The sequence below is a fragment of the Pseudomonas idahonensis genome, assembly GCF_037903935.1.
GTDB classification, from domain to species: Bacteria; Pseudomonadota; Gammaproteobacteria; order Pseudomonadales; family Pseudomonadaceae; genus Aquipseudomonas; species Aquipseudomonas danubii.
In genome coordinates this window covers 1,549,997-1,606,378 of record NZ_CP149586.1, presented here as the reverse complement: position 1 = coordinate 1,606,378, position 56,382 = coordinate 1,549,997, and the positions used below count along the sequence as shown (strand labels likewise).

The 56,382-nt window shown below is 62.2% G+C and carries 54 protein-coding genes and 2 tRNA genes (2 of these 56 only partly in view); 27 read left to right on the top strand and 29 right to left on the bottom strand.

Annotated elements, in window-relative coordinates:
• The 7 genes from WIN67_RS07340 to WIN67_RS07310 form a co-directional block, all read right to left on the bottom strand.
• Nucleotides 1-2,284: the 5' portion of a fimbria/pilus outer membrane usher protein gene (locus tag WIN67_RS07340; protein ID WP_422394721.1), read on the bottom strand. The gene continues 200 nt to the left of window position 1, outside the view; 2,284 of the gene's 2,484 nt are visible here — the first part of the coding sequence; its start codon is at nt 2,282-2,284; its stop codon lies beyond the left edge, outside the window.
• A gap of 285 nt (nt 2,285-2,569) precedes the next feature.
• Entirely contained in the window at nt 2,570-3,325 is a 756-nt protein-coding gene (locus WIN67_RS07335; protein WP_102878731.1) for a fimbrial biogenesis chaperone, read from the bottom strand.
• A 28-nt stretch (nt 3,326-3,353) separates the two neighbouring features.
• A complete protein-coding gene (locus WIN67_RS07330) occupies nt 3,354-3,935 on the bottom strand; it encodes a fimbrial protein (RefSeq protein ID WP_180988367.1) in 582 nt (193 codons plus the stop codon).
• Nucleotides 3,936-4,479: 544 nt separating this feature from the next.
• Nucleotides 4,480-5,829: an MFS transporter gene (locus WIN67_RS07325; RefSeq protein ID WP_249735487.1), complete on the bottom strand. Its 1,350-nt coding sequence runs from the start codon at nt 5,827-5,829 to the stop codon at nt 4,480-4,482.
• 79 nt (nt 5,830-5,908) lie between these two features.
• Nucleotides 5,909-6,841, bottom strand: coding sequence for a 3-keto-5-aminohexanoate cleavage protein (locus WIN67_RS07320; protein WP_170001335.1), 933 nt, complete (start codon nt 6,839-6,841; stop codon nt 5,909-5,911).
• A gap of 99 nt (nt 6,842-6,940) precedes the next feature.
• A complete protein-coding gene (locus tag WIN67_RS07315) occupies nt 6,941-7,729 on the bottom strand; it encodes an SDR family oxidoreductase (RefSeq protein WP_213664885.1) in 789 nt (262 codons plus the stop codon).
• Nucleotides 7,726-8,442 carry a GntR family transcriptional regulator gene (locus WIN67_RS07310; protein ID WP_339071693.1) on the bottom strand — a complete coding sequence of 239 codons (717 nt, stop codon included), beginning with the start codon at nt 8,440-8,442 and terminating at the stop codon, nt 7,726-7,728. Before WIN67_RS07310 ends, WIN67_RS07315 begins: the two co-directional genes overlap by 4 nt.
• Before the next feature lie 323 nt (nt 8,443-8,765).
• On the opposite strand from WIN67_RS07310, the gene WIN67_RS07305 reads away from it, so the two are divergent.
• The 6 genes from WIN67_RS07305 to WIN67_RS07280 all read left to right on the top strand — a co-directional run bounded on the left by WIN67_RS07305 (nt 8,766) and on the right by WIN67_RS07280 (nt 15,669).
• Nucleotides 8,766-10,886 carry a 3-hydroxyacyl-CoA dehydrogenase NAD-binding domain-containing protein gene (locus tag WIN67_RS07305; RefSeq protein WP_339070840.1) on the top strand — a complete coding sequence of 707 codons (2,121 nt, stop codon included), beginning with the start codon at nt 8,766-8,768 and terminating at the stop codon, nt 10,884-10,886.
• 16 nt (nt 10,887-10,902) lie between these two features.
• A complete protein-coding gene (locus WIN67_RS07300) occupies nt 10,903-12,087 on the top strand; it encodes an acetyl-CoA C-acyltransferase (protein ID WP_339070839.1) in 1,185 nt (394 codons plus the stop codon).
• A 10-nt stretch (nt 12,088-12,097) separates the two neighbouring features.
• A complete protein-coding gene (locus WIN67_RS07295) occupies nt 12,098-13,285 on the top strand; it encodes an acyl-CoA dehydrogenase family protein (protein ID WP_339070838.1) in 1,188 nt (395 codons plus the stop codon).
• 10 nt (nt 13,286-13,295) lie between these two features.
• A complete protein-coding gene (locus WIN67_RS07290) occupies nt 13,296-14,507 on the top strand; it encodes an acyl-CoA dehydrogenase family protein (RefSeq protein WP_339070837.1) in 1,212 nt (403 codons plus the stop codon).
• An 8-nt stretch (nt 14,508-14,515) separates the two neighbouring features.
• On the top strand, nt 14,516-14,638 hold the full coding sequence (locus tag WIN67_RS07285) for a hypothetical protein (RefSeq protein WP_306407431.1): 123 nt from the start codon (nt 14,516-14,518) through the stop codon (nt 14,636-14,638).
• A 242-nt stretch (nt 14,639-14,880) separates the two neighbouring features.
• Entirely contained in the window at nt 14,881-15,669 is a 789-nt protein-coding gene (locus WIN67_RS07280; RefSeq protein WP_273922370.1) for an IclR family transcriptional regulator, read from the top strand.
• Between the two features lie 117 nt (nt 15,670-15,786).
• On the opposite strand, the gene WIN67_RS07275 is transcribed toward WIN67_RS07280, so the two are convergent.
• The 6 genes from WIN67_RS07275 to dapA form a co-directional block, all read right to left on the bottom strand.
• Complete coding sequence (locus WIN67_RS07275) at nt 15,787-15,978, bottom strand: hypothetical protein (protein ID WP_339070836.1); 192 nt, start codon at nt 15,976-15,978, stop codon at nt 15,787-15,789.
• A gap of 187 nt (nt 15,979-16,165) precedes the next feature.
• Nucleotides 16,166-16,255, bottom strand: a tRNA-Ser gene (locus WIN67_RS07270).
• Nucleotides 16,256-16,338: 83 nt separating this feature from the next.
• Nucleotides 16,339-17,052 (bottom strand): phosphoribosylaminoimidazolesuccinocarboxamide synthase, encoded by a 714-nt coding sequence (gene purC / locus WIN67_RS07265; RefSeq protein WP_306398347.1) that lies wholly within the window; start codon nt 17,050-17,052, stop codon nt 16,339-16,341.
• Nucleotides 17,053-17,080: 28 nt separating this feature from the next.
• A complete protein-coding gene (locus WIN67_RS07260) occupies nt 17,081-17,839 on the bottom strand; it encodes an MBL fold metallo-hydrolase (RefSeq protein ID WP_102878722.1) in 759 nt (252 codons plus the stop codon).
• Between the two features lie 4 nt (nt 17,840-17,843).
• On the bottom strand, nt 17,844-18,959 hold the full coding sequence (bamC, locus tag WIN67_RS07255; protein WP_102861607.1) for an outer membrane protein assembly factor BamC: 1,116 nt from the start codon (nt 18,957-18,959) through the stop codon (nt 17,844-17,846).
• Nucleotides 18,960-18,976: 17 nt separating this feature from the next.
• Nucleotides 18,977-19,855: a 4-hydroxy-tetrahydrodipicolinate synthase gene (gene dapA / locus WIN67_RS07250; protein WP_102878721.1), complete on the bottom strand. Its 879-nt coding sequence runs from the start codon at nt 19,853-19,855 to the stop codon at nt 18,977-18,979.
• A 326-nt stretch (nt 19,856-20,181) separates the two neighbouring features.
• On the opposite strand from dapA, the gene WIN67_RS07245 reads away from it, so the two are divergent.
• Nucleotides 20,182-20,742 (top strand): glycine cleavage system protein R, encoded by a 561-nt coding sequence (locus WIN67_RS07245; RefSeq protein WP_102861605.1) that lies wholly within the window; start codon nt 20,182-20,184, stop codon nt 20,740-20,742.
• Nucleotides 20,743-20,752: 10 nt separating this feature from the next.
• On the top strand, nt 20,753-21,226 hold the full coding sequence (locus WIN67_RS07240) for a peroxiredoxin (RefSeq protein ID WP_102861604.1): 474 nt from the start codon (nt 20,753-20,755) through the stop codon (nt 21,224-21,226).
• Nucleotides 21,227-21,263: 37 nt separating this feature from the next.
• Here WIN67_RS07240 and WIN67_RS07235 read toward each other — a convergent pair whose 3' ends face one another.
• Nucleotides 21,264-22,334: an AI-2E family transporter gene (locus WIN67_RS07235; protein WP_102861603.1), complete on the bottom strand. Its 1,071-nt coding sequence runs from the start codon at nt 22,332-22,334 to the stop codon at nt 21,264-21,266.
• A gap of 33 nt (nt 22,335-22,367) precedes the next feature.
• Nucleotides 22,368-22,607, bottom strand: a complete 240-nt coding sequence (locus WIN67_RS07230; RefSeq protein ID WP_011059792.1) for a sulfurtransferase TusA family protein — start codon at nt 22,605-22,607, stop codon at nt 22,368-22,370.
• A 233-nt stretch (nt 22,608-22,840) separates the two neighbouring features.
• On the opposite strand from WIN67_RS07230, the gene WIN67_RS07225 reads away from it, so the two are divergent.
• Complete coding sequence (locus WIN67_RS07225) at nt 22,841-24,274, top strand: M48 family metalloprotease (RefSeq protein WP_306398346.1); 1,434 nt, start codon at nt 22,841-22,843, stop codon at nt 24,272-24,274.
• Nucleotides 24,275-24,349: 75 nt separating this feature from the next.
• Here WIN67_RS07225 and WIN67_RS07220 read toward each other — a convergent pair whose 3' ends face one another.
• The 4 genes from WIN67_RS07220 to rpoE form a co-directional block, all read right to left on the bottom strand.
• Nucleotides 24,350-25,780: a DegQ family serine endoprotease gene (locus tag WIN67_RS07220; RefSeq protein ID WP_102861601.1), complete on the bottom strand. Its 1,431-nt coding sequence runs from the start codon at nt 25,778-25,780 to the stop codon at nt 24,350-24,352.
• Nucleotides 25,781-26,003: 223 nt separating this feature from the next.
• The gene (locus WIN67_RS07215) at nt 26,004-26,960 is read right to left on the bottom strand and encodes a MucB/RseB C-terminal domain-containing protein (RefSeq protein WP_213664879.1); all 957 of its coding nucleotides are present in this window, start codon (nt 26,958-26,960) and stop codon (nt 26,004-26,006) included.
• 8 nt (nt 26,961-26,968) lie between these two features.
• Complete coding sequence (locus WIN67_RS07210) at nt 26,969-27,556, bottom strand: sigma-E factor negative regulatory protein (RefSeq protein WP_102861599.1); 588 nt, start codon at nt 27,554-27,556, stop codon at nt 26,969-26,971.
• A gap of 31 nt (nt 27,557-27,587) precedes the next feature.
• Nucleotides 27,588-28,169, bottom strand: a complete 582-nt coding sequence (rpoE, locus tag WIN67_RS07205; protein WP_007930230.1) for an RNA polymerase sigma factor RpoE — start codon at nt 28,167-28,169, stop codon at nt 27,588-27,590.
• Nucleotides 28,170-28,727: 558 nt separating this feature from the next.
• On the opposite strand from rpoE, the gene nadB reads away from it, so the two are divergent.
• Complete coding sequence (nadB, locus tag WIN67_RS07200; protein WP_170004604.1) at nt 28,728-30,350, top strand: L-aspartate oxidase; 1,623 nt, start codon at nt 28,728-28,730, stop codon at nt 30,348-30,350.
• On the opposite strand, the gene WIN67_RS07195 is transcribed toward nadB, so the two are convergent.
• A complete protein-coding gene (locus WIN67_RS07195) occupies nt 30,313-30,765 on the bottom strand; it encodes a protein YgfX (protein ID WP_339070835.1) in 453 nt (150 codons plus the stop codon). The genes nadB and WIN67_RS07195 overlap by 38 nt on opposite strands.
• A complete protein-coding gene (locus tag WIN67_RS07190; RefSeq protein WP_011059785.1) occupies nt 30,749-31,003 on the bottom strand; it encodes a succinate dehydrogenase assembly factor 2 in 255 nt (84 codons plus the stop codon). Before WIN67_RS07190 ends, WIN67_RS07195 begins: the two co-directional genes overlap by 17 nt.
• 149 nt (nt 31,004-31,152) lie before the next feature.
• Between WIN67_RS07190 and WIN67_RS07185 the strand changes: the two genes are divergently transcribed.
• Both WIN67_RS07185 and WIN67_RS07180 read left to right on the top strand, forming a co-directional pair.
• Complete coding sequence (locus WIN67_RS07185; RefSeq protein WP_339070834.1) at nt 31,153-32,094, top strand: folate-binding protein YgfZ; 942 nt, start codon at nt 31,153-31,155, stop codon at nt 32,092-32,094.
• Between the two features lie 38 nt (nt 32,095-32,132).
• On the top strand, nt 32,133-32,954 hold the full coding sequence (locus tag WIN67_RS07180; RefSeq protein WP_213664874.1) for an HDOD domain-containing protein: 822 nt from the start codon (nt 32,133-32,135) through the stop codon (nt 32,952-32,954).
• Here WIN67_RS07180 and WIN67_RS07175 read toward each other — a convergent pair.
• Nucleotides 32,940-34,343, bottom strand: coding sequence for a sensor histidine kinase (locus WIN67_RS07175; protein WP_102878713.1), 1,404 nt, complete (start codon nt 34,341-34,343; stop codon nt 32,940-32,942). The two genes, WIN67_RS07180 and WIN67_RS07175, sit on opposite strands and share 15 nt — an antisense overlap.
• Nucleotides 34,336-35,007 (bottom strand): response regulator, encoded by a 672-nt coding sequence (locus WIN67_RS07170; RefSeq protein WP_102861593.1) that lies wholly within the window; start codon nt 35,005-35,007, stop codon nt 34,336-34,338. The genes WIN67_RS07175 and WIN67_RS07170 overlap by 8 nt, the downstream gene beginning before the upstream one ends.
• 235 nt (nt 35,008-35,242) lie before the next feature.
• Between WIN67_RS07170 and WIN67_RS07165 the strand changes: the two genes are divergently transcribed.
• The 5 genes from WIN67_RS07165 to WIN67_RS07145 all read left to right on the top strand — a co-directional run bounded on the left by WIN67_RS07165 (nt 35,243) and on the right by WIN67_RS07145 (nt 40,742).
• Nucleotides 35,243-36,535 (top strand): OprD family porin, encoded by a 1,293-nt coding sequence (locus WIN67_RS07165; RefSeq protein ID WP_102861592.1) that lies wholly within the window; start codon nt 35,243-35,245, stop codon nt 36,533-36,535.
• A 163-nt stretch (nt 36,536-36,698) separates the two neighbouring features.
• A complete protein-coding gene (locus WIN67_RS07160) occupies nt 36,699-37,685 on the top strand; it encodes a Bug family tripartite tricarboxylate transporter substrate binding protein (RefSeq protein WP_102878712.1) in 987 nt (328 codons plus the stop codon).
• A 58-nt stretch (nt 37,686-37,743) separates the two neighbouring features.
• Nucleotides 37,744-38,202, top strand: a complete 459-nt coding sequence (locus WIN67_RS07155; RefSeq protein WP_110595067.1) for a tripartite tricarboxylate transporter TctB family protein — start codon at nt 37,744-37,746, stop codon at nt 38,200-38,202.
• A 1-nt stretch (nt 38,203) separates the two neighbouring features.
• Nucleotides 38,204-39,718, top strand: a complete 1,515-nt coding sequence (locus WIN67_RS07150) for a tripartite tricarboxylate transporter permease (protein WP_339070833.1) — start codon at nt 38,204-38,206, stop codon at nt 39,716-39,718.
• Nucleotides 39,711-40,742, top strand: coding sequence for an AbrB family transcriptional regulator (locus WIN67_RS07145; protein WP_102861588.1), 1,032 nt, complete (start codon nt 39,711-39,713; stop codon nt 40,740-40,742). The genes WIN67_RS07150 and WIN67_RS07145 overlap by 8 nt, the downstream gene beginning before the upstream one ends.
• 157 nt (nt 40,743-40,899) lie before the next feature.
• On the opposite strand, the gene ung is transcribed toward WIN67_RS07145, so the two are convergent.
• A complete protein-coding gene (gene ung / locus WIN67_RS07140; protein ID WP_102861587.1) occupies nt 40,900-41,592 on the bottom strand; it encodes a uracil-DNA glycosylase in 693 nt (230 codons plus the stop codon).
• A 133-nt stretch (nt 41,593-41,725) separates the two neighbouring features.
• On the opposite strand from ung, the gene WIN67_RS07135 reads away from it, so the two are divergent.
• Entirely contained in the window at nt 41,726-42,838 is a 1,113-nt protein-coding gene (locus WIN67_RS07135) for an enoyl-CoA hydratase/isomerase family protein (RefSeq protein ID WP_102878710.1), read from the top strand.
• A 49-nt stretch (nt 42,839-42,887) separates the two neighbouring features.
• Here WIN67_RS07135 and WIN67_RS07130 read toward each other — a convergent pair whose 3' ends face one another.
• On the bottom strand, nt 42,888-43,331 hold the full coding sequence (locus WIN67_RS07130) for a hypothetical protein (RefSeq protein ID WP_102878709.1): 444 nt from the start codon (nt 43,329-43,331) through the stop codon (nt 42,888-42,890).
• Between the two features lie 302 nt (nt 43,332-43,633).
• Here WIN67_RS07130 and WIN67_RS07125 point away from each other — a divergent pair, with 302 nt between their 5' ends.
• The 5 genes from WIN67_RS07125 (at nt 43,634) to WIN67_RS07105 (ending at nt 47,498) form a co-directional block, all read left to right on the top strand.
• Nucleotides 43,634-45,121: a sensor domain-containing diguanylate cyclase gene (locus tag WIN67_RS07125; RefSeq protein WP_110595064.1), complete on the top strand. Its 1,488-nt coding sequence runs from the start codon at nt 43,634-43,636 to the stop codon at nt 45,119-45,121.
• Nucleotides 45,114-45,332, top strand: a complete 219-nt coding sequence (locus tag WIN67_RS07120) for a cysteine-rich CWC family protein (protein WP_339070831.1) — start codon at nt 45,114-45,116, stop codon at nt 45,330-45,332. Before WIN67_RS07125 ends, WIN67_RS07120 begins: the two co-directional genes overlap by 8 nt.
• A gap of 33 nt (nt 45,333-45,365) precedes the next feature.
• Nucleotides 45,366-46,058 carry a 16S rRNA pseudouridine(516) synthase gene (locus tag WIN67_RS07115; protein ID WP_102861582.1) on the top strand — a complete coding sequence of 231 codons (693 nt, stop codon included), beginning with the start codon at nt 45,366-45,368 and terminating at the stop codon, nt 46,056-46,058.
• A gap of 325 nt (nt 46,059-46,383) precedes the next feature.
• Nucleotides 46,384-47,268 carry an alpha/beta fold hydrolase gene (locus tag WIN67_RS07110; protein ID WP_102861581.1) on the top strand — a complete coding sequence of 295 codons (885 nt, stop codon included), beginning with the start codon at nt 46,384-46,386 and terminating at the stop codon, nt 47,266-47,268.
• A gap of 156 nt (nt 47,269-47,424) precedes the next feature.
• Nucleotides 47,425-47,498 (top strand) — tRNA-Gly (locus tag WIN67_RS07105).
• A 164-nt stretch (nt 47,499-47,662) separates the two neighbouring features.
• On the opposite strand, the gene WIN67_RS07100 is transcribed toward WIN67_RS07105, so the two are convergent.
• Entirely contained in the window at nt 47,663-48,088 is a 426-nt protein-coding gene (locus WIN67_RS07100) for an SMI1/KNR4 family protein (protein WP_339071692.1), read from the bottom strand.
• Between the two features lie 261 nt (nt 48,089-48,349).
• Between WIN67_RS07100 and WIN67_RS07095 the strand changes: the two genes are divergently transcribed.
• Nucleotides 48,350-49,078 (top strand): class I SAM-dependent methyltransferase, encoded by a 729-nt coding sequence (locus tag WIN67_RS07095; protein ID WP_339070830.1) that lies wholly within the window; start codon nt 48,350-48,352, stop codon nt 49,076-49,078.
• 45 nt (nt 49,079-49,123) lie between these two features.
• Here WIN67_RS07095 and WIN67_RS07090 read toward each other — a convergent pair whose 3' ends face one another.
• Nucleotides 49,124-50,899 (bottom strand): putative bifunctional diguanylate cyclase/phosphodiesterase, encoded by a 1,776-nt coding sequence (locus WIN67_RS07090; RefSeq protein WP_102878704.1) that lies wholly within the window; start codon nt 50,897-50,899, stop codon nt 49,124-49,126.
• A 559-nt stretch (nt 50,900-51,458) separates the two neighbouring features.
• Between WIN67_RS07090 and WIN67_RS07085 the strand changes: the two genes are divergently transcribed.
• Nucleotides 51,459-51,746 carry a hypothetical protein gene (locus WIN67_RS07085; protein ID WP_339070829.1) on the top strand — a complete coding sequence of 96 codons (288 nt, stop codon included), beginning with the start codon at nt 51,459-51,461 and terminating at the stop codon, nt 51,744-51,746.
• 225 nt (nt 51,747-51,971) lie between these two features.
• Complete coding sequence (locus WIN67_RS07080; RefSeq protein ID WP_110595061.1) at nt 51,972-52,346, top strand: hypothetical protein; 375 nt, start codon at nt 51,972-51,974, stop codon at nt 52,344-52,346.
• Between the two features lie 66 nt (nt 52,347-52,412).
• On the opposite strand, the gene WIN67_RS07075 is transcribed toward WIN67_RS07080, so the two are convergent.
• Nucleotides 52,413-52,949, bottom strand: coding sequence for a GNAT family N-acetyltransferase (locus tag WIN67_RS07075; RefSeq protein ID WP_102861575.1), 537 nt, complete (start codon nt 52,947-52,949; stop codon nt 52,413-52,415).
• A gap of 228 nt (nt 52,950-53,177) precedes the next feature.
• Between WIN67_RS07075 and WIN67_RS07070 the strand changes: the two genes are divergently transcribed.
• Nucleotides 53,178-55,334, top strand: coding sequence for a TonB-dependent siderophore receptor (locus WIN67_RS07070; RefSeq protein WP_339070828.1), 2,157 nt, complete (start codon nt 53,178-53,180; stop codon nt 55,332-55,334).
• A gap of 62 nt (nt 55,335-55,396) precedes the next feature.
• On the opposite strand, the gene WIN67_RS07065 is transcribed toward WIN67_RS07070, so the two are convergent.
• Nucleotides 55,397-56,382: the 3' portion of an Ldh family oxidoreductase gene (locus WIN67_RS07065; RefSeq protein WP_339070827.1), read on the bottom strand. 25 nt of this gene lie beyond the right edge of the window; the window shows 986 of its 1,011 coding nt (coding positions 26-1,011); the start codon falls outside the window, past its right edge; it ends in the stop codon at nt 55,397-55,399.

Genomic DNA, 56,382 nt, shown 5'->3' with positions numbered 1-56,382 from the left:
CCTGCCCCACCGCCCCCAGCTCCTCGCCGCTGTCGGCGTCCAGGGCACTGGCGGCAAAGGGCAGCGGCGAGCCATCGGCCTGCCGGCTGTCGAGCAGAAACGCCCGGGCCTTGCGGGTCGGGTAGGACAGCCTGACCACGGCCCCCGCCCGGGGCGCGACATTGCGCGAACTGACCTGCAGCTCGACATCCTCATCCATGCCGCTGGGGTCCAGGTCCACGGTATTGAGCTGATAGGGCGCCAGGCTCGGCAGCACCGCATAACCTTGTCCGTCCACCTGCGTACCGGCGTAACCGACACTGGCGCCCCTGGCATGGGGGGCATGCACCAGGGCTGCGGTTTCACTCAGGGTCTGGGACAGGGTCAGGCCCCCGGAATGCAGGAGCATGCCGCCGGAGGCACCCAGCGACTGGGCCCGATAGTCACGGCCCTGGGACAGGCTCGAACTCAGGGTCACCTGCGGCAGGTAGTAACTCAGGTTGGCGTTGGTCGAGGTTTCCCGCGGCTGGGCATCATGGGACACCGAGACGCCATAGGACGCCGTGTCGTGCTCGCCCAGTGAACCGGAAATGCCGCTGGAGTAGCGGGCTCCGGAATTCTGGTCGTGACTGGCAAAGGCATTGGCCAGGGTGGAACGCCCGGCGACGCCCCCCAGGGGCAGCGACAGACTGAGGCTCCACAAGGTGTTCTCACTGCGGGTGCGACGCCCCGAGAACTGGCTCGAACCCTGGGTACGCTGGACGCTTAGGGCATAGCTGAGGCCGCGCCACTGGTGGTTGTAGCCCATGGCGTAGTTGCGGGCCTGACCGCGGCTGTTCCAGTAGTTGAGGGAGGAGCCGTTGAGGTAAAAGTTACCGCCGATGCCATCCACCCGCTGGTTGATCGTCACATCCAGCCGATCGCGGACCCGGGCGAAGTCTTCGAAGCGCGCGCCTCGGTTGACGAAGTCCTCAAGGTCGATGGCGTCCCGCAGGCTCAGGTAGCCCCGGGTGGAATAGCGATAAGCCAGCAACGAGAACTGGGTGCCGCTGTCATGCAGGTTCTTGCTGTAGGAAAGACGCAGGCTGGTGCCCTGCAGGTTGCCATTGCGCGGCACCTGGGTGCGGGACTGGGTCAGGTCGAGACCGAAACCACCGAGTTCGGTGTTCAGCGCCGCGCCGATCAGGCCGGCCATGTAGCTGCCGGTGAGCGAGGCACCGGCATAACCGGTTACCCGGTTGTCCAGCCCGCGTTGCAGGGTGCCCTGGGCCACATACTGGTGCAGGCCACGCCCTCCGGCCCTGATCACCTGACCGCCGGTCAGGCTGTAGCGGGTGACGCCGGGACGCAGATGGCGGGCCATGGTGGCAAAGGGCACGGTAAAACGCTGGGTACGGCCATCGGCCTCGGTGACCGTCACCTCCAGGTCACCACCAAAGCTGGCGGCCTGCAGGTCGGCAATCTCGAAGGGGCCTGGGGCAACGGTGGTTTCATACACCAGGTAACCACGCTGCTGCACCGTGACCTTGGCGTTGGTATTGGCCGTGCCGCGCACCACCGGGGCGAAATAGCGCTGGGTGGTGGGCAGCATGCGTTCATCGCTGAACAACTTGACCCCGCGAAACGACACCGAATCGAACAGCTCGGAATCGGTCACGCTCTCCCCCACCAGTAATTGCGAACGCCAGTCGGTCAGGTCGGTCTGGCCGTAGATGTAGCCCCGCTGATAATCGCTGCCGCTGTCGGGCGACCAGGACAAGGTGCCGCTGTGACGCAGGCGCAGGTTTCCCAGGTTCAGGCCCATGCTCAATCCGGCATAACCGTTGGTACTGCGCTGGCCACGGCTCTGGGAGCTGAACAGGTTGGTGCTGTAGTTCAGCCGGGCAGCGTTGATGCCCGAGTCCCAACTGGCCGGATCGACATAGCTGGAGGCGACTTCAGGCAGCACGAACAGCTGTGGAACCGAGAGCTCAAGCTGCTGTTCGGCCATGTTGACCCTGGTGGTGACGTGGGGGATGTAACTGGCAAGGTCCCCGCAGAACAGGCCATCGCCTTGCAGCGGATGGCTGGCAGGCGCCAGCGCAGCGTCGGCTTTGTGCAGGTCGATGCCCAATTGCGTGAGCAACTCGCGGTCGTAGCAGGGCTGGCTGCCCTGGGGGTCAGCGCTTTCGCGCAATTCGATCTCGATCAGCCCGCGCCAGGCGCCACTGACCCGCACATCCAGCAGGTACTTGCCCGGCGCCACGTAACCCGCGCGCTCGAAGCGCTGCGTGTCGATGAGGGTTCCCGGCCCCTTGAACAGCATCTGGGTATCGAAGAACACCGGGCTGCTCTGCGGCGTGTCGCCAGACACCTCCGACAGCACGGCTTGATCAGCGGTCGTCGGCTGGCCAGCCACAGGAGCCGCCAGCCCCAGCAGCCCGGCCAGCACCGACAGTGCTCGCAAGAGCCGGGCCGGACCATCGCCAGGACAGACTCGCGCAAGCACAGGAAAACCCAGCCAAAAGGGCCGCACACTGAACATAATCGATACCAATGCACTCAGCGTTTAATAACCAGGGCCAAGAGCGGAGTTGAATTAACAGGGCAACTAGAGAAGGTTCTTTTCAAGCGGCACCCGGCCACCGAAGTCATTGACTACTTCAAAGCGCACAGCCGCATTGCGTGGCGCTCTTTCAGCGCTTGCCGGCCAGGCGAAGGACTCCCGACCAAAAGGCGCGACCATCCCGGCCCCCAGGTCGACGGTGCGTCCTTGCACTTGCACCTCGACCTTGCTGAAAGACAGGTAGTAAGGCGTTGGATTGGATACCTGGATGACCGGACCTGCGGCCTGGTCTTTGGCCACTCCCGCGGGCTCAAACTTCCAACTGAGTTTTCCCACCGCCGAGTTGACATCGACCTTCAAGTCCGCAGGGCGAAAGAACAACTTGATCCGATGACGGAAGGTAAAGGCCAATCGGTTTTCATCCTGTTTCTGTTGGGGCGGAACTTCCAGAATGTTCAGCCAGTACAGTGACTCACGATCAGCGGGCAACGGTTCTTTCGAATAACCAATACGCAGCACCGCCGCGGCATTGGGCTCCAGGCGACTGAGTGCCGGTGTAAGTTGAAAGGGCACTTTCATTTCTTCCGGCGCCTTACTGGCATCACCATCATCAATCCAGGCCTGAACCAATATCGGCATACCGCCTGGATTATTCATTCTCAGTGTCACATCACGCGCACTCGCCGGATAAACCACACGAGTGCCATGAATGACTATTTCCGCATTGACTACCGAAGAGAACAAACTCAGGAAGAGGGCGCCGATAACGAACGTTTTAAACACATGCGCTTTCGGCGCCATGAGCAACTCCTTATGTAACTGACAGATGTCAGTTGTACGTCACATCGAAGTTGATATTGGAGTCGGCACGACCTTCTACGATCGTGTCGCTGACCGCCACATAAGAGGCCTTGAACTTCAGCACGGCCTTGTTACCGATAACTTCGGCAACCTGCTGATTGTTGTTTTCCGACAGGTCGACTTTCCCCGGCGTGGCGCCGTTGTTGTGAATCTGGATCTGCACGCCCGAGGCCGAACCGGAACCGCTGTCGATCAGACGCAGGTTGCCGGTGGCGTTATCGATGAAACCATCCTTGTGGAAGCTGACGGCGGCTTTGGAGCCGTCGGTGCAGCCGCCGCCGCTGAGGTTGATGTTGAATTCCTTGAACTCGGAAGCCGTGCCGATGCCACCGGCGAAAACCGAAGGCAGGACGTTGCCGAACTTGACCGTGCCGGTGTTCGCTCCGGATTCGTTGGCATCGACCTGCACCTTGCAACTGACACTGGAGATCAGGCCTTCGAACTTCACATTGCCGGAGTTGACGCCGGTTTCTGCGTAGCTCAATGCCGGAGTCAGTGCCGCAAGCAGCAACCCGGAGGTCGCCATGGATGCAAAAGATTTAAGTTTCATCTGATTCCCTATTATTAAAAACCGTCTAAGAGCACAGCATTCAAAACAACTTCGCCCTCCCGAGACGTACAGCCTTGCTGAACTTCGAGCCAACGAGACATGAGTTGAACACCACAACAACCTCGATCAACCGCTCTCGCCCACAATAAAATGCATATTGACAACAGGCATCTGCATTCCATCCAGAGCGGACATTACGATACCGACTGCCCTCTTCTTTTAGAATAACGACCAATCTTCATGTAACGAGGAGCACTCTCTAAATGAACGAGACTTTTCTCGGAAACTTGTACTACTTAAAAACCACTAAACACACTAAAAACAGCCAATAAATAAGACACTTCTTATATAGAGCCCCATAGACTGCAAACACGCGATATACGACAGAGATTCAGCGCTGTAACCAACTGATCAAGTGACGGTCGGCCGGTTCCGGACCTAAGTGCTGGGCAAGCCCCGAACATCCGCCCAACGAAAAACGCCCGGTGCATTGCACCGGGCGTTTGGCCAGAGTTCTCGACAACGCAGCCTGTGCTGCAAGCGCTCACAACGCGTTTGAGCGCCCCGAAACTGGGTGCGCAACTGCGGCCATGGGGCGCACCGGACGCGGGTCTTCCTGGCCCTGACGCAAGCGCAAGGCCGCCAGCGCCGCCACCAGTAGCACCAGGGCAATGGCCTTGAGGCCGTTCATGGCATCGCCGGTGCTCATCTCGATCGCCCCCATCACCGAGGGGCCGACAAAACCGCCCAACAGTCCGCAGGAGTTCACAAAGCCCAGGCCTCCCGCCAGGGCCGCACCTTTGAGCCGTGACGCCGGGTACAGGAAGATGATCGACTGCACCACAAAGAACATCAGCGCCGCCACGCAGAACCCCAGCAGGCTGAACACCGGCCCGGAAAAGGCCGCAATCAGCAGCCCGGCCGCCATCGTCAGCAAGCCGCAGACCAGCAAGCGCCGGGCCCGCTGCGCGCTGGTGGCCAGCCGTGGCAGGCTGATCGCCCCCAGCGCCGCGACGATCCACGGCAAGGAGGTCAGCAGGCCGACGCTCATCAGGCTCAGGCTGCCGTACTTGCCGATGATGCTGGGGAGGAAAAAGATCACGGTGTAGATGGTGATCTGGTGGCAGAAGTAGACAAAGATCGCCAGCAGGATCTGCGGCGTAAAGCACTGCCGGAACGAATGCCCGCCCTGCCCTGCCCCCTCATCGGCTTCGTCGGCCAGGCGCTGCTCGATACCCCGGGCCTCCTCGGCGCTCAACCAGGGCGCGCGGCTTGGACGGTCCGGCAGGCGCCGCCAGACCACCCAGGCGAAGAACACCGCCGGCAGCCCTTCGAGCAGGAACATCCACTGCCAGCCATGCCAGCCCAGCAAGCCGTCCATCTTCATCAGCGCGGCGCCCAGCGGACCGCCGATGATATTGGCCAGGCACACCCCCAGCAGGAAATAGCCGGTAGCCCGGGCCCGTTGCCGGCGGTCGAACCAGTAGGTCAGGTACAGCATGACCCCGGGAAACAGGCCGGCTTCGGCGATCCCCAGCAGCAGGCGCAGTACATAGAAGGAGGTCTCGCCCTGGACGAAGGCCATGGCGGCGGAGATCAGCCCCCAGGTCACCATGATCCGGGCAATCCAGAAGCGCGCGCCGACCTTGTGCATGATCAGGTTGCTGGGCACCTCGGACAGCGCATAGGTGAGGAAGAACAACCCGGCACCCAGGCCATAGGCGGCGGCGGAAATACCCAGGTCCACATCCAGTTGATGCTTGGCCAGGGCGATGTTGGTGCGGTCGAGAAAGCTCAGGACATAGGCCGCGATCAACAGCGGCATGAGTTTGAGAAACATCAGGCGGGTCAGCTGTTGCGGGTCCCGGGGCGCTGCAGTGGTTGCGGTGTTCATGGGGCATATCCCTTTGTAGTTGTTATGCGGGATCGTCAGCGGGCCTGGAGCCAGGGCCGCTGACACGGACCTTCAAGGGTCAGAACGCGACGTGCTCACGCCCCTTGAGCCCGAGCAGGGCCCGGGCTTCATCCGGGGTCGCCACACGACCGCCCAGGGCTTCGATGACCGTGCGAATGCGCCGCACCTGATCAGCGTTGCTGGCCGCCAGTTTGCCGGGGCCATCCCACAGCGAGTCCTCCAGGCCGACCCGGGCATGGCTGCCCATGGCCAGGCCCATGGTGGCCAGGGGAATCTGGTTGCGCCCGGCGCCGAGGATCGACCAGTGATAGGCATCGCCAAACAGCCGGTCGGCGGTGCGACGCATGTGCGCCAGGTCCTCGGGATGACCACCGATGCCGCCCCGCAGGCCGAACACCGACTGGATGAACAGCGGCGCCTTGAGCAGGCCGCGCTCAAGGAAATGCGCCGCGGTATACAGGTGGCCGATGTCGTAGCACTCGATCTCGAAGCGGGTGCGATTCTCGGCACAGGCGCTGAGGATATGGGCGATATCGCGGAAGGTATTGCGGAAGATCCGGTCGTCGCTCTCCTCCAGGTACGGCCGCTCCCAGTCGTGCTTGAACTCGGTGAAGCGGTTGAGCATTTCGTACAGGCCGAAGTTCATCGAGCCCATGTTCAACGAGGCCAGCTCTGGCTTGAATTCCAGCACCGGCTGCAGGCGCTCCTCGACGCCCATCGTGGGGGCACCACCGGTGGTGAGGTTGATCACCACGTCGCAGGCCGCCTTGATCTGCGGCAGGAAGCGCCGGAACAGCTCGGGGTCCTGGCTCGGCCGCCCGTCCTCCGGGTCTCGGGCATGCAGGTGCACGATGGCCGCACCGGCTTGGGCCGCAGCGATGGCCTCGGCGGCGATTTCTGCGGCGGTGATCGGCAGGTGCGGCGACATGGACGGGGTATGAATCGCCCCAGTGACAGCACAAGTGATGATGACAGGCGTTTTTTCAGACATGACGGTACTCCGACTTTTATTCTTGATGAAAAAAATCCCTGGGTGTCGCTGATGGAATTCACCGCTGACGACCTTCAGCGGTGCGGATCGCGGGCGCGGCTAGAGGTACTCGACGTTACCGTCGACGCTGATCGCCTGGCCGGTGATATTGCGAGCCGCTGGCGAGCAGAGAAACAGCGCCATGGCGGCCACGTCCTCGGCGCTGACCATGCGCTTGAGGGAGATCTTGTTCAGGTACTCCTGGCGCATTTCGGCCACCGGCACCCCGGTCTGTTCGGCCCGGGCCTGAATCACCGCGTCCATGCGCGGCCCCTGGACTATCCCCGGCAACAACGCATTGACCCGGATATCGCTGGCCCCAAGCTCGGCCGCCAGGGACTTCATCAACCCGACAATGGCCCATTTGGTGGCCGCATACGGCGTACGCCAGGCATATCCCAGGCGCCCGGCCACCGAGGCGATGTGCAACAGATGGGCGTTGTCCGAAGCCTTGAGCAACGGCACTGCGTGGTGGGCAAAACGGTACTGCGCGGTCAGGTTGATATCGATGGTGCGCTGCCAGTCGGCGTCGCTGACGGCATCGATGCCGGCCGTGGGCCCGGCAATACCAGCGTTGTTGACCAGCACATCAAGCCCGCCGAAGCGCTCCACCTGAAGCTCGAACAGCGCGTGGATCTGTGCCGGATCAGCGACATCGGTGCGGGTCGCCAGCGCCTCGGGGTAGCGATCCCGGAACGCCGCCAGGGCCGCCTCACTGACATCGCAGACGTGCACCTGGGCGCCGGCTTCGAGATAGGCCCTGGCCAGCACTTCACCGATGCCCGCCGCGCCGCCGGAAATCATCACCCGCAAGCCCGGGTAAGGCTGTAAACGCTGCAAGATGCTCATGCCCGACCTCCTTTGAGCGCCGCCGCACCAGGCTTCTTGGCCAACAGCCGGCCCAGGGAATCCGCCGCTTGCATGATGTCGTCGGTGACGGCCGCTCGCACTCCCGGACCATCGCCGGTGGCCAGGGCTTCGACGATGCGATTGTGGGCTTCCATGGAACGTTGCAGGTGGGCCTGGTCCGGCGCCACCAGGGCAAAACACGGCCCCATGTGCAGCCAGAAATTCTCCACCGCGGCCATGGTCAGCTCGGCTCGAGCCACGGCATAGATACGTCGGTGAAAGGCGAAGTTGGTCCACAGGTAACGGGACACATCCACCTCATCGGCAGCCTTTTGCATCTGCCGGCACAGATCGGTGATCTCCTGCAGATCAGTCTTTTGCAGATGCTGCAGGGCCTTTTCCGCCAGCAGCCCTTCCAGGGCCACCCGTGCATCACGGATCTCCCGCAGACGCTCCAGCGTCATCATTCGCACTCGCAGGCGGGAAGTTTCCGTGACCTCAAAGGCATTTTCCGCACTCAGGCGCTGCAGGGCTTCGCGCACCGGCATGGGGCTGGAACCCAGGGCTTCGGCCAGGCCACGAATGGTCAACTTCTGGCCGGGCTGAAAACGCCCACTCATCAAGGCTTCGCGAATCTGCCGGTACACCTGCTCCTGCAAGGTATCGCGAGAAACCTGACGCAGCGTGGGAAGGGGGATTGGGCCTTGGGATATAGGACCTTCAGACATGGCATCTACCTGTGTTGTGGTTCTTGTGCCCGACAATATGTGATCACAAATCAAATATGTCAAACATCAGGATTTGATCCACAACCCGTCATGAAGGGCAAATTCACCGCTAAAACATATAATAAATTCCGCACTGCGGAACAAAATTCCGTATTGACCACAATATTCATTGATGACAGGATTATTTTCGCCAAGTGATTCAAATAGCGGAATAAAGCTATCCGTGACTGGGATGTTCTGCTGGTCACCCTCAACGCCATGCCGCGCCCACCGACCTCTCGCTGCCCTTCACCCCGGAGACTGCTGCAATGAGTTGCGAAACAGCCCTGCCAATCGTCGAAAGCGCATTACACGGAAACATCCTGGTGCTGACCCTCAACAACCCGCCGGTCAACGCCCTGGGGGTGGAGATCCGCCGCGGACTGCTGGCGGCCATCGACAGCGCCAACGACAACCCGACGGTCGAAGCCATACTGCTGGTCGGTGCAGGACGACACTTCTGTGGCGGCGCCGACATTCGCGAATTCGGCCAGACGCCCCAGGCTCCGGCGCTGCCGGAGGTGGTCAAGCGGATTGAGGACAGCAGCAAACCGGTGCTGGCAGCGATCCAGGGAGTGGCCCTGGGAGGAGGCCTGGAAGTCGCCCTCGCCGCCCATTACCGCCTGGCCACCGGCAGCGCCCGGCTCGGCCTGCCAGAGGTGTTGCTGGGCTTGCTTCCCGGGGCCGGCGGCACCCAGCGTCTGCCACGCCTGATCGGTGCCAAAGCGGCTCTGGAACTGATGCTCAGCGGGCGCCATCTGAGCGCCAAGGAGGCCCTGGATCTGGGTTTGCTGGACCGTCTGGGGGACAGCGATGACGCACTGGCCGAAGGCCTGGCCTACATGCGCCAGTTGCTGGCACAGGGCGCCACTGCCCGACGCACCCGGGATGCTCAGGCCCTGAGCGAGCCAGCCGCCCAGCGCCAAGCGATAGATGCCGCCCGCCAGCAGGCCACGCAGAAATCCCGAGGCCTGCTGTCGCCGCTGCACATTATCCAGGCCGTGGAAGCGGCCCTCGATCAATCCTTCGAAGACGGCCTGCGCGAAGAACGCCGACTGTTTCTGGAGTGCCTCGACAGTCCGCAGCGTGCCGGGCTGGTGCATGCATTTTTTGCTGAACGGGAAGTGCTCAAGGCCCCCGAGACCCGCGCGGCAGCACCCCGGGCCATTGCCCGGGTGGGGGTGGTGGGCGGTGGCACCATGGGCGCCGGCATCGCCGTAACGGTCCTCGACGCGGGGCTGGAAGTGACCATGATCGAACGCGACCAGGACGCCCTGAATCGCGGCCGCGGCAATGTCGAGAAGGTCTACCACACCCTGATCGACAAAGGTCGCCTGACCCAGGCCGACAAAGCCGCGACCCTGGCCCGTTTCCACGCCAGCACCGACTACCAGGATCTGGCCCAGGCCGATCTGGTGATCGAAGCCGTGTTCGAGGACATGGCGGCCAAGCTCGCGGTGTTCGCCGAACTGGATCGCGTGTGCAAGGCCGGCGCCGTACTCGCCAGCAACACCTCCTACCTGGACATCAACGCCATCGCCCAAAGCGTCTCGCGACCTGCCGACGTGATCGGCCTGCACTTCTTCTCCCCGGCCAACATCATGAAGTTGCTGGAGATCGTGGTGCCGGCCAAGGTCGCCACGGAGGTCGTCGCCACGGCCTTCGAGCTGGCGAAACAGTTGCGCAAGGTGCCGGTACGCGCCGGCGTCTGTGATGGATTTATCGGCAATCGCATCCTCGCGGTCTATCGCCAGGCCGCTGACTACATGATGGAAGACGGCGCCTCGCCCTATCAGATCGACCAGGCCCTGCGCGATTTCGGCTTCCCCATGGGCCCCTTCCAGGTGGCGGACCTGGCCGGTGGCGACATCGGCTGGGCGACCCGCCAGCGCAAGGCCGCCACCCGTGATCCCCGGGCCCGCTATGTACAGATCGCCGACCGCCTCTGCGAGCGCGGCTGGTTCGGGCAGAAAACCGGTCGCGGCTACTACCTCTATGCCCAGGGCCCGCGCAGCGCCAGCCAGGACCCGGAAGTCCTGGCGATCATCGACGCCGAGCGGGCCCGGGTCGGCATCACGCCCCGGGCCTTCAGCAACGCGGAAATCCTGCGGCGCTACATGGCGGCCATGATCAACGAGGGCGCCAACGTGGTGCATGAAGGCATCGCCCTGCGGCCCCTGGACGTGGACATCACCCTTATCCACGGCTACGGCTTTCCGCGCTATCGCGGGGGCCCGCTCAAGTACGCCGACCAGTACGGCCTGCCCCAGGTCCTGGCGGATATCCGCGAGTTTGCCGAAGAAGATCCGCTGTTCTGGACAGCCTCACCCTTGCTGGTGCAGCTGGTAGAGCGCGGCGAGAACTTTGACAGCCTCAATCACAGCCACTGACCAAGGAGCACGTCCCATGCGCGAAGCCGTCATTGTCTCCACTGCCCGCACGCCCCTGACCAAGGCCCATCGCGGCGAATTCAACATCACCCCCGGCCCCACCCTCGCCGCCTTCGCGGTACGCGCCGCGGTCGAGCGGGCCGCCATCGATCCGGGGCTGATCGAAGATGCCATCCTCGGCTGCGGCTACGGCGAAGGCACCACCGGGCGCAACGTCGCGCGCCTGGCAGTGGTCCGCGCCGGCTTGCCCATCAGCATCGCCGGCACCACGGTCAACCGCTTTTGTGCCTCCGGGCTGCAGGCCATTGCCATGGCGGCGGGACGCATCGTGGTGGACGGTGCCCCAGCGATCATCGCCGGCGGCGTGGAGAGCATTTCCCAGATCCGTGGCCGCGGCGCCAGCGACGACCCGGACCTCGACCCCTGGCTCCTGCAGCACAAGCCGGAACTGTTCCTGCCGATGATCGAAACCGCCGACATCGTCGCCGCGCGCTATGGCATCAGTCGCGAGGCCCAGGACCGCTTCTCGGTGGAGAGCCAGCGCAAGACCGAAGCGGCACAACTGGCCGGCCGCTACCGCGAGGAAATCATCCCTTGCACCACCACCATGGCGCTGACCGATAAACAGAGCGGCGTGGTCAGCCAACTGCAGGTCACGGTGGAGGCCGACACCTGCAACCGTCGCGGCACCACTTACGAGGCCCTGGCCAAACTGCAGCCGGTGCAAGGCCCTGAGCGTTTCATCAGCGCTGGCAACGCCTCGCAACTGTCCGACGGCGCCTCGGCCTGCGTATTGATGGAGGCCCGGGAAGCGTCCCGCGCCAACCTGACCCCGTTGGGGGTGTTTCGCGGCATGGCGGTGGCTGGCTGCGAGCCCGACGAAATGGGCATCGGCCCTGTGTTCGCGGTGCCCAAGCTGTTGGCCCGACATGGCCTCAAGGTCGAGGACATCGGCCTCTGGGAAATCAACGAAGCCTTCGCCTCCCAGGTGCTCTACTGTCAGCAGCGGCTGGGCATTGCCGACGAATGCCTGAACGTCAACGGCGGAGCCATCGCCCTGGGTCACCCGTTCGGCATGACCGGCGCGCGCCTGGCCGGCCATGTGCTGCTCGAGGGGCGCCGTCGGGGCGTGAAGTACGCCGTGGTCAGCATGTGCATCGCCGGCGGCATGGGCGCCGCCGCGCTGTTCGAAATCTATTGAGGACGTCGCCATGGACCTGAGTTTCACTCCAGAGGAAGAAGCCTTCCGCGACCAGGTGCGACGCTTTCTTGCCGAACACCTGCCCACTGGCCTGAGTGACAAGGTGGCCGCAGGCGAGCGTCTGTCCAAGGCCGACATGGAGCAATGGCATGCGCTGCTCAATGCCCGGGGCTGGCTGGCCAACCACTGGCCCCAAGCCTTTGGCGGACCGGGCTGGAGCCCCGTGGAAAAGTTCATCTTCGAGCTGGAGTGCGGGCTGGCCAATGCGCCGCGCATCGTGCCCTTTGGCGTCAATATGCTGGGGCCAGTGCTGATCAAGTACGGCACCCCACAGCAGCAGGACTATTGGTTGCCACGGATTCTCGACGGCCGCCACTGGTGGTGCCAAGGCTATTCGGAACCCGGTGCCGGCTCGGACCTGGCCGCGGTGAAAACCAGCGCCGTGCGCGACGGCGATCACTATGTGGTCAACGGCCAGAAGACCTGGACCACCCTGGGTCAGCACGCCAACATGATTTTCTGCCTGGTACGCACCGACCGTGAAGCCAAGCCCCAGGAAGGCATCAGCTTCCTGCTGATCGACATGGCCAGCCCCGGGGTCGAGGTACGCCCGATCATCACCCTGGAGGGCGATCACGAAATCAACGAAGTCTTCTTCACCGACGTGCGGGTGCCGGTGGCCAATCGGGTGGGCGAGGAACACAAGGGCTGGACCTGCGCCAAGTATCTCTTGACCTACGAGCGCACCAATATCGCCGGAGTGGGTTTGTCCATGGCTGCGCTGCAACGGGTCAAGCAGTTGGCCGCGCAGCGCACCCGCAACGGCGAGCCGCTGCTGCAGGACCCGCAGTTCGCCGCCCGCCTGGCCCGGGTCGAGATCGACCTGGCCAATATGCAGACCACCAACCTGCGGGTGATCGCCGCCGTGGCCGGGGGTGGGGCTCCGGGTGCGGAAAGTTCGATGCTGAAGATCTGCGGCACGCAAATCCGTCAGGAACTGACCGCGCTGCTGCGCCGGGCCATGGGCCCCGAAGCCCGGCTCATGCTGGATGACGCCAGCGCCCAAGCGCTGGACGCCGGTCCCGGGTTCGCGGCCAACGCCGCGGCGCAGTACTTCAACAATCGCAAGCTGTCGATCTTCGGCGGTTCCAATGAAATCCAGAAAAACATCATCTCGAAAATGATTCTCGGGCTCTGAGGGCGCGCACATGAACTTCGAACACAGCGCAGAACGGCGCATGCTCGCCGACAGCTTGAATCGCTTCATCACCCAGCAATACAACCTGGAAAAGCGCCAACAGAGCCTGCAGTCCGAGCTGGGTTTCAACCCCGATATCTGGCGCCAGCTGGCGGACCTGGGAGTCATCGGTGCCCTGTTCAGTGAGGCCGACGGCGGCTTTGGTGGCGGTGGCTTCGACCTGGCCCTGGTCTTCGAGGCAATAGGCCGCGGACTGCTGGTGGAACCTCTGCTAGGCAGTGCGGTACTGGCCGGCGGGGCCATCGCCAGCGCCGCCACCGAAGAACAGAAAATGCACCTGGGGCCCATCATCGACGGCAGCCTGATCGCCGCCCTGGCCCATGAAGAACCCGGCAACCACTATGCAACCTACCGGGTCGCCTGCCGCGCCGAGGCGGACCCTGCCGGCTGGCGTCTGGACGGTATCAAGAGCATGGTCCTCAACGGCCGCCAGGCCGGGTTGCTGGTGGTCGCGGCACGCACGGCCGGAGCCCTGGACGATAGCCAGGGCATCTCGCTGTTCCTGGTGCCGGCGGACACCCCGGGCCTGGAGATCCTGGCCTGCCCGACCCTCGATAGCGGCCCCGTTGCGCAAGTGCGCCTGCACCATGCAAAAGTGCCGGCACAGGCCTTGCTGGGGCCCTTGCATCAGGGCCACGCGATCCTCGAACGGGCCATCGGCCGCGGCCTGTTGGCGCTCTGCGCGGAAGCCCTTGGCGCCATGGAAGTGGCCAAGCTGGCGACCCTGGACTACCTGCGCACCCGGCAACAATTTGGCCGTCCTATCGGTAGCTTCCAGGCGCTGCAACATCGCATGGCGGTGTTGTTGCTGGAGATCGAGCAGGCGCGTTCGGCGGTGATCAACGCCGCTGCCGCCCTGGACGCCGACCGCCTGACCCGCGAACGCAGCCTGTCGGCGGCCAAGGTCAGCATCGGCCGCATCGGCGCCCTGGTGGCGGAGGAATGCATCCAGTTGCATGGCGGTATCGGCATGACCTGGGAACTGCCACTGGCCCATTACGCCAAGCGGCTGGTGATGATCGACCACCAGTTGGGGGACGAGGATCATCACCTGCAGCGCTACATCGCCCTCGGCCAAGCGCCGACCCCAGAGTCTCTCGGGCAGGCAACCACAGGCCCAGGCCAAACACGCTGCCCCCCGAGCGATGGCGACGAGCCCTGACTCTATCGTTGAACACCAACGACATGGCGAGCACGCCACCGGGGACCGAAGTCCGCGCCGTGGCCTGCACCCGGGGCGGTGGCACGAAGTTCTTTATCGCCAGTGACGACATGCTGGATGCCGAGGATTGACTGCTGGTCAGCGTGGCCGCCTGCGTCACGACAGCCGCTGAGGCGGTACGGCGCAGACGGCAGATCGACCGGACCGCGATCGCCTGACGAGATAGGTGCCTGCCTGGCGTAACAGCGTTCCGAGAGGGAATCGTCGATTTCAATTCAAGCGGTTCCGGGATAACATTTTTCCCTTGTTTCCAAGAACCCGCTGTGTGGTCAACTGGCATTGCGCCCGGCACCAGCCCCTACCGGAAGACCCCATGCACGACCCGAACGACGCCCCGGAACCAGCGCCCAAAGACCGCAAGTTCGTCGAAGCCCTGGCCCGTGGCCTGGAAGTCCTGCGGGCCTTTACCCACGGTCACGCGGTACGCGGTAACCAGGACATCGCCCGCATCACCGGCCTGCCCAAACCCACGGTGTCGCGCCTGACCTACACCCTGACGCAGTTGGGCTACCTCAAGTACAACCAGGACCTGGAGAAGTACCAGCTGGATTCGGCGGTACTGGCCCTGGGTTACGCCTACTCCGCCAGCCTGCGAGTTCGCCAGTTGGGCAAACCCTTCATGGACGAGTTCTCCCGGCGCACCAACACCACAGTCAGCCTGACCTGCCGCGATCGCCTGTCGATGATTCACGTGGACAGCAGCCGCCCGCCGGAGGTCGCCAGTCTGCGCATGGAACCCGGACTGCGCCTGCCCCTGGCCACCAGCGCCGCGGGGCGGGCCTACCTGGCGGTCACGCCGAAAATCGAGCGTGACCATCTGCTGCGAGAAGTGGCGAAAAAAGTCGGAGATGAATGGCCGGCCCTGGAAAAGTCCCTGGAGGACTCCTTCCGTGAATACGAAGCCTTTGGCTTCTGCCTGTCACTGGGAGAATGGGACCGCAACGTCAATGGCGCGGGCGTTCCGCTGCGCCTGGCCGACGGCAGCATCATGGCCCTGACCTGCGGCGCCCCGAGCTTTCAGCTGTCCAGCGAAAAACTCGAAAGCTCCCTGGCCCACCAGTTGGTGATGCTGGCCCGGGATCTGGAAAGCCTCGGCGTCTGAAGCACACGCCAGGGCAGATTTTCGGCTTCTGCAACGAGCCGGGGTACATCGGGTACATCATGAATGACCATGAAGCCCACGAGACCGGCCCCGTTATCAGCGGGGCCGTCCCATCCGTTACTCGTCACCCCACTTATCGTGGCCAGCAATCACCTGGCGATTGCCGAAGGCTGCAGATTGACGAATGTCACCCAAGCCCAGGCCCGCCAGGCCATCCAGCCGAGCACCCCGGTTGCCGGTGAGTTCGCCACTGGCGAATGTTGGGTTATCGAAGGCGACTGGCACTGCGGTGCCAACCAATGCCGCCATACGTTCGCGAGCCTGATGCTGTGGAGTTAGGTTCCTGCCGAATGGGTGGCGCGCCAGCTAGGCCATGCCGACTTGAGCGCCCCTGCATGCCGCATCTTTTGCCCTAAAAATGCCCTGACAACTGCCACAGAAACGAAAAAGCCCCCGTAATCTTCAATGATTACGGGGGCTTAGTCTTGTTCAATAATGGCGGAGAGATAGGGATTCGAACCCTAGGTACCGGTGAAGGTACAACGGATTTCGAATCCGTCCCATTCGGCCACTCTGGCATCTCTCCAACGGCGCGCATCATAACAGCACCTTTGCCGGATGCGAAGCCCCCGAGCAAATTTTTTCCGTGCTATCAGATGCTTGCGTCGATTACAGCGGCACGCCCAGGCGCTGGGCGACTTCTTCGTAGGCTTCGATGACATCACCGAGGCCCTGGCGGAAGCGGTCCTTGTCCATCTTCTTCTTGGTGTCCTTGTCCCACAGACGGCAGCCGTCCGGGCTGAACTCGTCGCCCAGGACGATGGAGCCGTCGCTGAACACGCCGAACTCCAGCTTGAAATCCACCAGCAGCAGGCCAGCGTCATCAAACAGCTTGCTCAGGACTTCGTTGACCTTGAGCGACAGCTCTTTCATGCGCGCCAGTTGCTCGGTGGTACCCCAGCCGAACGCCACAACGTGAGATTCGTTGATGAACGGGTCGCCCTTGGCGTCGTCCTTCAGGAACAGCTCGAACGTGTAAGGGTTAAGCTTCATGCCCTCTTCCACACCCAGGCGCTTGACCAGGCTGCCGGCCGCGTAGTTACGCACCACGCACTCCACCGGGATCATGTCGAGCTTCTTCACCAGGCACTCGTTGTCGCCCAGCAGCTTGTCGAACTGGGTCGGCACGCCGGCGGCTTCGAGTTTCTGCATGATGAAGGCGTTGAACTTGTTGTTCACCATACCCTTGCGGTCCAACTGCTCGATGCGCTTGCCGTCGAACGCCGAGGTGTCGTTGCGAAACAGCAGGATCAAGCGGTCAGCGTCGTCGGTCTTGTAAACCGATTTGGCTTTGCCGCGGTAGAGTTCTTCACGTTTTTCCATGATGGGCTCCGCTTGCTAAGTAGGTGGGCTAGGCGATGTGGCGCCAGTCGAGCCCTGAATCTTGATCGGCCAGTTGCAGCCAGTCCGGGTCGCACCCGAGGGTGTCGACAAAACATTGCCGGGCCAGCTGCGGCAGGTTGTTCTTGCTGCTCAGATGAGCAAGGACCAGATGCTGCAGGTCCTGCCATCCCAATTCGGCCACCAGGCTTGCGGCCTGATGGTTGTTCAAATGCCCTTGGTCACCGCCGACCCGCTGCTTGAGAAAGTACGGGTAATAACCGCGCGCCAACAGGTCCCGGCAATGGTTGGCCTCGATCATCAAGGCATCCAGGCCACGGTAGCCTTCCAGTACGCCGGTACAGTAGGAACCCAGGTCGGTCAGCAGGCCAAAACGCCGCTGACCGTCGCTGAAGACGAACTGTGTAGGTTCCTGGGCGTCGTGGGCGACGGCAATCACGTCAATGCACAAGGCACCAATCTGCAGTTGCTCGCCACCGCGGACAAAACCTGCAGCCTCCACCGGCTTGCGCATCCCGCGCAAAGTGCCCTGGCTGAGGTAGACCGGTAAATTGTAGCGCCGAGACAGCAAACCCACGCCATGCACGTGGTCGGCATGTTCGTGGGTCACCAGGATGGCGCTCAACTGCGAGGGATGAACTCCCAGGCGTAGCAGGCGCCGCTCGGTTTCCCGCAAGGAGAAACCACAATCCACCAGGATGTAAGTGTCAGCACTGGCGATCAGCGTGCCATTCCCTTGGCTACCACTGCCGAGAACGGCGAAACGCATCTGATCAGCCCAGGTTGTCCTGAATCGCGCCCAACACCTTGCGCGCCACATCGGCCGGCGCCACGGTGTTGATGTTCTTCTCGACGGTCACCTGGACGTTGTCACCCACCTTGCTCAGGCGCACCTGGTAGCGCTCGGCGCGGGCTTCGATCTCTTCCTTGGCCGGCTTGCTGCCGAACAACTTGCCGAAGAAGCCCGGCTCGTCGTTCTTCTTCTCGGCTTTTTCCGCCAGGTTGATGTAGTACAGGCCCAGGCTGCGGTTGATGTCCTCAACCCGCCATTCGCCCTGCTCCAGGGCGCGGCCCACGCTGGACCAGGCGCGATCGAGGTCGGCGCCCAGGTTCAGCACCGGGTTGCCGCTGCCGTCTTCGCTGAGGCTGACCCGGCTCGGGGTATCGAAATCGCGAGCAGCCAGCAGAGACACCGAACCGCCCTTCTCGGAGGTACGGCTCATGCTGGCCAGCATGTCATCCACCAGCGCGGCGTCCAGGCCGGTGTTGACCGAACGGTTGGTGAACTCCACATCGGCGGTGCTGCCGGCGGGACGCTCGGCACTGACCACGTAGACTTCACTGGTATTGCGCTGCACACCCGGTTCGATGCGCACCCGCACGCGAGTTTCGCTGTCGGCGGCGACGCCGGCGCTGCTCAGGCGCTTGGCCACGGCAGCGGAAAGCTCGTCGGAACGCTGCCAGCGGGTGCTGAACTCGCCGGTTTGCGGGCGTTGCTGATCCAGGCGGAAACCGTTGTCCTGGAAGAACTGCACTGCCACTGGCCAGACTTCGGCCGGCGGATGCTGGGCCATGACCCAACGGGAGTCGCCGCTTTTCTGCAGGGTGTAGTCGCTGGCATCGGCAATCGCCGACAGCGGCTGCGGACGAGGTACCTGGTACTCGCCCTTGACGTTGTCGTCGGCCACGTTGCGCGGGATTGGCAGCAACGGATCCAGACGCTTGGCGGTCTGGACATCCGGCGGCAGTTGCATCGGTGCTGTTTGTTGCGCTTGCAGGTAATCGCTACCCCGGTCACGGAAGTAGCCTTCCGGGCCCCAGATCCAACCGCAGCCACTGGTGCTGGAGATAATCAAGGCAAGTGCGGAAAGTCCGGCCATTCGCTTCATGCGTTGTACTTCCTCAATTAAACCAAGACGCCGGACTGGCGCATGGCCTGCCGCAGCGGTTCGTGACAGGCGGCACTGAGCCAGGTGAGCGGCAGACGGATACCGTCCGGCATCAAGCCCATTTCGTGCAGGGCCCATTTCACGGGAATAGGGTTGGATTCGATGAACAGTGTCTTGTTCAGCGGCATCAGGGTTTCGTGGATCTCGCGGGCCTTGGCGGCGTCGCCGGCCATGGCCGCGGCGCACATCTGGCTCATGGCCCGAGGTGCGACGTTGGCGGTCACCGAGATATTGCCCTTGCCGCCCAGCAGGATCAGTTCAACGGCAGTGGCGTCATCGCCGGAGTACACCAGGAAATCGTCGGGCACGCCGGCCAGGATGGCCTTGGCACGCTGCAGGTCGCCGGTGGCTTCCTTGATGCCGATGATGTTTTTCACGGAGGACAGACGGATCACGGTCTCGGCCTGCATGTCGCATGCGGTACGGCCTGGAACGTTGTAGAGGATCTGCGGGATGTCCACGGCCTCGGCAATGGCGCGGAAATGCTGGTACAGGCCTTCCTGGGTCGGCTTGTTGTAATACGGGGTCACCAGCAGGCAGGCATCGGCGCCGGCGATCTTCGCATTGGTGGTCAGTTCGATCGCTTCACGCGTCGAGTTGGCGCCGGTACCGGCAATCACCGGGATACGCCCTGCAACCTGGGCCACCACCCGACGAATCACTTCGATGTGCTCGTTTACATCCAGTGTGGCCGATTCACCTGTGGTGCCGACCGCCACGATGGCGTTGGTGCCCTCTTGCAGGTGGAAGTCCACCAGTTTGCTCAGGCTGTCCCAGTCGAGATTTCCCTGTGCATCCATGGGTGTGACCAGTGCCACCATACTGCCCGCAATCATGCAACCGCTCCTGCCGGAAAAAGAGAGCGGTAATGGTACTGGCGCCAAGTTCCTTGCACAAGCGAAGTCCCTTGCCGTGAGCATTCCCCTGAGCGATGGTTTTCGCTACCCTTCAGGCTTTGATCGCTACTGATAAGCATGTAAACCGGGTTATCGCCTGCCTGTTGGATCTGCAAAGCCCCATTCCCGCGTTGCCAGACTGTGTTCCGAGCGTTTCGGGGCCCGTCGCCGGCTTGTGGTTCAAGGCCCTGAAGTTCAGCTTGCAACGCTTGCCTGCTACTGGCTTGTCAAAAAGTACCGACCGCTCATCGCTTTAGGAATGCTGCATGTCCACCCCCACAGTTCGCGAACAATTCCTTGTCATCAGTGCCCTCGGCGCCAACCCCATGGAGCTGACCAACGTCCTGTGCCGCGCCAGCCATGAAAACCGTTGTGCCGTGGTGACTTCGCGTCTGACCCGACACGGCGAGTGCAGCGCCCTGGTGCTGGAGATTTCCGGCAGTTGGGACGCCCTGGCGCGCCTGGAAAGCAGCCTGCCGTCCCTGGCCAAGAAGCACGCCTTCACGGTCAACGTGGTGCGCAGCGCCGCTCTGGAAAGCCGTCCCCAGGCCTTGCCTTATGTCGCCTACGTCAGCGCGGCCTACCGCTCTGACATCGTCAATGAGCTGTGCCAGTTCTTCATCGACCATCATGTCGAACTGGAAAACCTCACCTGCGATACCTACCAGGCTCCGCAAACCGGCGGCACCATGCTCAATGCCACCTTTACCGTGACCCTGCCCGCCGGCACCCAGATCAGCTGGTTGCGCGACCAGTTCCTGGATTTTGCCGACGCCATGAACCTCGATGCGCTGATCGAACCCTGGCGCCCACAGAACCCCATGTAAGGAAGCTCCCATGGCTGTTGCTATCGACCAACCCGTCGCTGATTTCCAGGCCCCTGCCACCAGCGGCCAGACCGTCAGCCTGTCCGGCCTCAAGGGCAAGCAAGTGGTGATCTACTTCTACCCCAAGGACAGCACCCCAGGCTGCACCACCGAGGGCCAGGGCTTTCGTGATCAATACGCCGCCTTCCAGGCCGCCAACACCGAGGTCTTCGGCATCTCCCGCGACAGCCTGAAGTCCCACGAGAACTTCAAGTGCAAGCAGGAGTTCCCCTTCGAGCTGATCAGCGACAAGGACGAAGCCGTCTGCCAGCTGTTCGACGTGATCAAGTTGAAGAAGCTCTATGGCAAGGAATACCTGGGCGTGGACCGCAGCACTTTCCTGATCGACAAGGACGGTGTCCTGCGCCAGGAATGGCGCGGGGTCAAGGTTCCGGGCCATGTCGACGCCGTACTGGCAGCAGCCCAGGCTCTGAACAAGGCCTGAAACCAACGGGGCGGCTGAATCAGCCGCCCCGCGTTATCTAGAGTAAAGGCGCCACCACCGGGTCCTTCCTCGGCCAGGCATCCAGCACAGCCTTGAACAGCGTGGCCAGGGGAATCGCAAAGAAAATCCCCCAGAAGCCCCACAGCCCGCCAAACAGCAGCACCGCACAGATGATTGCTACCGGGTGCAGGTTCACCGCACCGGAGAACAACAGTGGCACCAGCACGTTGCCATCCAGGGCCTGGATGATCCCGTAGACCGCCATCAGGTAGATGAACTGGTCGCTCCAGCCCCACTGGAACAGGGCGATCAGCGCCACCGGCACGGTGACCACAACGGCGCCGACATAGGGCACCACCACCGAAATCCCTACCAGCAGGGCCAGCAGGGCCGCGTAGTTAAGCCCCAGGGCGACGAAGGCGATGTAGGTCACACCACCGCAAATAACGATCTCGATGACCTTGCCGCGGATGTAGTTGGCGATCTGCCGGTTCATTTCGTGGGCAACCCGGGTGATCAGGGTCCGCTCCTGAGGCAGGTAGCCGATAACCCAACGGCTGATCATCGCCCGATCCTTGAGGAAGAAGAACACCAGGATCGGCACCAGCACCAGGTAGATCATGATGTTCACCAGCAAGGGTAGGCTGGACAGGGAGAACGTCAGCGCCCATTGACCGAACTTGCCGATCTCGCCCCGAGCCACTTCGATGGCCTGCAGCACCTGCTCGTCCGACACCAGGTGCGGATAGCGCTCGGGCAACAGCAGCAACAGTGACTGCCACTTGGCGAGCATGCCCGGCAACTCGTTGAACAGGGTGACGAACTGGTGCCAGAGCAAAGGCACCACCACCAGGATGAACACCAGCAGCAGGCCCATGAACAACGCGAACACCAACCCCACCGCCGCCCCACCGGGCAGGCGCAGGCGCTCCAGGCTCACCACCAGCCCCTGCATCAGGTAAGCCAGGACCATGCCCGCCAGTACTGGCGCCAGCATCCCACCCAAGGTCAGCACAGCGGTAAAGGCCAGGAACAGCAGTACAGCGAGCACCACCGCTTCTTCATCCGAGAAGTAGCGCTGTATCCAGTCACGTAGCACTTTGAACATCAATGATCCTTAGATGAAAACGGTGAACGGCCGTCAGGCCTTTTTCAGCCAGTAACGATAGACCCCGGCCTCGTCCTCTTCGCGCAACAGGGTATGACCGGCCAGGCGAGCGAAGGTGCGGAAGTCACGCTGGGACCCGGCATCGGTGGCAATGACCTTGAGCACCGCGCCACTGGCCAGGCGATTGAGTTCCATCTTGGCCTTGAGCAGTGGCAGTGGGCAGTTCAGTCCACTGGCATCGAGCTCGGCGTCATGGGCGACAACATCGGTCATTGGCTTACTCCGATCATCAATTCAAGGCGCCTAGAATACCCTGCAAGGCAAAGCCGTCGGCAATAAAGAAGCCTGAAACCAGAGCGCTGCAGCGCCGTGATAGAAGCTCGATGAGGTAGACGTCGGAATTTCCCCGAAAGCACTTTTTTATCCGCAGAGTTTTCACTGGCTTTATCTGGTCCCCGGACCAGCGGGCAGCTACAGTAGAGCCTTTGTCGAATAAGGCTTTGTGCATGAATTTATTGCGCCCTACCCTGCTGACGCTCGCTTGCCTGCTCGCCTCACCGGGCTTCGCCGACGACCTGCCGTCACTTGGTGATGCCAGTTCATCCATTGTCTCTCCACAACAGGAACACCAGCTGGGCCGTGCCTGGCTGGCGTTGCTACGCAGCCAGGTCTCGCAACTCAACGACCCGCAGCTCAAGGACTATGTCGAAACCAGCGTCTACAAACTGGTGGAGACCAGCCAGGTCAACGACCGCCGCCTTGAGTTCATCCTGATCAACAGCCCGCAGCTCAACGCCTTCGCCGCCCCCGGCGGGATTGTCGGGGTCAACGGTGGCCTGTTTCTCAATGCCCAGACCGAGGGAGAGTACGCCTCGGTGATGGCTCACGAACTGGCGCACCTTTCCCAACGCCACTTTGCCCGCGGGGTTGAAGCCCAGCGGCGCATGCAGGTGCCAATGATGGCCGCCTTGCTGGCCGGGATCGTGATCGCTGCCGCCGGCGCCGGGGATGCGGGGATCGCCACCATCGCCGGCACCCAGGCCGCGGCCATCCAGGAACAGCGGCGCTTTTCCCGGCAAAACGAACAGGAAGCCGACCGCATCGGCATTCTCAATCTGGAGAAAGCCGGCTACGACCCACGCTCGATGCCCACCATGTTCGAACGTTTGATGCGCCAATACCGCTTCGATGCCAAGCCTCCGGAATTCCTCCTGACGCACCCGGTCACCGAATCGCGAATCGCCGACACCCGCAACCGCGCAGAACAGGCCAAACTCGGAGGCACCGAAGACAGCCTGCGCTATCAACTGATCCGTGCGCGGGTGCAGTTGAACTACGAAGAATCTCCTGGTCTGGCCGCCAAGCGCTTTCGCGCCCAGCTCGATGAAAACCCGAAGAACGACATTGCCCGTTACGGTCTGGCCACCGCCCAGATCAAGGGCAGCCAGTGGAACGAGGCTCGGGAAAACCTCAAGCCGCTGCTGGCCAAATCCCCCAACGATGTCACCTACAACCTGGCCCAGATCGAATTGGACATGGCCAACAACCGCCTGCCGGATGCGCAAGCTCGTGTGGAGCGGATGCTCAACCTGTACCCGGGCAACTACCCGCTGAATCAGATCCGGGTGGACCTGCTGCTCAAGCAGAACCGCCCCGCGGATGCGGAAAAGGCCCTGGAAGGCTTGCTGAAAAGCCGTCCGGACGATCCGGATGTCTGGTATCTGGTGGCGGAAACCCGCGGCCTGTCGGGCAATATCATTGGCCTGCACCAGGCCCGAGCCGAGTACTTCGCCCTGGTCGGCGACTACCGCCAAGCCATTCAGCAACTGGACTTCGCCAAACGGCGGGCCGGCAGCAACTTCCCACTGTCGTCGAGAATCGACGCTCGTCAGCGGGAGATGATGGACCAGGAGCAGATGGTCAAAGACATGATGCGCTGATGTTTCCAGGCGCCATAAAAAAGCCCGCCTCTTACGAGGCGGGCTTTTTACTGCGCGAGCACGGCGTCAGACGTATTACTCGGCCAGTTTGAAGGTAATGAAACTGGCTCGCCCCTGACGCAGTACGCGCATGGACACCGAACGGTTCTTCGGCAGCGCCTTGGCGATTTCGGTGAACTCCTTGGCGGTGGTAATCGCCTGGTTGTTCAGGTGGGTGATCACGTCGCCCGGCTGCAGGCCGATCAACGCCGCTGGGCCATCCTGAACTTCCTTGATGACTACGCCACCCTTGAGGTCAAAAGCCTTTCTCTGCTCATCATTGAGCTCTACAACGGCTACGCCGAGACGGTTACTGCTGCGCTCGACGCCGGACTTGGGCAGCATGCTCAGATCCTTGTCTTCTTCAGGAATGGCGCCCACGGTGAGCTCAACATTCTTGCGCTTGCCTTCACGGATCACTTCCAGGTTGGCCTTGGCTCCGGCCTTCAACGCCCCGACCAGATGCGGCAGGTCCGCGGACATGACAATAGGTTGACCATTAAGGCTGAGAATCACGTCCCCCACTTGCAGGCCGCCCTTGGCCGCTGGGCCTCCGTCCTGAACCTGCGCGACCAGTGCACCGGCAGGTTTTTCCAGACCAAAGGATTCTGCCAGGTCTTTATTGACCTCCTGAATCACTACGCCCAGCCAGCCACGACTGACCTTGCCACCGGTTTTCAGCTGATTGGAAACGTCCATGGCCACGTCGATAGGGATCGCGAAGGACACCCCCATGAAGCCACCGGAACGGGTGTAGATCTGCGAGTTGATGCCCACCACTTCCCCCGCCAGGTTGAACAGCGGGCCACCGGAGTTACCCGGGTTGATCGGCACGTCGGTCTGAATGAAGGGAACGTAGTTTTCGTTTGGCAGACTGCGACCAATGGCACTGACGATGCCCTGGGTCACGGTGTGGTCGAAACCAAATGGCGAACCGATGGCCACGACCCATTGCCCGGCTTTCAGGTCCTGGGATTTACCCAGCTTCAGCACAGGCAGGTCCTTGCCATCGATCTTCAACAGTGCCACGTCGGAACGCGGATCGGTGCCTATCAGCTTGGCTTTCAATTCACTGCGGTCGGCCAGACGCACGAGAATCTCGTCCGCATCGGCGATCACGTGATTGTTGGTGAGGATGTAGCCATCCGGGGAAATGATGAAACCCGAGCCCAGGGACTGGGCTTCACGCTGGCGGTCCCCTCTCGGAGAGCGCTGCTGAGGCATGCCACGCTCGAAGAACTCCCGCAACATTGGCGGCAGGCCTTCCAGTTCGGGCATCTGTGCCGAGTTGGAAAACCGCCGATCAGGCAGCTTCTGCGTTGTACTGATATTCACCACAGCAGGCGAGGCCTGCTCGACCAGTTGGGTGAAATCAGGCAACTCGGCTGCCTGGGCAGACACGGCCTGCCCCAGCACCAGCACGGTGGCAAGAATGGTGAAGTAAGACTTCAAGCGTGGTATCGACATACGGCTCCCGTTACGACGAGCGTGGTTAAGCGATATGGAGCAAGTCGCACCGAAAATACAGGGGCGGTACTTTTGCTCCAGGAACGACAAATAAGGTCAGAACCGAGGGGTTCTGACCTATAAAAAAACTCTGGGGATTTTGCAAATGAAATTGCTCACCAAACATTTCATCTTCTCAATTGTGGAGTAGGCATTACCGACCTCTTACACAACCAACAAAGGCTCATTGCTTGGCGGTGGCATCGGAACGCATAGACAGCGCAATACGTTCAGCAGTGCCAATGGGGATTTCCCCGACCACGGTGACCATCATTTCGCCTTCAGGCGTGGTCAAGCGACGTGATACGGCAACAGTCGGACCGAGCTGGGTGCGGGTATCGGTAACCGTCGCACCATTGAGTGGCTCGAGGAACACCGAGAACCGCGCCAAACCGTCGTCATACAGCAAGCTGTTGACCAGGGTCTTGGTTTGCGGATCCTTGCGGGCGGAGCTACTGGTCAGCTCGAAACCTGGAGGTAGCCAGTCGGAATGCCAGGTTTGCGCAGTCTTGATGGCCGAAGCCTTGTCGCTGTCCAGGCTCACGGGTTTGCAGTCAGCACCCGCTTGCAACTCGGCATCTTCAGGGACATCTGCAGTATCCAGACGAGTGAACTGGAAGCGCTCCAATAGTTGTCCCTTGTCGTTCAACAACAGGGATTTGAGCGGCAGGCCGGTTTCCCGATCCAGATGCAACTCAAAGCCATAACGATGTTGATCTCTGGGCGTAACCGAAACGATCACTGCCTGACGCCCAGCCACACGTGACTTGCCGATAACGGCAAGGTCATACCAATTCTTGAGCTTTTGCGGGTCCAGCGCACGGGCCGCAGAGTCCGGAGCATCGCCCAACCCTGCCATCAACGTACCGCTTACGCACTGGGTGCGACCATCGATACGCACCACCTCTTGAGCAGATCCATCGAGCTGAACCAAACGCTCACGGACCTCTCCACCCTGGACGCGATGCCAGATGTTATGGGTAGAAAAACTACCGTTACGCTCGTAAACGAAAGTGCCCTGAAAGCTTTGCTGCTGTTCCGCTTGCCCAAGACGCTGCAACCAGCCCTGGGCTTCATCGGCGTGGGCTGGAACCACAAACCAGCCACTAAGCAGAAGCGAGAGTAGAGGTATGGCGCGCATGATCCTCCTTAGCGGTTTTCCAGGCTTGCCGCACGGGCATAAGGCAGTGCGCTTTCAGTGCCTTTGAGTGCAGCTTGCTGAGCATGCTGACGCAGGTAGCTTGGCAGACGCTGATCGTGCCAGCCTGGCTGCCCTTGCAATACACCATTAGCCATGGGGCCAGTGGCTTCCGAGCTTTCATTGTAGCCGGCCAGTACAGCAGGGCCCTTGATTTGTGGAGTCGCCAGGGTCGGTTGAGCGGCTTGCTGAGCCAGTTCAACGCCTGCGATCTCATCTTGGTTGTACAGGCGCACACCGGCCAGTACCGCCACAGTCACCGATGCAGCTACCGCCAGACGGCCCAGACTGCGCCAAGGTCCACGGGACGCTTTGGCTGGTACGGCCTCATCAGCCAGAGCTGCCGAAACAGCAGCGGCGATGTCCAGACGTGGAAGCAGCAACTCCTTGTGCATAGCTGCCCGGGCGATTTGATAACGAGCCCAAGTCTCACGGGTTTCTACTTCGTCGACGGCATTCAACACCCGACGCAATTCCAGTTCGTCCGCTTCGTTATCCATCACCGCGGACAGCGATTCCTGCAGGGCTTCACGACTCATGGCGGTTCCTCTCTTGGCTGTCGCCGCTGTCTCAGGTTTCCTGCAACAACGGCTGCAGGGCTTTATCGATGGCTTCCCGAGCGCGGAAAATCCGGGAGCGCACGGTACCCACCGGACACTGCATGACGCTGGCAATGTCCTCGTAACTCAGACCATCGAATTCACGTAAAGTTAAGGCTGTACGCAAATCTTCAGGCAATTGCTGAATGGTTCGATGGACGGTGCCCTCGATCTCATCCCGCAGCAATGCACGTTCCGGCGATTCGAGATCCTTCAGGCCATGATCGCCGTCATAGAACTCCGCATCCTCAGAACTCACATCGCTATCCGGCGGCCGGCGGCCGCGTGAAACCAGATAGTTTTTCGCCGTGTTGATGGCGATACGGTACAGCCACGTATAGAACGCGCTGTCCCCCCGAAAATTACCTAGTGCACGGTAAGCCTTGATAAAGGCTTCTTGTGCGACATCCTGGGCTTCATGGGTGTCGTGCACGAAACGCACGATCAACCCGAGAATTTTGTGCTGGTATTTCAGCACGAGCAGATCGAACGCTCGCTTGTCGCCACGCTGAACGCGCTCGACCAGCTGCTGATCCTCTTCCTGGGTTAGCATGAACACTCCTCGATAAGCTCGGAGGAGGCTTGCATCACTAATCGATCAGGCTTGCAAACATAGACTCGGGCTTTTCGCAAAAGTTCTCCCCCTCCAAGCAAGTTTCCTGCGGGCTCTGATCCGGCACGCACGAAAAACGCAGCGCGGGCAAGGCCGGCTGCGCGAATAATCCTGTCGTCGATTTCTGTCACCAAGGGACAGATTGCAAACCCTGGCCAGAACCGACGCTGTCCCTTCTTTCAGGCAACCTTCTATTGAGTTTGGGGCCTTGGCAAAAGTTCCCGATCTTTATAGCTGCGCCGAACGAAGATTGTGTAACGGTGAAGAGAAAAACAGCCCTACTTCTTCAATCAACCCGCGCGGCAGCTTGAACGCCACGAGTAGAGGCTGGTCGAGAGCAACGCTTTTGCTCAGCGAAGTCGCACAACGCCATGAAGGCGCGACTATTGTGCCGATCCCCCCCTCTATATACTAGTGGGCTGTGTGGCTGCTTTGACTCGCCGATTCAGGCGTCTGGCGCCAACCCCATATCGGGTCGCTTTGAGCGGAATCCTTCAAATGAGCCAACAGTTTCAACACGATGTTCTGGTGATTGGCAGCGGCGCCGCCGGCTTGAGCCTGGCCCTGACACTGCCCCGCCACTTGCGTATCGCCGTCCTGAGCAAAGGCGATCTGGCCAACGGCTCGACCTACTGGGCCCAAGGCGGCGTCGCTGCCGTTCTGGACGATACCGATACCGTCGAATCCCATGTCGATGACACCCTCAACGCCGGTGGCGGCCTGTGCCACGAAGATGCCGTGCGATTTACCGTGGAACACAGCCGTGAGGCCATCCAGTGGTTGATCGACCAGGGGGTTCCCTTTACCCGTGATGAAGACGCCAGCAGCGATGACAATGGCTTCGAGTTCCACCTGACCCGTGAAGGCGGTCACAGCCACCGACGGATCATCCATGCCGCAGACGCCACCGGCGCAGCCATTTTCAAGACACTGCTGGCCCAGGCCCGACAACACCCCAATATCGAACTGCTGGAGCAGCGGGTTGCCGTTGACCTGATCACCGAAAGACGCCTGGGCCTGGAAGGTGATCGCTGCCTGGGCGCCTACGTACTCAACCGCGGCACGGGTGAAGTGGACACCTTCGGCGCCCGCTTCGTGATCCTCGCCTCCGGCGGTGCAGCCAAGGTCTACCTCTATACCAGCAACCCCGACAGTGCCTGTGGCGATGGCATCGCCATGGCGTGGCGCTCGGGTTGCCGGGTGGCCAACCTGGAGTTCAACCAGTTCCACCCCACCTGCCTGTATCACCCACTGGCCAAGAGCTTCCTGATCACCGAGGCCCTGCGCGGTGAAGGCGCCCACCTCAAGCTGCCCAACGGCGAACGCTTCATGCAGCGCTTCGACCCTCGGGCTGAACTGGCTCCCCGGGATATCGTCGCCCGGGCCATTGACCACGAAATGAAGCGCCTGGGGATCGACTGCGTCTACCTGGATATCAGCCACAAACCGGAAGCCTTCATCAAAACCCACTTCCCCACCGTGTATGAACGCTGCCTGGAATTTTCCATCGATATCACCCGGCAGCCGATCCCAGTGGTACCGGCCGCCCACTACACCTGCGGCGGCGTAATGGTCGATCAACAGGGGCGCACCGATGTGCCAGGCCTGTATGCCATTGGCGAAACCAGCTTCACTGGCCTCCACGGAGCCAACCGCATGGCCAGCAACTCGTTGCTGGAGTGTTTCGTCTACGCCCGCTCGGCAGCGGCCGACATTCTCCAGCAGCTGCCTCAGATCTCGATTCCCATCGCCCTGCCGGCCTGGGATGCCAGCCAGGTCACCGACTCTGACGAAGACGTGATCATTGCGCACAACTGGGACGAACTGCGGCGATTCATGTGGGACTACGTCGGTATCGTGCGGACCAACAAACGCCTGCAACGGGCTCAACACCGGGTTCGCCTGCTACTGGACGAAATCGACGAGTTCTACAGCAACTACAAGGTCAGCCGTGACTTGATCGAGTTGCGCAACCTGGCCCAGGTGGCCGAATTGATGATTCTCTCGGCCATGGAGCGCAAGGAAAGCCGCGGCCTGCACTACACCCTCGACTATCCGCAGCTGCTGCCCGAAGCTCGCGACACTATTCTGCTGCCGCCCACCTACGCCGGCCGAACTTGAGCCGCACCCGCAGACGCCGATGCTCATCGGCGGTCTGCGCGTCCCTCGGCACACAAAGGGAGCGCACCCAGCGCTCGCCCTGCAGACGGAAGCGCAATACCACGATCAGCGGCAATGCCAGGCTGTCAGGCCGCAACTGCACCCCCTGCCAACCCGTGGCCGGACTCCACAGCTGCCAGCCCTCTGATGAATGCCGCAAGCGGCTGAATGCTCGGGAATGAGTCAAAAAAATCTGTCGAGGCAGCACCCAGCCGCCGTGCAACAGGCACAGCAGGATGCCCAGCCCCTTGGCGACAGACGGGATATCCAGCAGGAAAATGGCGACCAGAGCGAATGCCTGGGCCAGCAGGTAGGCCGCCAGCAGTTGCCGTGAAGCACGCCAGCGGCACTCGAACAGCCTACTTGGGCTGGACACGGTCCAGAATCATGCGAACCATGCGCTGCAGCTCAGGATCCTCGGACTCGCTGCGCTCCATGAACCAGCCGAACATGTCCTGATCCTCACACTCCAGCAACTTGCGGTAGCACTCGCGATCGGTCTCATTGAGATGCGGGTACACCTCCCTGACGAACGGCACCAGCAATACGTCCAGCTCAAGCATGCCGCGACGGCTGTGCCAGTAGAGGCGATTCAGTTCAACATCTTCAACCATGGAGCGCTCCTCAAATAGAGCGCAAGTATACAGCCCGGGGAACACGAGAACAGTCGGCTTTGGTCGGTCACCACCTGTCCTTTGTGAACTATCCATTTCAGGGGCGCCCCCTTATGATGTGCCCCAGACTTTTTACCCTGCGATGAACCATGGCTGACTCCGCTTTTTTCTGCCCCCTGTCCCACGAAGGCGTCCTCGCCGTCCGCGGCCCTGATGCCAGCAAATTCCTTCAGGGTCAGTTGACCTGCAACCTCAATTACCTCAGCGACAGCCAGTCCAGCCTGGGCGCCCGTTGCAACCAGAAAGGCCGCATGCAGTCCAGTTTCCGCATCCTCCTGGAAGGTGACGGCTGCCTGCTGGCCATGGCCAGCGAACTGCTTGAGCCGCAACTGGCGGACCTGAAGAAATACGCAGTCTTCTCCAAGGCCAAGCTCACCGATGAAAGCGCCAACTGGGCGCGCTTCGGTCTCAGCCATGCGGACTCCAGCCTGAGCGGCCTGGGCCTTGAACTGCCCCAGGAAGACGGCGCCGTAGTCCGCGCCGACGGCCTGATTGCCGTGCGCGCCTCAAGCCACCGCGTCGAACTCTGGGTCCCGGCGGAACGCGCCGAGAGCTTGGGTCAGCAACTGGCCGCGCAACTGCCCCAGGGCGAGCTCAATCAGTGGCTGCTGGGCCAGATCCGCGCGGGCCTCGGCCAGGTCATGGCGCAGACCCGTGAACTGTTCATTCCACAGATGCTCAACCTCCAGGCCGTGGGCGGCGTCAGCTTCAAGAAAGGCTGCTACACCGGCCAGGAAATCGTCGCCCGCATGCAATACCTGGGCAAGCTCAAGCGCCGCCTCTACCGACTTGCATTGCCCAGCGGCGAACTCCCCGTCCCAGGCACCCCGCTGTTCTCCCCGACCCACAACAGCTCCATCGGTGAAGTGGTCCTGGCCGCCCAGGCACAAGACCAGGTGGAACTGCTGGCCGTGTTGCAGGCCGAAGCGGCAGAAGATGGCAACCTGCACCTGGGCGCACTCGAAGGGCCCGGTCTGCAATTGCTGGACCTGCCGTACCAGCTGGACCGCGATCGCGAAATCCAGCGCTGACCGACTCCCCCTTTCCTGCAACACCCTAGAGAACTGAAATGACTGAGCTGGCGCAAAAGGTCCAACAGGATTTGGTGGAGGCCATCGACAACGATGACCTGGTTCTGCCAACCCTACCGGAGGTGGCCATGCAGATTCGCCGGGCCGCCGAAGACCCGGAAATCAGCGTCAGCACCCTGAGCAAAGTGATAGGCCGCGACACCGCGTTGTCGGCGCGACTGATCAAGGTGGTCAACAGCCCACTGTTGCGGGCGGCCCAGGAAGTCACCGACCTGCATACCGCCATCACCCGCCTGGGCGTCAACTACAGCAGCAACCTGGCCATCGGCCTGGTGATGGAGCAGATCTTCAATGCCCGCTCCGAGGTGGTTGCACAGAAAATGCACGATGTGTGGCGCCGCAGCCTGGAAGTGGCCGGGGTCAGCTATGCCCTGTGCCGCCGCTACTCCCAGCTCAAGCCCGACCAGGCAGCGCTCGGCGGACTGGTACACCAGATCGGCGTGCTGCCGATCCTGACCTACGCCGAAGACCACTACGAACTGCTTTCCGACCCGGTCAGCCTCAATCACGTGATCGAACGCATTCACCCGCTGCTGGGGGACAAGCTGCTACGGGTCTGGGAGTTCCCCGAGCAACTGGTGGAGATCCCTGGGCACTACCTGGAATTCAACCGCCAGACCAGCGGGATCGACTACGTCGACCTGGTCCAGGTGGCGACCCTGTACTGCCACAAAGACACAGATCACTCCCTCTCGCGCATCGACGCCTTCAGCGTGCCGGCGTTCAAGAAGCTGGGGATCGACCCGGAAAACCAGGCCATGTGCAACGAGCTGCAAGAATCCCGCTCAATGCTCTACTGATCCTAACCCCGCGATAAAACTCACCCGCACTTTGAGCCCCGAAGGCTGGCCATCGTGCAGGCTGATCTGTGCCAGATGGGCGCGACAGATTTCCCCCACGATTGCCAGCCCCAACCCCGAACCGGCCACCTGCTGATTACGCCGGTAAAAACGTTCGAAGACCCGGTCGCGATCCTCCAGGGGAATACCCGGCCCGTCGTCCTCCACCTCCAGCACCCCCGGCGCCGATACCCGCAGCACCACATTCCCGCCCGACGGCGTGTGGGCCAGGGCGTTGTCCACCAGGTTGCTCAGCAGTTCATTGAGCAGGGTTGGCTCGCCCTTGAGCCACACCGGCTCGTCGGCTTCCAGGGCCAGGGCCACCCCCCTGGCATGGGCCAGAGGCGCCATGGCCATGCCCAGTTCCCGGGCCAACTGGCTGAGATCGAGCAACTGTGCGCCGCCCTCGGCGATCGCCCGGGCGCCATTTTCCACCCGGGCCAGGGACAGCAACTGATTGGCCAGGTGGGTCAAGCGATCGGTGCCCTGAGCCGCGCTTTCCAAGGTCGTGCGCCAAGTGTCCGGCTCGCTGGAACGCAGTCCCAGCTCCAGACGGGCCTTGAGTGCTGCCAGCGGTGTTCGCAACTCATGGGCGGCCTCGGCAATAAACTGTGCCTGGCGCTCGAACTGCCCCCGCAGGCGTTCGGTGAAATGGTTCAAGGCCCGCACCAGGGGCCACAATTCACGCTGCACCGAAACCAGCGGCAGCGGCCGCAAGTCATCGGGCTGGCGCTCCTCCACCGCACCGCGCAAACGTTCCAGCGGACGCAAGGCGGCACTCACCGCAAACCACACCAGCAGCAACGCCCCCATGGCCAGCATTCCCAGGCGCAGCAAGGTGTCGGCCATCAAGCTACGGGCCATGGCGACCCGCGCCTCGTCGGTCTCCGCCACGCGAATTTCCGCCATGCCGTTCATGTTCGGCTCGCTGACCGCCTTGAGCAGGCTCACCACCCGCACGTTCTGGCCCTGATAAGTGGCATCGTAGAAACGCGCCAGGGCCGGATAGTCATCGGTACGCGGAGTACCCGGCGGCGGACCAGGCAGGTTTTCGTAACCGGAGATCAGTTGCTGGTGAATATCGTTGACCTGGTAATAGATGCGCCCGGCACTGTCGTAGGCAAAGGTGTCCAGGGCCACATAGGGCACATTGGCGCTGAGGCTGCCGTCACGCTGGGACAACCCGGCGGCGATGGTCCGCGCCGAGGCCAGCAGGGTGCGGTCGTAGGCGGTGTCGGCGGCCTCACGGCCGTTCCAGTAGGCACTCAAGCCGCTGGCCAGCATCAGCACCACCAGCAGCAGCGCCAGGTTCCACAGCAACCGCCAGCGCAGGCTGCTGGGCCTATGCATCGCGGCTTTCCAACAGATAACCCAAGCCGCGGAACGTCACGATGGCCACTGCATGGCCATCGAGCTTCTTGCGCAGGCGGTGGACGTAAATCTCGATGGCATCCGGGCTGGCCTCCTCATCCAGGCCGAACACCTGGGAGGCCAGTTGCTCCTTGCTCATCACTCGGCCGGGACGGGCAATCAATGCCTCGAGCACGGCCTGCTCGCGGGACGTCAGGGTCAGCAGTTCTTCGCCCAGGGTGAAGCGCCGGGTATCCAGGTCATAGGCCAGCACTCCGCAACGCTGCTGGCGCTCGCCCCCCAGCACGCTACGGCGCAACAGCGCCTTGACCCGGGCTTCGAGCTCGGTCAGTTCGAACGGCTTGGCCAGGTAATCGTCGGCCCCCAGGTTCAGACCGTGGACCCGATCCTTGACGTCGCTGCGGGCAGTGAGCATCAGCACCGGCAGGTTCTTGCCCCGGGCCCGCAGGCGCGCCAGCACCTCGAAACCGTCCAGGCGCGGCAGGCCGACATCGAGGATCGCCATGGCGTATTCCTCACTGCCCAGAGCCAGGTCGGCGGCCACGCCATCGTGCAGCACATCCACGGTCAGGCCGGTGCTCTTGAGCGCCTGGGCGACACTTTCGGCCAGTTGCAGATGGTCTTCGACGAGCAGGACTCGCATGTTTTCTTACCTCGTTCCGGGGGGATCGACGCCGCTCTTTGGCGCGGAGTGTACCGCTGCATTCGCCGCTGTGAAGCCCGAAAACCGTGAAAGTACGTTGAAAGGTTAGCGAAAGGTTGGCCCTTTAGAGTCCGGCTACGGACAGTCTCGACTGCCCTGGCCCCGATGGCCGCTGATACGCAAAACGCCTCGAAGCGTTTTCGTCAAAATAAGAACAATAACGGAGTACCCCTGGATGCCGTCCACGCGCCCTCACGCCGTCACACCTGTATTTTTTTCCCGTCTGACCCCGACTGCCCTGGCCAGCGCCGCGGCCCTCGCCGGTGTCGCGCCCTTAAGCCAGGCCGCCTTCTTCGAAGACAGCAGCGCCACCTTCGAAACCCGCAATATGTATTTCAATCGCGACTTTCGCGACGGCACCAGCGCCCAGCAATCCAAGCGCGATGAATGGGCCCAGGGTTTCATGCTCAACCTGCAGTCGGGCTACACCGAAGGCACCGTGGGTTTCGGCCTGGACGCCCTGGGCATGCTCGGGGTCAAGCTCGACTCCAGCCCCGACCGCACCGGCACCGGCCTGCTGCCGACCCATGATGACGGACGCGCCGCCGACCAGTACTCCAAGCTCGGCCTGACCGGCAAAGTGAAGATCTCCGCCACCGAACTGAAAATCGGCAGCCTGATCCCCGAGCTACCAATCCTCAAGCCCAACGACGGGCGCATCCTGCCGCAGACCTTCGAAGGCGGCCTGCTGACCTCCAAGGAAATCAAGAACCTGACCTTCACCGGCGGGCGCCTGGACAAGGCCAAGGACCGCGACGACAGCAACTACGAGGACATCCGCCTCAACAACAAGAACAGCCGCTTCGCCGGCACCGTGGCAGGCAAGCACTTCAATTTCGGCGGCCTGGACTACAAGTTCACCGACAAGATCACCGGCAGCTACCACTTCGCCCAACTGGACGATGTCTACAACCAGCACTTCCTCGGCCTGGTAGCGTCCCAGCCCATGGGACCGGGCACCTTCGGCACCGACCTGCGCCTGGCCATCAGCGACGACCAGGGCCAGGCCCGGGGCGGCAAGATCGACAACAAATCCCTCAACGGCCTGGTGAGCTATGCCCTGAACGGACATAAACTCAGCGCCGGCTACCAGCACATGTCCGGCGACAGCGCATTCCCCTACGTGGATGGCAGCGACCCGTACCTGGTGAACTTCGTGCAGATCAACGACTTCGCCGGGGCCGAGGAACGCTCCTGGCAGGCCCGCTATGACTACGACTTCGCCAAGCTGGGGATTCCCGGCCTGAGCTTCATGACCCGCTACCTCAGCGGCGACAACATCGCCCTGAAAAACGGCGACACCGGCAAAGAGTGGGAACGCAACACCGAGGTCAAATACGTGGTGCAAAGCGGCACTTTCAAGGACGTCGCCGTGCGCCTGCGCAACGCCACCTACCGTTCCAACTATTCGGCACGCGATGCCGATGAAGTACGCCTGCTGGTGAGCTACAGCGTGGCCCTGTGGTAAGCCACCCGTATCACGCTGCGTCGTAGGCGCTGGCTTGCCAGCGAAGAGGCCCGCAAGCCCTGTACAAAACCAAGGCCCCCTTCGCCGGCAAGCCGGCTCCTGCGGAAAAAGGGTCGGGGATGACCCGGACATACCGATAACAACAACTCCTGTGGAGACGTTCATGGACCTTTCACTGCGCAAACTAGCCCTCGCCGCCGGCTGCATGCTGTTCGCCGGCCAACTGCTGGCCGCGACCGCCGAGCCCAAGCGCCCGGAATGCATCGCCCCGGCCTCCCCCGGCGGCGGTTTCGACCTGACCTGCAAGCTGGTGCAAAGCGCCCTGGTCAACGAAAAACTCCTCACCAAGCCGATGCGCGTCACCTACATGCCTGGCGGTGTCGGTGCCGTGGCCTACAACGCCGTGGTGGCCCAGCGTCCCGCCGACGCCGGAACCCTGGTGGCCTGGTCCAGCGGCTCGCTGCTGAACCTGGCCCAGGGCAAGTTCGGCCGTTTCGATGAAAGCGCGGTGCGCTGGCTGGCAGCGGTCGGCACCAGCTACGGCGCTATCGCGGTGAAAAGCGACTCGCCCTACAAGACCCTCGACGATCTGGTCCAGGCTCTTAAGAAAGATCCAAGCAAAGTGGTGATAGGTTCCGGCGGCACCGTGGGCAGCCAGGACTGGATGCAGACCGCGCTGATCGCCAAGGCCGCCGGGATCAACCCCCGGGACCTGCGCTACGTCGCCCTGGAAGGCGGCGGTGAAATCGCCACCGCCCTGCTGGGCGGACACATCCAGGTGGGCAGCACCGACATCTCCGACTCCATGCCCCATATCCAGGCCGGCGACATGCGCCTGCTGGCGGTGTTCTCCGAACAGCGTCTGGACGAGCCGGAAATGAAAGACATCCCCACCGCCAAGGAGCAGGGCTACGACATCGTCTGGCCGGTGGTACGCGGTTTCTACCTCGGGCCGAAAGTCACCGACGAGGAATACGCCTGGTGGAAAAACGCCTTCGACCAGCTCCTGGCCTCCGAAGAGTTCGCCAAGCTGCGTGACCAGCGCGAGCTGTTCCCCTTCGCCCTGACCGGCCCCGAGTTGGACACCTATGTGAAGAAACAGGTGGCCGACTACAAGACCCTGGCCAAAGAGTTCGGCCTGATCCAGTGACCGTCCCTTGCTGAAGGCGCGACCCTCGCGCATCGAGGGCCGCGCCCAGGAGTTAGCCATGCTCGTTCAACGTCTCTTCGCTGCGGTGTTGCTGCTGGCCTGTGCCGGCCTGGCACTGATGGCCTGGCCGTATCAGGCGGCCTTTTCCTATGAACCCGTGGGCCCGCGGGCCTTCCCTTTGCTGATGCTCGGTCTGATGGGGCTGGCCCTGCTGTACATGCTGTTTCGCCCGACACCCATCAAGCACAGCGAAGATGAACCGCCCCTGGACCGGCAAACCCTGACCAAGATCACGATCTGCGTGACCTTGCTGCTGGTGTTCGCCGGAACCTTCGAACCCCTGGGTTTCATCGTCGCCAGTGTCCTCATCGGCGTACCCATGGCACGGCTCTACGGCGGCCGCTGGCTGCCTAGCCTGGTGATCATCAGCCTGCTCAGTGTCGGCCTCTACTGGTTGTTCGACCGGGTCATGGACGTACCACTGCCCCTCGGCCTGCTCGACGTTCTGGAGAATTGATATGGATACCCTCAGTTATCTGGGCCAGGGCTTCGGCGTTGCGCTGACCCCTTACAACCTGGTCACCGCCCTGTCCGGCACCCTGATCGGCACCGTGGTCGGCCTGCTCCCGGGCCTGGGCCCGATCAATGGCGTGGCGCTGTTGATCCCCATTGCCTTCGCCCTGGGCCTGCCACCGGAATCGGCGCTGATCCTGTTGGCGGCGGTGTACCTGGGTTGCGAATACGGCGGCCGCATCAGTTCGATCCTGCTGAACATTCCGGGCGAAGCCTCCACCGTGATGACCACCCTGGACGGTTACCCCATGGCCCGCAAAGGCCTGGCGGGCGTGGCCCTGTCACTCTCGGCCTGGAGCTCGTTCATCGGCGCCTTCATCGCCACCTGCGGCATGGTGCTGTTCGCCCCGCTGCTGGCCAAGTGGGCGATCGCCTTCGGCCCGGCGGAATACTTCGTACTGATGGTGTTCGCCATCGTCTGCCTGGGCGGCATGGCCGGCGATCGGCCGCTGAAGACCTTCATTGCGGCGCTGATCGGCCTGTTCCTGTCGGCGGTGGGCATTGACGCCAACAGCGGTGTGTACCGCTTCACCGGGGACAACATTCACCTCACCGACGGCATCCAGTTCGTGGTGCTGGTGCTGGGCCTGTTCTCCATCAGCGAGATTCTGTTGCTGCTGGAGAAGACCCATCGCGGCCAGGAAGCGGTGAAAGCCACCGGACGCATGATGTTCAACTTCAAGGAAGCGGCCTCGGTGTTCGTGGTGAACATCCGCTGTGGCCTGCTGGGCTTCATCATGGGCGTTCTGCCCGGTGCCGGCGCGACCCTGGCCAGCGCCGTGGCCTACATGACCGAGAAACGCATCGCCGGCGCCAGCGGCACCTTCGGCGAAGGCGACAAGCGCGGCCTGGCCGCCCCGGAATCCGCCATCGGCGCCTCGGCCTGCGGCGCCCTGGTGCCGATGCTGACCCTCGGCGTTCCCGGCTCCGGCACCACGGCGGTGATGATTGGCGCCCTGTCGCTGTACAACATCACGCCCGGCCCGCTGTTGTTTCAGCAGCAGCCGGATATTGTCTGGGGCCTGATCGCCTCGCTGTTCGTCGCCAACATCATGCTGGTGATCCTCAACATCCCGATGATCCGCCTCTTCACCCGCATCCTCGCCGTGCCGAACTGGGCCCTGGTGCCGGTGATCGCGATCATTACCGGGATTGGCGTCTACGCGGTGCACGCCACCACCTTCGACCTGTTCCTGATGGTGGGCATCGGCATCTTCGGCTACATCCTGCGCAAGCTGGACTTCCCGTTGTCGCCGGTATTGCTGGGTTTCATCCTCGGCGGCTTGATGGAGCAGAACCTGCGCCGGGCGCTGTCGATCTCCAATGGCGCGATGGAGATCCTCTGGTCGAGCCCGATCACGGTCGGGGTCTGGGTGTTGACCCTCCTCATGCTGTTCATGCCGCTGCTGCGCATCTGGCGCAAGCGCTCGGCCCAGCAACGTGCCGTGGCCGATGTCTGAAGCCCGCTTCAGACAATGGTGGGGCACGCCCCTGGTGGGCCTGGCTGGCGGTTATCTCGCCAGCCAGATCGGCTGGCCATTGCCCTGGATGGTCGGCTCGTTGCTGGCGATCATCCTGGTGCGCTGCCTGACGCCCTGGCAATTGGCGGAAATCCCCGGCGGCCGCAAATGCGGGCAATGGGTGGTCGGCATCGGCATTGGCCTGCACTTCACGCCGCAGGTGATGGAACAGGTCATGAGTCACTTTGGCCTGATCTTCTTCGGCGCCCTGGTGACCAGCCTGTCCAGCGTGGTCGGGGTGTGGTTGCTGCGGCGCACCGGAGAAGACCGGGCCACCGCGTTTTTCTCCAGCATGCCCGGCGGCTCCGGGGAGATGGTCAATCTCGGCGCGCGCAATGGCGCGGTGCTCAGCCGTGTGGCGGCTGGACAGAGCCTGCGGGTGCTGGCCGTGGTGCTCTGTGTTCCGGCGGCCTTCAAATATCTGCTGGGGGAAGGCACCCCCGCCCTGCATGCCACCAGCGTGGACTGGCAGTGGCTGGCCCTGCTGTTTCCCGCGGGCGCGCTGCTGGCCTGGATCTGGCAGCGTCTGCACCAACCCAACCCCTGGCTGTTCGGCCCCTTGCTGCTCAGCGCTACGGTGAGCATCGCCTGGGACCTGCACATCGGCCTGCCCGAGGGCGGCAGTCAGGTGGGCCAATGGCTGATCGGCAGCGGCCTGGGCTGTCACTTCAATCGGCAGTTCTTCCGCCGAGCGCCGTCGTTCATGGGGCGGACCTTGATCGGCACCGCCCTGAGCATGCTGATCGCCGGCCTTGCGGCCCTGGGCCTGAGTGTGTTGACCCACTTGGATCTACGTTCGCTGACATTGGGCATGATGCCCGGCGGTATCGCGGAAATGAGCCTGACGGCCGAGACCCTGCAACTGTCGGTGCCACTGGTGACCGCGATGCAGGTGATGAGGTTGTTGTTCGTGCTGTTTCTCGCCGAGCCCCTGTTCCGCCACTGGAACAAAGGCCCCCTGTAGCCGCTGCCGCGGGCGGCGACAAGGTCGACAGCCTTCAGTGGCCGAACCACCGCCGCGTCCCTACGGGCCGTTCGCAGCCTGCGGCAGCGGCTACAGATATGCCTTGGTTCAAGTCGCAGGTGGTTTTGCCACCAAGCAGCCCCCCATCGAGCAATAGTTACAACGGCGGCAGGCGCCACTCGATGGGCGTCTCGCCATTCTGCTCAAGGTATTTGTTGGTGCGGCTGAAATGCCCGCAACCGAGAAAGCCGCGGTAGGCCGACAGCGGTGAAGGATGCACCGAGGTCAGTACCAGATGCTTGGTGGCGTCGATCAGTTTCTGCTTGCTCTGGGCGTGGGCACCCCACAACAGGAACACCAGGTGCGGCTGGTGCTCGCTGACCACTTCGATGATCCGATCGGTAAAGAACTGCCAGCCCTTGCCCGCATGGGATGCCGCGTTGGCCCGCTCCACGGTCATGGTGGTGTTGAGCATCAGCACGCCCTGGTCGGCCCAGCTTTGCAGGTAGCCGTGGTTGGGAATGTCGATGTTGAGGTCACGCTTGAGCTCTTTATAGATGTTCACCAGCGAGGGCGGCGCTGGAACCCCGGGCTGTACCGAGAAGCACAAGCCATGGGCCTGGCCCGGTCCGTGGTACGGGTCCTGGCCGAGGATCACCACCTTGACCTTGTCCAGCGGGGTTGAGTTCAAGGCATTGAAGATCATCGGACCCGGCGGATAGATTTCCTTGCCGGCGGCATGTTCCTGGCGCAGGAATTCGCGAAGTTCGCTCATGTAGGGCTGCTCGAATTCGGCACGCAGCGCCTCCTTCCAGCTCGGTTCGAGTTTGATACGATCGTCAGCAGTCATGGCCATGCCCGTGAAAAAAACAATGGCCGCACCCTAGGAAAGCCGACTTCGCTTGTCAATTGATCTGACACGGAACCTGCACTTTCCCTACCAGCGATCATAATGAGCGCTTCTATTTCCCCTCGAGGTCACGATGAACCTGCACGTCGAAGAACTCACCGGCACCGATGGCGCACGCATCGCCATTGCCACCCTGGACGCGGAAAAATCCCTGAATGCCCTGTCGCTGCCCATGATCCAGCAGTTGAGCGAGCGTCTCGATGCTTGGGCCAAGGACCCGCAAGTGGTCTGTGTGCTGCTGCGGGGTAACGGCGCCAAGGCCTTCTGTGCCGGCGGCGAGGTACGCAGCCTGGCCCAGGCTTGCCTCGATCACCCCGGCGAAGTACCGGCCTTGGCCGGGCATTTCTTTGCCGCGGAATACCGTCTCGACTATCGCTTGCACACCTATCCCAAACCCTTGATCTGCTGGGGCCACGGTTATGTGCTGGGCGGTGGCATGGGCCTGCTGCAAGGTGCCGGGATTCGTATCGTCACCCCCAGCAGTCGCCTGGCAATGCCGGAAATCAGCATCGGCCTGTATCCCGACGTCGGCGCCAGCTGGTTCCTCTCGCGCATGCCCGGCAAGCTCGGCTTGTTCCTGGGGTTGACCGGCGCCCACATGAATGGCCGCGATGCCCTGGACCTGAACCTCGCCGACCGCTTCCTGCTGGACGAACAACAGGAAGCACTGATCGAGGGGCTGTTGCAGTTGAACTGGCAGGAACAGACGCCAAGGCAACTCAACAGCTTGCTCAAGGCCTTGCAGCAGGAAGCCTCGGCTCAACTGCCCGAAGCCCAATGGCTGCCGCGTCGGCAGCAGATCGACGCCTGGCTGGACGTCAGTGACGTGGCCTGTGCCTGGCGTGCCATCAGCCAGTTGCAGAACCACAGCGATGCCCTCTACAGCCGAGCGGCCAAGACGCTGGTCGAGGGCTGCCCGCTGACCGCGCACCTGGTATGGGAGCAGATCCACCGTGCTCGCTACCTGTCCCTGGCCGAGGTATTCCAGATGGAATACACCCTGAGCCTGAACTGCTGCCGACACCCGGAATTCGCCGAAGGGGTGCGCGCCCGCCTGATCGACAAGGATCATCAGCCCCATTGGCATTGGTCGGATATCAACAGCGTGCCCGAGGCGGTGGTGCAAGCGCATTTCCACAAGGCCTGGGAAGGCCGTCATCCCCTGGCGGACCTGACGGATTACTAAAAAGCCTGCAGCCGCCGACAGCGGCTACAGGCTTTTGGCCCACTCGGGATCAATGGCCGCGACCGCCTCGCCCATGGTCGCCCCGGTCACGATCGCCTCGGCCACGATCACCACGTCCGCCGTGACCGCCCCATTCCCGATGGCCACCATTGTTGCCCCAATTGTTGTTGCCCCAGTTGCTGTGGCGATCGTGCCCGCCCCAGCCCTGGTTCGGATACGGCCGGTACACCGCCCGGGGTGGCTGGTAGTAGCGCGGAGCCGGTTGGTAGTAACGCGGAGCCGACTGGTAATAACGGGGGGCTGGCTGGTAGTAACGCGGTGCGTAGTAACTGCGGCCAGTGGAGTAATAGGAAGAACCACCACCGTAGTAATAGGCCGGCGTGGGAGAACTGTAGACTTCGGAGCTGTAATAGCTTGAACCTCCACCGTAGTAAGGGACGCACGCGCTAAGACTCAAACCCAGTAATGCAACAAGCAGAAGTCGACGATACATGGCGGCCTCCTGGACCGCGAAGAAGCCACACCAGCGACGCTGGCAGGCGGCAGTCGACAACAGGCCGACTGACGAAATATCTGACCGCAAAAACCCCTTCTGGTGCGATTTTGGCAACACGTTGATACAAGTCCTTCGACCGCCGGTAACCGCCCTGTGAGGACGACTCGGGGCCGCATTTCCGGCGCCGGAAAAACACCATGCCGCGTGTCGATTCCTAGACAACTCAGTGCGCTGATGAACGAGTTATTTCCGCGCTGTGCCACTAGAATGCGTCATCGGGCCACTATCACGGAATTGCCATGCCGCTTCGTTCTCCCTTGTATTCGCAGCGTTCGCTGGTACTGGTCCTGATCACCTTGCTGGGCAGCGGCTTCCTCGCCACTTCCCTGCTCAGCTACTACGCCTCCCGGGACTCGATCCGCGACAACATCGTCAACACCGAGCTGCCCCTGACCTCCGACACCGTGTACTCGGAAATCCAGAAGGACCTGGTACGGCCGGTCCTGATCTCCTCGATGATGGCCCGCGACACCTTCATGCGTGACTGGGTGGTGGCCGGCGAACGCGACCCTACCCAGATGACCCGTTACCTCAACGAGGTCATGACCCACTATGGCGCCTACACCGCGTTCTTCGTCTCCAACACCAGCCTCACCTACTACCAGGCCAAGGGCGTGCTGAAGCAGGTCAAGGTCGATGAGCCCCGGGACGCCTGGTACTTTCGCGTACGCGACATGGCCACGCCCTATGAAATCAACGTCGACCCGGACCTGGCCAACCAGGACAAACTGACCTTCTTCATCAACTACAAGGTCTACGACTATCAGGAGCGCTTCATCGGTGCGGCCGGAGTGGGCTTGACGGTGGACGCGGTGATCAAGCTGATCGACAAGTACCAGCAGCGCTACCAGCGCAGTGTGTACTTCGTCGACACCTTCGGCCGCATCGTCCTCACCGGCGCCGACGGTGGGCCCCAGGGCGCCCGCAGCGGCCAGTCCCTGCATGACCTGGACAGCCTCAAGGAGCTGATGACCCAACTGCCCAAGCCCCACAGCGGCAGCTACGAATACTCGACCCAGGGCCAGGGGCACTTTCTCAATGTGCGTTTCATTCCCGAACTGAACTGGTACCTGTTCGTCGACAAGCGCGAAGACGGCGCCCTCAACAGCATCCGTCAGTCGCTGTACCTGAACCTGCTGATCTGCCTGGTGGTCACCAGCATCGTGCTGATCCTGCTCAGCGGCGTGGTACGTCGCTACCGGCGCAAGATCGAGGCCCAGGCCACCCTCGACAGCCTCACCCGCCTGCCCAATCGTCGCGGCTTCGATCTGCTGGCAGCCCAGGCTCTGCAGGAAGCGCGGCGGGACATGACGCCACTGTGCGCCCTGCTGCTGGACCTGGATCACTTCAAGCGCCTCAACGACACCTACGGCCATCTGGCCGGGGACCTGGTGCTCAGCGGTTTTGCCCGTGACCTGCAGGACTGCCTGCGCCAGTCCGACATCGTCTGCCGCTGGGGCGGCGAGGAGTTCATTGTCCTGCTCAAGGACACCCAGAGCAGCGCCGCCCTGGTCATTGCCGAGAAGATCCGCCAGCAGACCGAACAACAGCGCTACTACTATGAAGGGCAGCCTCTGCAACTGACCGTCAGTATCGGCTTGACCGCTCTGCAATCGGCAGACACCCTGCACAGCCTGCTGTCCCGTGCCGACCATGCGATGTACCGCGCCAAGCAGAGCGGACGCAATCGAACCTGTGTGGAAATGCCCCACTCCAGCCATGAATGAACCTGACCTTTGCCCGGCCTGCGGTGCCCGCAACAACTGCACCCTGGCCGACCCGCGTACTGCGGACCATGCCTGCTGGTGCTACACCGTGAGCATCGACCCGGCAATCATCGAAGCCTTGCCGCCAGAGCTGCGCGACCGCTCCTGCCTGTGCCCCCGTTGTGCCGGGGTCGAAGCGCAGTTGCGCGCCGGCACCTTGCCACGCTCCTGAACCTCCTCACCTTGCCCCCAACCGCCGATCACCATGCGCATTGACCGTTTCCTCAGCAACCTGCCCCGCTTCAACCGTCAGCAGGTGCGCCTGCTGCTGGTGCAACGCCGCATCCGCATCGACGGGCAGCCGGTAAGCGACCCCAAGGCCGAGGTCCGTGAGTTCAGTCGCGTGGAACTGGATGAGGAAGTGCTCCAGGTCGGCAAGCCGGCGCGTTACTTCATGCTGCACAAGCCCATGGGCTGTGTCAGCGCCACCCGCGACCCGGAGCACAGGACCGTGCTGGAACTGATCCACGAGCCGGATCCCCAGGACCTGCACATCGCCGGGCGCCTGGATTACAACACCACCGGGCTGATGCTGATCACCAACGACGGCAGCTGGTCGCGACGCTTGACCCAGCCGCAGACCAAGCTACCCAAGCTCTACTACGTGGAAACCGAGCAGGAGATTGGCCCCGAGTACATCGAGACCTTCGCCCAGGGTCTGTATTTCGCCTTCGAGGACCTCACCACCCTGCCTGCGCAATTGCAGATCCTCGGCCCCCATAGCGCCAGGCTGAGCATCGTCGAGGGGCGCTATCACCAGGTCAAACGGATGTTCGGCCACTTCAACAACAAGGTGGTGCGCCTGCACCGCGAACGCATGGGACCACTGGTACTGGATGAATGCCTTGCCCCAGGCCAATACCGCCCCCTCAGCGCAGACGAAATCCGCCTGATCTGACGCCGCGTCCCACTGAATGACCGCTGGGCAGAAGCTGTCGAACAATTTGCCCAACGCACTTGCAGGTTCCCGGTTGCCCTGCTTGAATCAGTCCGTCGGCCGAAATGTGACCGATGAGTCATCCATACACATCTAAGAAACCTTTTGCCGGCCTGAGCCCTGCCTGCTCTGCATTCAACCCGGTAAATCGCCCGCCTATAACAATACCCGTCGACCTGCATTACCGGATCGACATGGGCTCCGATTCCAGGCGTATGCCTACCTGTCACATTGCCCGTGCACACTCAATGTTGCGCGCATACCCGCTTGCCAGGAGTCTTATGACATGAGGCCAGAAATCGCTGTGCTGGATATACAGGGTCAGTATCGGGTTTACACGGAGTTCTATCGCGCAGATGCCGCAGACAAGACCATCATTCTGGTCAACGGCTCGATGGCCACCACTGCGTCCTTTGCCCAGACCGTGAAGAATCTGTACCCGCAGTTCAACGTGGTGCTCTACGACCAGCCCTACGCGGGCCGGTCCAAGGCCCACAACAAGCACGAACGGATGCTCACCAAGGAAGTGGAAGGGCAGATCCTGCTGGAGTTGATCGAGCACTTCGCCGCCGAGCATGTGCTGTCGTTCTCGTGGGGCGGCGCCGCGGCCTTGCAGGCCTTGTCCCAACGTCCTCGACGCATCGAGAAGGCGGTGATCAGCTCGTTCTCTCCGGTGCTCAACGAACCCATGCGCGACTACCTGGAGCGCGGTGTCGACTACCTCGGCAGCCTCGACCGCCATCGCGTCGGCCACCTGGTCAACGACACCATCGGCAAACACCTGCCATCGCTGTTCAAGCGCTTCAACTATCGCCATGTCAGCAGCCTGGCGGAGCATGAGTACGGGCAGATGCACTTCCACATCAGCCATGTGCTCAACGGTGATCGCCAGTGCTACTTGCGGGCGGCGAAGAACATCCAGGTGCCGGTGCTGTTTCTCAACGGTGAGTGGGACGAGTACACCTCAGCCAACGACGCCAAGCTGTTCGCCGACCATGTACAGCACGCAAGCTTCAGCACCATCCAGGCCACCGGGCACTTTCTCGACATGGAACACAAGGCCGCCTGCCGCGACAGTCGCCAGGCACTCCTGGGCTTCCTCAAGCCAGCCCAGTACGACAACCGCTCGCGTCCACACTATGTTCATGATCAGCATGCACGGGCCATCTGAAACCCCGTCGCCACAGGCCGTCACCCCGCCTTGAAAAACCCTGTTTTTCCTGGCGGGTGGGGCACCTGTGGCGACCTCAACCGACACGCAAGCACAAGTCAGATAAAGAAAAACTTCAAATCCCCGGCCACTTCTGGTACAAAGTCAGCCGTTCGAGCGGGTGTCGTATAATGGCATTACTCCAGCTTCCCAAGCTGATAACGAGGGTTCGATTCCCTTCACCCGCTCCACTTCCCCAATCTGCGGGCTCCCGCAGATATCTGTAGAAGCTTCTCAAGTCGTTGATTCAAACGATCTCCTCTCCTCCCAGCAGCAAACCTAGCGAACCAAGCCCAAGCCTCGTGCAGATCATTGGAGCGCCGCTGTTTCAGCATCGACCAGTGCCAACGGCCCATCAGCCGGGTGCGTGGCACAATTGATCGGGATTGGCCAAAAAAGCGGCATAGCCATCCGCAACGACGCAGGTTCGGCCCGTCTCATGGGACCACAGCACCACGACCGGCTCACCGGCGTCGCCCAGTACCGCGTAATCGAAGCAGTAATAGTCGCCCGTCCCAAATTGAGCGAACGGCAACAGGCTGGAGCAGTCGAGCTCGATGCCGGAGAAAGTGTCTTGCCAAGCCCGCCAGCCTTGCTCGAAATGGCGGACTATCGACTCCCAGGTCTTGCGGGGATCACGCGCATCAAAGACAGGAAACACTTCCAGCCCCCCCAGCGCCTTGCCGTTGTGCTCCAGCAGCCAGTCCACGAATGACCTGGGGAAGGTTCGCCCCAATGCTGTCTCGGCAGCATGAATGGCCTCTATTGTCGTGCCTATCACTCGCGCTTTGCCCAAGGTGCCTCGCTTAGGGTACAGACCCAGGTTCGGGGGATTCGGTTGGCCCTTACAGACGATCACCCACCGCTATCGGTTGGCTTGGTGTCGATGACGACGCTGATCGTTTGAGGCGTGGCGCACGATAATGCATAACCCACACTGAGTGAAAATCGCCGTGACCGGGTCAGAGGAAAAACCTCAGCCGCGTCTTTTGCATCATCCGCCCGACATCACGGCTGCACACGACCCTCAAGGAAACGCTGCATGACCCAGAATATTTACGACGATCCGACCTTTTTCCAGGGCTACAGCCTGATGGGCCGCTCCCTCGGCGGCCTCGATGCGGCACCGGAATGGCCAGCCCTGCAAGCTCTGCTGCCCACCATGAACGGTCTCAAGGTGGTGGACCTGGGCTGCGGTTATGGCTGGTTCAGCCGCTGGGCCAGCGAACAGGGGGCCCGACAGGTACTGGGCCTGGACGTTTCGCAAAAGATGCTGGCGACCGCCCGCGCCAGCACCTCGGCGCCCAACATCGATTATCAGCGGGCCGATCTGGAACACCTGAGCCTGCCCGCCTGCAGCTTCGACCTGGCCTACAGCTCCCTGGCCCTGCACTACATCAAGGACTTGCGCGGGCTGTTCACCCAGGTCCATGCCGCCCTGGTACCCGGGGCACGCCTGGTGTTCTCCATCGAGCACCCGATCTTCATGGCCCCGCGCAACCCGGGTTGGCAGGTGGATGACCAGGGCCGCAAATCCTGGCCGCTGGACAGCTACCAGCAAGAAGGCGAACGGGTGACCCATTGGCTGGCGGAGGGCGTGATCAAGCAGCACCGGACCCTGGGCACTCTGCTCAACACGCTGATCGACACAGGGTTCAGCATTCGCCATGTCGAGGAGTGGGGGCCGAGCGCCCAGCAAGTGCTGGAGCAACCGGCTCTGGAAGAAGAGCGCGAGCGACCGATGATGTTGCTGGTGGCCGCCCAGCGCTGAGGCGGCCGCCGTTGCGCGGCCACCTCGGCAGGCTTGTCCTGCATGCTAGACGCCCTGCTGCAACGGAAAACGCCGGGCCCCGCTGTGAGCGAGGAATTTTTCCTGGGCCATGGGCCGGGCCAGGAAATAGCCCTGGGCCTCGTCGCAGCCAAAGGCCCGTAGCATCTGCAGGCATTTGAAACTCTCGATGCCCTCGGCCACGGTGCGATAGCCCAGCTCCCTGGCCAGGGCAATGACCGAACGGGTGATCTTCTGGTGCTGGGCGCTGCTCTCAAGGTCCGTGACCATGGATTTGTCGAGCTTCACCACATTGGCGGGAATCTGATGCAGGTAGGCGAAGTTGCTGTAGCCGGTACCGAAATCATCGATGGCCACGTCCATGCCCAGGCCGCGGATCTTGCTCAACTGATCCAGCACCTTAGGGTTGGAGCGCAGCCAGGCACCTTCAGTGATCTCCACCTCCAGGCGCCGGGGATCGATGCGGTGACGCTGGCAGGCCTCCCTGAGTACATCGGCAATGTCCTGGTCCTCGAAATCCTGGGGGGACAGGTTGATCGACAGGCGCTGTACATCGCTGGAACTCCAGCTATGCAGCCTGTCCAGCACCGCGTTGATCACCCAATGGGTCACCCGGTGGATCAAGGCGTTGCGCTCCATGACCGGAATGAATTCCGCCGGGGAAATCGGTCCCAGCCAAGGGTGATCCCAGCGGATCAGTGCCTCGGCGCTGACCTGGGCACCATCGGGCAGGGCGAAGCGCGGCTGGAACATCAGGTAGATCTGTCCGCTGTCGAGGGCTTCGCTGATGTCCGACGCCAGATTGAAGGCACGTCGATAGGCCTGGTCCCGCACCACGTCATAGGGCGCCCAGGTGCTGCGCTTCAAGGTCGCCAGCTCCAGGGCGAACATGGCTTTGCGCAGCACGTCCGGCACCGCGTCGCGGTCCGTGGAGAACTCCACGGTGCCTGCACATACCGCGGGAATCATCGGCAGCTCAAGGCCCGGCGGCTGGCGCCGCAAACGCCGAACCAGCCCTTCGAGAAAACGTTCGATGCCCGGCGCTGCCGGTAGCAGAAAGCCAAAACGCTTGACCGAGACGTGATACACCCGGACATGCCGCCCCAGGTAGGTGAGCAGTTGCTGGGCCAGGAAGCGCACGATGATTTCAAACGGAGCCATGCCCATGGCCAGGGTCAGCTCGTGAGCCACGGTCATGTCCACCGCATCCACCAGCACCAGCACGCGCTTTTCGCCAGGATGCTGTTCCGCCAGGTCGTACAGATCGCTCTGGAATTGCTCCCGATTGGGCAGGCTGCTGACCGGATCGCGACGGGTCTGGCGCTGACGGTGCTCGATCTGCTCCATCACCAGGCACGCCAGGTCCCGCAGTTGCTGGCGCTCGACGGCATTCAAGCGCTGGGGCTGTTTATCGATGACGCACAAACTGCCGATGGCGTGGCCGGTGGATGTGATCAGCGGCGCGCCGGCATAAAAGCCGATGCATGGATCTTCGGTGACCAGGGGATTGGCATGAAAGCGCACATCCCGGCGGGCGTTTTCCACTTCAAACACATCGCCGGACTTGATGGTGTAGGCACAGAACGATTGATCGATGGGGGTCTGCTCGGCGACGAAGCCCACCCGCGACATGAACCACTGGCGATCCCGATCCACCAGGGTGATCAGGGCCGTGGGTACCTTGAAGTACTGCGCCGCCAGGCGACAAATACGATCAAAACGCTCACAACGGGCCGTGTCCAGCAGTTCCAGGGCATACAGAGCAGCCAGGCGCTGCTCCTCGACCAACGCCTTATCGGGCATACCGCGCCTCAGGCAGGATCAACACACTCATCAGAAAACCTATCTCAGCAGCGCAGGGGGAAAACACCACCTGGAAACGGGTTGAGCCCAAAATGGTGGCATTACGACATCCATCGACAGCATGACGCAGTGACTAGTGCTTGCCAATTCCATCCGTCGGACGAACGGTATTGCCCGGAACAATACATAGCGACCTTGAAAAGACCGTTCCAGAGCGCTCGCGTCCCATGACAAAGAGACCTTGCCGGCCATTGCGTCCTGCTCGAGCCCCTCTCTGCAAACCCTGGCAGATCGGCAGGCGCGTACCTTGCGAAGACAAAAAAAGCGATCCGCAGATCGCTTTCTTTGCTATTGCATCATCAGGCCAGTTCCAGAGTCCCGACCTTCTTGCCCCCTTGTCACGACCCTGCTCCTGCCGGGCGTCCGAATCTTTTAACAGCCTGCGACTGTCTGCTGGCTGAACCTGCCGGCGGCAAGCGTGACAATTCATGACAGTCCCTTGCCAAGCATGAGCAAAGCCGGAACCATGCGCCGCCCTGCCCATGGATGGAGCCGTACCATGAAAAAACTCGTATTCCTGCTATTCCTCGGCCTGCTGGTGGTGCTCAACGTCGGCTACTACACCGAGCTGGAAGAAGCCGAGACCCACACCCGCTGGTTTATCAAGCAGTCCCCGACGCTGCGCCTGAAGTTCTTCAATATCCACGCCAATGACGGCGACTACCGGCGCGTAGAAAAGCTCACTCCCGAGCACCGGCAGATGATCATCGACTACTGCAAGTACCGTTTGGGCATCGATACCCAGGTCACCACCCAGGCCGACGTGGAACGTTGCGCCAAGCTCTGACCCCTCCCCTCCAGCACGCCAACCCCGGGTCTTTGGTACTCGTCTCATGGCAACCGGGCCAGCCCCCGGCTAGGGTCGCTACAACTCTCCTGCCCCAGGGGAGCCCTGCGCCCGTCCTTGGTCCAGGGGTGCTATGGTGGTCGGCTGCCCTGCGTGCCAGGGCTCATTGGAGGAGTGCGACGCTGAACGCCTGGTCGTGAAGCTTGAGGAGGTCACTGAATAGATATGTGCAACGCCAAAGATATTTATACCGCGGGTTGGATTCTGGTGGTCATGTCCGGTCTGGTGTCCCTGGTGATCCAGGTCTACCTGGGCTATTTCAAGATCGATGACATGGTCAAGTACCTGGCCCGCTGCCGGGTCATCGCCATTCGCATGCCACTGCTGGGCAAGGACCCTCTCAGCCGTCTGTGCATGCTGGTGTGCATCGGCGGGATGTTCGCCATGCCCCACCTCTTTCTGCGCAATGGCGGCATGGATGTGCGGGACTACAAGAACTTCCCCCTGGGCCTGAAATGGCTGATCAATCTGTTCCAGCTGTCAGCTCTGGCCGCGGTCATCGCCTTCCTGGTGTTGTGGTGGGTCAGCCGTCACCTTTGACCGGCGACGGTCTTCATTGCGGGGCGCCACGCAACGGCGCCCCGTCTCCCCAGAGCCAGCAGCCCTTCAACCGGTCGCTGTCTGCTGATGAAAATCCTCACGGGTCATTTCGAAAAACCGGCTTGGCAGGCCTTCGAATTCGCCGTCGTGAGTGAAACGAAAACCCAGCTTGCGAGCCACCGCCAACGAGGCGCCATTGTCGATGTGAGCATCAGCGACAATCCGCTCGACCTCCGGGTCGGCAAAGGCGTGCTCGACAATGCGCCTGGCGGCCTCAGAGGCCACCCCCCGGCCCCAGGCCCGCCGCACCAGACGCCAGCCCATCTCCAGTTCCGGGCCCACGGCGTCGAAAGGAATGAACGAGACCCAGCCCAGTAAATCGTCCGGGGCCTCCTTGGCGAAGATCGCCCAGTAACCGCATCGCTCACCAAAGTCCTGGGTCATGCGCGACCGCAGGAAATCCCGGTGCCATTGCCCACCGTCCCAGATCCCCGGAGTGAAGCGCGTGACTTCAGGGTCCAGGTCCATGCGCAAGCAGGCCTCGAAGTGTTCGAGCGTGCGTGGGCGCAATATCAGGTTGGGGGTTTCGAAGTGCAGATTCATCCGTGATCTCCTGGGTTGATGGTCGACCATGAAACAGCGGCGGGCGGAAAAAGAAAACAGGCCGCCGCAAGAAAATACGTCGCTCCGCACAGCAAACCCGATCAAGCCCCCTCACTTCGTATACAGCCACGCATACACTTTTCGACACCATTGTTCAGAACTATCTGATTGAATGATAATAATTATCTAATGAGAATCGCTTCCAAATAAAACGGAGGCTCTATCTCAATGTCCAGTCCCGCCCGCCCACAACCCTGGAAGTTGTGGTCCACCTCTCTCGGTCTGATGGCCCTCAGCGAAGCCAGCCTGGGAGCCGCTGCTGAAGACGCCAAGCGTCACACCGAGGCGACACCTGTCACCCTGGCGCCAACCCATGTGCAAGGGGTGCATCAGCCCGGCTACAAGCGCGAGGCCTCGGATTCGGTGAAGTTCACCGCGCCCCTGCGGGAAACGCCGAAGTCGGTGACCATCATCACCGACACCCTGATGCAGGAACGTGCCGTGTCGACCCTGACCGATGCCTTGCGCACGACCCCGGGCATCACCTTCGGCGCCGGGGAAGGCGGAACGCCGCTGGGGGATCGCCCCTTCATCCGCGGCTTCGAGGCCAGCACCGACATCATGATCGACGGCATCCGCGACGTCGGCCGGATGAACCATGAAGTGTTCAACTACGAGCAGATCGAAATCGTCAAAGGCCCGGGTTCGGCCTACTCGGGACGCGGCTCCACCGGCGGCACCATCAACCTGATCAGCAAAGTACCGCAGCAGGAGGACTTCAGCGCTGGCAGCCTGACCCTGGGCACCGATCATCAGCGGCGCAGCACCCTCGACCTCAACCAGTACCTGCCCGAACAGAACATGGCCCTGCGCCTGAACGCCATGAAGCATGAAGCCGATACCCCCGGGCGCGATCATGTGCAGGTGTCGCGCTGGGGCGTGGCACCGAGCGTGACCTTCGGCCTGAACACCGACACCCGCGCCACCTTGAGCTACTACCACCTGCAGACCGACGACATGCCCGACCAGGGCATCCCGGTGTCGGAAATCTCCGGCAAGCCGATCAAGGTCGACCGCGACAACTTCTATGGCTTCACCCAGCGCGACTTCCGCAAGACCTCGGCAGACCTTGCGACCTTGCAACTGGAACATGACGTCAACGACCACCTGACCCTGCGCAACACCACCCGCCAGGGCCGCAGCATGCAGGACTACGTCATGAGCCGGCCGATATCCACGGCGGCGCAGGAACAGGCGAACACCGTGCAACGTGCGGCTCGCGGGCGCAACGTGGTCAACGAATCGCTGATCAACCAGACCGACATCTTCGGCACATTCGACACCGGCTCCATCGGCCACAGCTACAGCGCGGGCCTGGAGTTCTCGCGCGAACGGATCGACGTCAAGAATCGTTATGCAAGCCCCAAGAACAGCAACCTGGGCGACCTCAATCACCCCAATCCCAAAGACCCATTCGCCCCGGTGCTACGAGGCGACGGCCAACACACGGTCACCCAACACAACAACCGCGCCGTCTATGTGATGGACACCCTGGCCCTGCACGAGCAATGGGACCTGAACCTGGGGGTGCGCTATGACGCCTATCACGTCAGGGACCCCAGCCAGAGCAACCGCAGCAATATGTGGGCCTACCAAAGCGGTATCGTCTTCAAGCCCCTGCCCTACGGCAGCATCTACCTGTCCTACGGCACCTCGTTCAACCCTTCGGGCGAAACCGCCGGGCAGTCGGGCGGCGCCGATGGCGCAGCAGGCGGCCGGCTCAGCAACCTGGACCCGGAAAAGAGCCGCAGCCTCGAACTGGGCACCAAATGGGACCTGCTCAACGAGCGCCTGGCCCTGACCGCAGCGGTGTTCAAGACCGAGAAGACCAACGCCCGAACCTACGACCCGATCAGCAACGAAGTGACCCTGGATGGCGATGTCGAAGTGAAAGGTTTTGAAGTCGGGGCCACCGGTTACCTCACCGATCAATGGGAGGTGATGGCGGGCTACACCTACCTGGATGCCAAGACGGTCAAGTACGCCTCAGGCAGGAACACCGACTTCAACGGCAACCAGATGAAATTCATCGCCCCCAACAGCGCCTCGCTGTGGAGCACCTACATGCTCACCGACCGCCTGAAAGTCGGTGCCGGCGCCAACTATGTGGGCGAGCGCTACACCAACGATGAAAACACCCGCAGCCTCGATGCCTACTGGCGCTACGACGCCATGCTGGCCTATCGGGTGAACAAGAACCTGGACCTGCAGTTCAACGTGCTCAACCTCACCGACAAGACCTACTACGACGCCTCCCACGTCGGCATGTTCGCCACTGTCGCGCCAGGGCGCTCTGCCGAGCTGGCGGCGAACGTCAGGTTCTGATGCTTTCGCCGGCAAGCTAGCTCCTACGTGTGGTTGGAGCTGGCTTGTCAGCGAACGCCTGCCTAGAGCAACCGCCGGATCTCCTCCAGCAACTCCCGTGGAATCTGCACCCCGTGCTCCAGGCTGCGCGCCCGGGCCTCGAACCTGCGTTGGGACGGCAACCGCGCTCCATCCCGGGCAATCCCCGCGAACAAAGCCTCCGCCCGCTCCAGCCCCGCCTGATACCCCTGCCCCAGAAACACCTGGGGATCGAACGCCAGCACCAGCTCGCCATGACAAGGCGTCGCCCCGACGCCTTCATCGAAGGCCATGGACTCCACACTGGTGAGGTCGCCAATCAGGGCCCCGGCCAACAACTCGATCATCGCCGCCAGGGCCGAGCCCTTGTGACCGCCAAAGGTCTGCATCGCACCGCGCAATGCAGCCTGGGCGTCAGTGGTGGGTTCGCCGTCGGCATCGATGGCCCAATGGCTGGGAATCGGCTTGCCCTGGCGTGCATGCAATTCGATATCGCCGCGGGCAATGGCGCTGGTGGCGAAGTCGAAGACAAAAGGATCGCCCCCCGGTCGCGGCCAGGCAAAGGCCAGGGGGTTGGTGCCGAACACCGGGTGCCGGCCTCCGGCCGGAGCCACCCAGCTATGACTGGGGTTCATCGCCAGGCCCACCAGCCCGGTGGCGGCAATCGCCTCGACCTCGGGCCACAGGGCGGAAAAGTGGAAACAGCGCTTGATCACCATGGCGGCGACCCCCTGGCTACGAGCCTTCTCCACCAGGACCGGCAGGCCGGTGTGGAAGCCCAGCAAGGAGTAGCCGTAATGGGCATCCACTTCCAGCACCCCAGGCGACACATGTCGCAGGCTGGGCTCGGCCCGGGGGTCGATCTTGCCTTCGCGCACCGAGCGCACGCAGCCCAGCAGGCGATACACCCCGTGGGAATGGCATTCGTCACGCTGGCCCTGGGTAATGACCTCGGCGATCGCCCGACTGTGAGCGTCGGACAGGCCGTGTCGGCTGAGCACCTGGAAAGATAGGCTGCGGACTTCGTCCA

Bases quoted from the DNA above. Each gene is read 5' to 3' on its own strand.
- WIN67_RS07080 (WP_110595061.1), top strand. From the start codon at position 51,972: ATGTGCAACGCCAAAGATATTTATACCGCGGGTTGGATTCTGGTGGTC.
- WIN67_RS07075 (WP_102861575.1), bottom strand. From the start codon at position 52,949: ATGAATCTGCACTTCGAAACCCCCAACCTGATATTGCGCCCACGCACG.
- WIN67_RS07215 (WP_213664879.1), bottom strand. From the start codon at position 26,960: ATGCGCGCCATACCTCTACTCTCGCTTCTGCTTAGTGGCTGGTTTGTG.
- WIN67_RS07325 (WP_249735487.1), bottom strand. From the start codon at position 5,829: ATGAACACCGCAACCACTGCAGCGCCCCGGGACCCGCAACAGCTGACC.
- WIN67_RS07120 (WP_339070831.1), top strand. From the start codon at position 45,114: ATGAATGAACCTGACCTTTGCCCGGCCTGCGGTGCCCGCAACAACTGC.
- WIN67_RS07145 (WP_102861588.1), top strand. From the start codon at position 39,711: ATGTCTGAAGCCCGCTTCAGACAATGGTGGGGCACGCCCCTGGTGGGC.
- WIN67_RS07210 (WP_102861599.1), bottom strand. From the start codon at position 27,556: ATGAGTCGTGAAGCCCTGCAGGAATCGCTGTCCGCGGTGATGGATAAC.
- WIN67_RS07335 (WP_102878731.1), bottom strand. From the start codon at position 3,325: ATGGCGCCGAAAGCGCATGTGTTTAAAACGTTCGTTATCGGCGCCCTC.
- WIN67_RS07125 (WP_110595064.1), top strand. From the start codon at position 43,634: ATGCCGCTTCGTTCTCCCTTGTATTCGCAGCGTTCGCTGGTACTGGTC.
- rpoE (WP_007930230.1), bottom strand. From the start codon at position 28,169: ATGCTAACCCAGGAAGAGGATCAGCAGCTGGTCGAGCGCGTTCAGCGT.
- WIN67_RS07220 (WP_102861601.1), bottom strand. From the start codon at position 25,780: ATGTCGATACCACGCTTGAAGTCTTACTTCACCATTCTTGCCACCGTG.
- WIN67_RS07180 (WP_213664874.1), top strand. From the start codon at position 32,133: ATGACTGAGCTGGCGCAAAAGGTCCAACAGGATTTGGTGGAGGCCATC.
- WIN67_RS07130 (WP_102878709.1), bottom strand. From the start codon at position 43,331: ATGTATCGTCGACTTCTGCTTGTTGCATTACTGGGTTTGAGTCTTAGC.
- WIN67_RS07115 (WP_102861582.1), top strand. From the start codon at position 45,366: ATGCGCATTGACCGTTTCCTCAGCAACCTGCCCCGCTTCAACCGTCAG.
- WIN67_RS07290 (WP_339070837.1), top strand. From the start codon at position 13,296: ATGAACTTCGAACACAGCGCAGAACGGCGCATGCTCGCCGACAGCTTG.
- nadB (WP_170004604.1), top strand. From the start codon at position 28,728: ATGAGCCAACAGTTTCAACACGATGTTCTGGTGATTGGCAGCGGCGCC.
- WIN67_RS07155 (WP_110595067.1), top strand. From the start codon at position 37,744: ATGCTCGTTCAACGTCTCTTCGCTGCGGTGTTGCTGCTGGCCTGTGCC.
- dapA (WP_102878721.1), bottom strand. From the start codon at position 19,855: ATGATTGCGGGCAGTATGGTGGCACTGGTCACACCCATGGATGCACAG.
- WIN67_RS07110 (WP_102861581.1), top strand. From the start codon at position 46,384: ATGAGGCCAGAAATCGCTGTGCTGGATATACAGGGTCAGTATCGGGTT.
- WIN67_RS07315 (WP_213664885.1), bottom strand. From the start codon at position 7,729: ATGAGCATCTTGCAGCGTTTACAGCCTTACCCGGGCTTGCGGGTGATG.
- WIN67_RS07240 (WP_102861604.1), top strand. From the start codon at position 20,753: ATGGCTGTTGCTATCGACCAACCCGTCGCTGATTTCCAGGCCCCTGCC.
- WIN67_RS07085 (WP_339070829.1), top strand. From the start codon at position 51,459: ATGAAAAAACTCGTATTCCTGCTATTCCTCGGCCTGCTGGTGGTGCTC.
- WIN67_RS07260 (WP_102878722.1), bottom strand. From the start codon at position 17,839: ATGCGTTTCGCCGTTCTCGGCAGTGGTAGCCAAGGGAATGGCACGCTG.
- WIN67_RS07160 (WP_102878712.1), top strand. From the start codon at position 36,699: ATGGACCTTTCACTGCGCAAACTAGCCCTCGCCGCCGGCTGCATGCTG.
- purC (WP_306398347.1), bottom strand. From the start codon at position 17,052: ATGGAAAAACGTGAAGAACTCTACCGCGGCAAAGCCAAATCGGTTTAC.
- WIN67_RS07165 (WP_102861592.1), top strand. From the start codon at position 35,243: ATGCCGTCCACGCGCCCTCACGCCGTCACACCTGTATTTTTTTCCCGT.
- WIN67_RS07230 (WP_011059792.1), bottom strand. From the start codon at position 22,607: ATGACCGATGTTGTCGCCCATGACGCCGAGCTCGATGCCAGTGGACTG.
- WIN67_RS07300 (WP_339070839.1), top strand. From the start codon at position 10,903: ATGCGCGAAGCCGTCATTGTCTCCACTGCCCGCACGCCCCTGACCAAG.
- WIN67_RS07170 (WP_102861593.1), bottom strand. From the start codon at position 35,007: ATGCGAGTCCTGCTCGTCGAAGACCATCTGCAACTGGCCGAAAGTGTC.
- WIN67_RS07135 (WP_102878710.1), top strand. From the start codon at position 41,726: ATGAACCTGCACGTCGAAGAACTCACCGGCACCGATGGCGCACGCATC.
- WIN67_RS07295 (WP_339070838.1), top strand. From the start codon at position 12,098: ATGGACCTGAGTTTCACTCCAGAGGAAGAAGCCTTCCGCGACCAGGTG.
- WIN67_RS07245 (WP_102861605.1), top strand. From the start codon at position 20,182: ATGTCCACCCCCACAGTTCGCGAACAATTCCTTGTCATCAGTGCCCTC.
- WIN67_RS07175 (WP_102878713.1), bottom strand. From the start codon at position 34,343: ATGCATAGGCCCAGCAGCCTGCGCTGGCGGTTGCTGTGGAACCTGGCG.
- WIN67_RS07095 (WP_339070830.1), top strand. From the start codon at position 48,350: ATGACCCAGAATATTTACGACGATCCGACCTTTTTCCAGGGCTACAGC.
- bamC (WP_102861607.1), bottom strand. From the start codon at position 18,959: ATGAAGCGAATGGCCGGACTTTCCGCACTTGCCTTGATTATCTCCAGC.
- WIN67_RS07150 (WP_339070833.1), top strand. From the start codon at position 38,204: ATGGATACCCTCAGTTATCTGGGCCAGGGCTTCGGCGTTGCGCTGACC.
- ung (WP_102861587.1), bottom strand. From the start codon at position 41,592: ATGACTGCTGACGATCGTATCAAACTCGAACCGAGCTGGAAGGAGGCG.
- WIN67_RS07190 (WP_011059785.1), bottom strand. From the start codon at position 31,003: ATGGTTGAAGATGTTGAACTGAATCGCCTCTACTGGCACAGCCGTCGC.
- WIN67_RS07235 (WP_102861603.1), bottom strand. From the start codon at position 22,334: ATGTTCAAAGTGCTACGTGACTGGATACAGCGCTACTTCTCGGATGAA.
- WIN67_RS07305 (WP_339070840.1), top strand. From the start codon at position 8,766: ATGAGTTGCGAAACAGCCCTGCCAATCGTCGAAAGCGCATTACACGGA.
- WIN67_RS07275 (WP_339070836.1), bottom strand. From the start codon at position 15,978: ATGGCGGCATTGGTTGGCACCGCAGTGCCAGTCGCCTTCGATAACCCA.
- WIN67_RS07280 (WP_273922370.1), top strand. From the start codon at position 14,881: ATGCACGACCCGAACGACGCCCCGGAACCAGCGCCCAAAGACCGCAAG.
- WIN67_RS07185 (WP_339070834.1), top strand. From the start codon at position 31,153: ATGGCTGACTCCGCTTTTTTCTGCCCCCTGTCCCACGAAGGCGTCCTC.
- WIN67_RS07225 (WP_306398346.1), top strand. From the start codon at position 22,841: ATGAATTTATTGCGCCCTACCCTGCTGACGCTCGCTTGCCTGCTCGCC.
- WIN67_RS07070 (WP_339070828.1), top strand. From the start codon at position 53,178: ATGTCCAGTCCCGCCCGCCCACAACCCTGGAAGTTGTGGTCCACCTCT.
- WIN67_RS07320 (WP_170001335.1), bottom strand. From the start codon at position 6,841: ATGTCTGAAAAAACGCCTGTCATCATCACTTGTGCTGTCACTGGGGCG.
- WIN67_RS07330 (WP_180988367.1), bottom strand. From the start codon at position 3,935: ATGAAACTTAAATCTTTTGCATCCATGGCGACCTCCGGGTTGCTGCTT.
- WIN67_RS07090 (WP_102878704.1), bottom strand. From the start codon at position 50,899: ATGCCCGATAAGGCGTTGGTCGAGGAGCAGCGCCTGGCTGCTCTGTAT.